Annotated in this window: 42 protein-coding genes and 4 pseudogenes; 28 read left to right on the top strand and 18 right to left on the bottom strand. The window is 68.3% G+C overall.

The window, feature by feature from the left end; translation table 11 throughout:
* Positions 1-395 precede the first annotated feature (395 nt).
* Positions 396-614 carry a hypothetical protein gene (locus ACWD5D_RS18755; RefSeq protein WP_451373812.1) on the bottom strand — a complete coding sequence of 73 codons (219 nt, stop codon included), beginning with the start codon at positions 612-614 and terminating at the stop codon, positions 396-398.
* 417 nt (positions 615-1031) lie between these two features.
* Complete coding sequence (locus ACWD5D_RS18750; protein WP_451373811.1) at positions 1032-1793, bottom strand: IclR family transcriptional regulator; 762 nt, start codon at positions 1791-1793, stop codon at positions 1032-1034.
* 198 nt (positions 1794-1991) lie between these two features.
* Here ACWD5D_RS18750 and ACWD5D_RS18745 point away from each other — a divergent pair, with 198 nt between their 5' ends.
* Positions 1992-3395: an MFS transporter gene (locus tag ACWD5D_RS18745; RefSeq protein WP_451373810.1), complete on the top strand. Its 1404-nt coding sequence runs from the start codon at positions 1992-1994 to the stop codon at positions 3393-3395.
* Positions 3396-3466: 71 nt separating this feature from the next.
* Here ACWD5D_RS18745 and ACWD5D_RS18740 read toward each other — a convergent pair whose 3' ends face one another.
* Positions 3467-4114, bottom strand: coding sequence for a GntR family transcriptional regulator (locus ACWD5D_RS18740; RefSeq protein ID WP_451373809.1), 648 nt, complete (start codon positions 4112-4114; stop codon positions 3467-3469).
* Between the two features lie 158 nt (positions 4115-4272).
* Here ACWD5D_RS18740 and ACWD5D_RS18735 point away from each other — a divergent pair, with 158 nt between their 5' ends.
* From ACWD5D_RS18735 to ACWD5D_RS18690, 10 genes are all read left to right on the top strand, one after another.
* The gene (locus ACWD5D_RS18735) at positions 4273-5715 is read left to right on the top strand and encodes an MmgE/PrpD family protein (RefSeq protein WP_451373808.1); all 1443 of its coding nucleotides are present in this window, start codon (positions 4273-4275) and stop codon (positions 5713-5715) included.
* A 40-nt stretch (positions 5716-5755) separates the two neighbouring features.
* Positions 5756-6679: an isocitrate lyase/PEP mutase family protein gene (locus tag ACWD5D_RS18730; protein ID WP_451373807.1), complete on the top strand. Its 924-nt coding sequence runs from the start codon at positions 5756-5758 to the stop codon at positions 6677-6679.
* Positions 6679-7932, top strand: coding sequence for a 3-isopropylmalate dehydratase large subunit (locus tag ACWD5D_RS18725; protein ID WP_451373806.1), 1254 nt, complete (start codon positions 6679-6681; stop codon positions 7930-7932). Before ACWD5D_RS18730 ends, ACWD5D_RS18725 begins: the two co-directional genes overlap by 1 nt.
* Complete coding sequence (locus ACWD5D_RS18720; protein WP_451373805.1) at positions 7932-8438, top strand: LeuD/DmdB family oxidoreductase small subunit; 507 nt, start codon at positions 7932-7934, stop codon at positions 8436-8438. The genes ACWD5D_RS18725 and ACWD5D_RS18720 overlap by 1 nt, the downstream gene beginning before the upstream one ends.
* A 106-nt stretch (positions 8439-8544) precedes the next feature.
* On the top strand, positions 8545-9234 hold the full coding sequence (locus tag ACWD5D_RS18715; protein ID WP_451373804.1) for an MBL fold metallo-hydrolase: 690 nt from the start codon (positions 8545-8547) through the stop codon (positions 9232-9234).
* Positions 9235-9437: 203 nt separating this feature from the next.
* Positions 9438-9740 carry a hypothetical protein gene (locus ACWD5D_RS18710; RefSeq protein WP_451373803.1) on the top strand — a complete coding sequence of 101 codons (303 nt, stop codon included), beginning with the start codon at positions 9438-9440 and terminating at the stop codon, positions 9738-9740.
* Positions 9733-11154, top strand: coding sequence for an MFS transporter (locus tag ACWD5D_RS18705; protein WP_451373802.1), 1422 nt, complete (start codon positions 9733-9735; stop codon positions 11152-11154). The genes ACWD5D_RS18710 and ACWD5D_RS18705 overlap by 8 nt, the downstream gene beginning before the upstream one ends.
* A gap of 75 nt (positions 11155-11229) precedes the next feature.
* Positions 11230-12336 carry an AraC-like ligand-binding domain-containing protein gene (locus tag ACWD5D_RS18700; RefSeq protein WP_451373801.1) on the top strand — a complete coding sequence of 369 codons (1107 nt, stop codon included), beginning with the start codon at positions 11230-11232 and terminating at the stop codon, positions 12334-12336.
* A 39-nt stretch (positions 12337-12375) separates the two neighbouring features.
* A complete protein-coding gene (locus ACWD5D_RS18695) occupies positions 12376-12792 on the top strand; it encodes a malic enzyme-like NAD(P)-binding protein (protein WP_451373800.1) in 417 nt (138 codons plus the stop codon).
* Complete coding sequence (locus tag ACWD5D_RS18690) at positions 12789-13652, top strand: helix-turn-helix domain-containing protein (protein ID WP_451373799.1); 864 nt, start codon at positions 12789-12791, stop codon at positions 13650-13652. The genes ACWD5D_RS18695 and ACWD5D_RS18690 overlap by 4 nt, the downstream gene beginning before the upstream one ends.
* Positions 13653-13815: 163 nt before the next feature.
* On the opposite strand, the pseudogene ACWD5D_RS18685 reads toward ACWD5D_RS18690, so the two are convergent.
* Both ACWD5D_RS18685 and ACWD5D_RS18680 read right to left on the bottom strand, forming a co-directional pair.
* Positions 13816-14885: pseudogene (locus ACWD5D_RS18685) on the bottom strand (amidohydrolase family protein); the annotation flags it as partial.
* 349 nt (positions 14886-15234) lie between these two features.
* Entirely contained in the window at positions 15235-15726 is a 492-nt protein-coding gene (locus tag ACWD5D_RS18680) for a winged helix-turn-helix transcriptional regulator (RefSeq protein ID WP_451373798.1), read from the bottom strand.
* Between the two features lie 125 nt (positions 15727-15851).
* Between ACWD5D_RS18680 and ACWD5D_RS18675 the strand changes: the two genes are divergently transcribed.
* Together ACWD5D_RS18675 and ACWD5D_RS18670 are read left to right on the top strand one after the other, a co-directional pair.
* Positions 15852-17408, top strand: coding sequence for an MFS transporter (locus ACWD5D_RS18675; protein ID WP_451373797.1), 1557 nt, complete (start codon positions 15852-15854; stop codon positions 17406-17408).
* A 197-nt stretch (positions 17409-17605) separates the two neighbouring features.
* A pseudogene (locus ACWD5D_RS18670) lies at positions 17606-18581 on the top strand (alpha/beta hydrolase).
* 389 nt (positions 18582-18970) lie between these two features.
* On the opposite strand, the gene ACWD5D_RS18665 reads toward ACWD5D_RS18670, so the two are convergent.
* On the bottom strand, positions 18971-19312 hold the full coding sequence (locus ACWD5D_RS18665) for a hypothetical protein (RefSeq protein WP_451373796.1): 342 nt from the start codon (positions 19310-19312) through the stop codon (positions 18971-18973).
* Positions 19313-20226: 914 nt separating this feature from the next.
* Here ACWD5D_RS18665 and ACWD5D_RS18660 point away from each other — a divergent pair.
* Positions 20227-20958 carry an alpha/beta fold hydrolase gene (locus ACWD5D_RS18660; protein WP_451373795.1) on the top strand — a complete coding sequence of 244 codons (732 nt, stop codon included), beginning with the start codon at positions 20227-20229 and terminating at the stop codon, positions 20956-20958.
* A 379-nt stretch (positions 20959-21337) separates the two neighbouring features.
* Here ACWD5D_RS18660 and ACWD5D_RS18655 read toward each other — a convergent pair whose 3' ends face one another.
* From ACWD5D_RS18655 to ACWD5D_RS18635, 5 genes are all read right to left on the bottom strand, one after another.
* Positions 21338-22060: a LuxR C-terminal-related transcriptional regulator gene (locus ACWD5D_RS18655; RefSeq protein WP_451373794.1), complete on the bottom strand. Its 723-nt coding sequence runs from the start codon at positions 22058-22060 to the stop codon at positions 21338-21340.
* A complete protein-coding gene (locus tag ACWD5D_RS18650; RefSeq protein WP_451373793.1) occupies positions 22057-23535 on the bottom strand; it encodes an ATP-binding protein in 1479 nt (492 codons plus the stop codon). Before ACWD5D_RS18650 ends, ACWD5D_RS18655 begins: the two co-directional genes overlap by 4 nt.
* Positions 23532-24218 carry a response regulator transcription factor gene (locus ACWD5D_RS18645; RefSeq protein WP_451373792.1) on the bottom strand — a complete coding sequence of 229 codons (687 nt, stop codon included), beginning with the start codon at positions 24216-24218 and terminating at the stop codon, positions 23532-23534. Before ACWD5D_RS18645 ends, ACWD5D_RS18650 begins: the two co-directional genes overlap by 4 nt.
* A 131-nt stretch (positions 24219-24349) precedes the next feature.
* Positions 24350-26563 (bottom strand): MMPL family transporter, encoded by a 2214-nt coding sequence (locus ACWD5D_RS18640; protein ID WP_451373791.1) that lies wholly within the window; start codon positions 26561-26563, stop codon positions 24350-24352.
* Positions 26564-26721: 158 nt separating this feature from the next.
* Positions 26722-26898 (bottom strand): hypothetical protein, encoded by a 177-nt coding sequence (locus ACWD5D_RS18635; RefSeq protein WP_451373790.1) that lies wholly within the window; start codon positions 26896-26898, stop codon positions 26722-26724.
* 797 nt (positions 26899-27695) lie between these two features.
* Here ACWD5D_RS18635 and ACWD5D_RS18630 point away from each other — a divergent pair.
* Positions 27696-28379 (top strand): TetR/AcrR family transcriptional regulator, encoded by a 684-nt coding sequence (locus tag ACWD5D_RS18630; protein ID WP_451373789.1) that lies wholly within the window; start codon positions 27696-27698, stop codon positions 28377-28379.
* 174 nt (positions 28380-28553) lie between these two features.
* Here ACWD5D_RS18630 and ACWD5D_RS18625 read toward each other — a convergent pair whose 3' ends face one another.
* From ACWD5D_RS18625 to ACWD5D_RS18615, 3 genes and pseudogenes are all read right to left on the bottom strand, one after another.
* Positions 28554-28787 carry a DUF2283 domain-containing protein gene (locus ACWD5D_RS18625; RefSeq protein ID WP_451373788.1) on the bottom strand — a complete coding sequence of 78 codons (234 nt, stop codon included), beginning with the start codon at positions 28785-28787 and terminating at the stop codon, positions 28554-28556.
* Positions 28788-28833: 46 nt separating this feature from the next.
* A pseudogene (locus ACWD5D_RS18620) lies at positions 28834-29007 on the bottom strand (IS5/IS1182 family transposase); the annotation flags it as partial.
* Complete coding sequence (locus ACWD5D_RS18615) at positions 29006-29209, bottom strand: transposase (RefSeq protein ID WP_451373787.1); 204 nt, start codon at positions 29207-29209, stop codon at positions 29006-29008. The pseudogene ACWD5D_RS18620 and the gene ACWD5D_RS18615, both read right to left, overlap by 2 nt.
* Positions 29210-29771: 562 nt before the next feature.
* On the opposite strand from ACWD5D_RS18615, the gene ACWD5D_RS18610 reads away from it, so the two are divergent.
* Positions 29772-30815: an AfsR/SARP family transcriptional regulator gene (locus tag ACWD5D_RS18610; RefSeq protein ID WP_451373786.1), complete on the top strand. Its 1044-nt coding sequence runs from the start codon at positions 29772-29774 to the stop codon at positions 30813-30815.
* Between the two features lie 53 nt (positions 30816-30868).
* Here the strand turns inward: ACWD5D_RS18610 and ACWD5D_RS18605 are convergent, their stop codons facing one another.
* On the bottom strand, positions 30869-31195 hold the full coding sequence (locus tag ACWD5D_RS18605; RefSeq protein ID WP_451373785.1) for a 2Fe-2S iron-sulfur cluster-binding protein: 327 nt from the start codon (positions 31193-31195) through the stop codon (positions 30869-30871).
* 59 nt (positions 31196-31254) lie between these two features.
* Positions 31255-32499, bottom strand: a complete 1245-nt coding sequence (locus tag ACWD5D_RS18600) for a cytochrome P450 (protein WP_451373784.1) — start codon at positions 32497-32499, stop codon at positions 31255-31257.
* A 384-nt stretch (positions 32500-32883) separates the two neighbouring features.
* Between ACWD5D_RS18600 and ACWD5D_RS18595 the strand changes: the two genes are divergently transcribed.
* Positions 32884-35511, top strand: coding sequence for a hypothetical protein (locus tag ACWD5D_RS18595; RefSeq protein WP_451373783.1), 2628 nt, complete (start codon positions 32884-32886; stop codon positions 35509-35511).
* A gap of 422 nt (positions 35512-35933) precedes the next feature.
* Here ACWD5D_RS18595 and ACWD5D_RS18590 read toward each other — a convergent pair.
* A pseudogene (locus tag ACWD5D_RS18590) lies at positions 35934-36125 on the bottom strand (hypothetical protein); the annotation flags it as partial.
* Positions 36126-36404: 279 nt separating this feature from the next.
* Positions 36405-37919 carry a long-chain-fatty-acid--CoA ligase gene (locus tag ACWD5D_RS18585; RefSeq protein WP_451373782.1) on the bottom strand — a complete coding sequence of 505 codons (1515 nt, stop codon included), beginning with the start codon at positions 37917-37919 and terminating at the stop codon, positions 36405-36407.
* Positions 37920-38454: 535 nt separating this feature from the next.
* On the opposite strand from ACWD5D_RS18585, the gene ACWD5D_RS18580 reads away from it, so the two are divergent.
* The 11 genes from ACWD5D_RS18580 to ACWD5D_RS18530 all read left to right on the top strand — a co-directional run.
* Positions 38455-39075: a response regulator transcription factor gene (locus tag ACWD5D_RS18580; protein ID WP_451373781.1), complete on the top strand. Its 621-nt coding sequence runs from the start codon at positions 38455-38457 to the stop codon at positions 39073-39075.
* 817 nt (positions 39076-39892) lie between these two features.
* Complete coding sequence (locus ACWD5D_RS18575) at positions 39893-40648, top strand: LuxR C-terminal-related transcriptional regulator (protein WP_451373780.1); 756 nt, start codon at positions 39893-39895, stop codon at positions 40646-40648.
* Positions 40645-44622 (top strand): type VII secretion protein EccCa, encoded by a 3978-nt coding sequence (gene eccCa / locus ACWD5D_RS18570; RefSeq protein WP_451373779.1) that lies wholly within the window; start codon positions 40645-40647, stop codon positions 44620-44622. Before ACWD5D_RS18575 ends, eccCa begins: the two co-directional genes overlap by 4 nt.
* Positions 44623-44701: 79 nt before the next feature.
* Entirely contained in the window at positions 44702-46093 is a 1392-nt protein-coding gene (gene eccD, locus ACWD5D_RS18565) for a type VII secretion integral membrane protein EccD (RefSeq protein ID WP_451373778.1), read from the top strand.
* 9 nt (positions 46094-46102) lie between these two features.
* Complete coding sequence (eccB, locus tag ACWD5D_RS18560) at positions 46103-47434, top strand: type VII secretion protein EccB (RefSeq protein WP_451373777.1); 1332 nt, start codon at positions 46103-46105, stop codon at positions 47432-47434.
* 5 nt (positions 47435-47439) lie between these two features.
* A complete protein-coding gene (locus tag ACWD5D_RS18555) occupies positions 47440-50853 on the top strand; it encodes a hypothetical protein (protein ID WP_451373776.1) in 3414 nt (1137 codons plus the stop codon).
* A 47-nt stretch (positions 50854-50900) separates the two neighbouring features.
* A complete protein-coding gene (locus tag ACWD5D_RS18550; protein WP_451373775.1) occupies positions 50901-54134 on the top strand; it encodes a right-handed parallel beta-helix repeat-containing protein in 3234 nt (1077 codons plus the stop codon).
* A 228-nt stretch (positions 54135-54362) separates the two neighbouring features.
* Positions 54363-54710, top strand: coding sequence for a WXG100 family type VII secretion target (locus tag ACWD5D_RS18545; RefSeq protein ID WP_451373774.1), 348 nt, complete (start codon positions 54363-54365; stop codon positions 54708-54710).
* Between the two features lie 72 nt (positions 54711-54782).
* Complete coding sequence (locus ACWD5D_RS18540) at positions 54783-55076, top strand: WXG100 family type VII secretion target (protein WP_451373773.1); 294 nt, start codon at positions 54783-54785, stop codon at positions 55074-55076.
* A 206-nt stretch (positions 55077-55282) separates the two neighbouring features.
* Positions 55283-55642 carry a hypothetical protein gene (locus tag ACWD5D_RS18535; protein ID WP_451373772.1) on the top strand — a complete coding sequence of 120 codons (360 nt, stop codon included), beginning with the start codon at positions 55283-55285 and terminating at the stop codon, positions 55640-55642.
* Between the two features lie 130 nt (positions 55643-55772).
* Positions 55773-57671, top strand: a 1899-nt coding sequence (locus ACWD5D_RS18530; RefSeq protein ID WP_451373771.1) for a WXG100 family type VII secretion target, incomplete at its 3' end; no start/stop codon positions are given.

The raw sequence follows: 57671 nt of genomic DNA, 5'->3' as shown, positions 1-57671 counted from the left end.
TCGTCCACCCGGGAACGGCCCCACCCGCATCGGTCTCGGACGGGTACGTGTGTGTGGGCGGTCGAAGCGTCGTGGCCAGTCCGGGGCGGGACAGGCGCATGGCTGATTGCGCGGGGCCTTGAGGCAAGCCGCCAGCGGATCCGTCCCGCGCGTGGGCGCGGTCCAGAGGGAGACGGTCGGCTGTTCGCTGACGGTCAACGTAGAGCGTGTCCTTCTCGCTGGTGCCGGGCTGCGGCCTGGTCACTCCGACCCGCACGAGGGCGTTCGCGTAGTTCCGGAAGGTGGCGAGGGCGAGTGGGTGGCGAGGGGACGGGCCGACTTCACCTTGCCGTTCTGTCGACCGAGGATCAGCTTCGCGGCGAGCTGGCCGGAGAGGAAGGCGACGTCCATGCCCTTCAGACTTTGGGCGGCGATGCCGTGCAGCCGAGGTGGTGGATGTCCATGCGGATGCCGTGCCTGAGGAGCATGCGCTGAACTTCGGGATCCGTGAAGAAGACCGACGTAGATGCCATTGTTGCTTCGATGGCGACGACCTGCTGCCGCGGTTGGGGCGCGTCGACGGGCAGCACAAGCGAGAGAGGGCCGGCGAGGGTGAGCGGGATCGCGAGCAGCACCGGGCGTCGTAATCGGCGCCGATTTCCTGGGCTGATGGTGAGACGGGGCTCCTCGGTGGCGACGACTCTGGCCTCGGAAGCCTGCTCTCCTACCTCTCCGGGGCAGAATAATCAGGAACCACACCCAACGGTCACCGGCGGAAGAGCCAACGCCGGGCGAGCGGCGCCGCCGCCGTCTAACGTGCCGACAGGCAGTGGCGATGCCGACTCCGAAGCGGGTTACTGCCTGTTGCGAGCGCAGTTGAGGGCTTCGGGCGTTGACGAATGAGATCAATACCCGAACGAGCAGGACGGTCCGCTTCACGGCTCACGAGTTGATGCGCGCTCAGTTGTTTGCGGAGTCGAGGGGGTGCCGGTGGAGGTCTCGTTCGCTGTGCTCGAAGCTGATCAGCGCAACAGCGAACAGGCACTGTGTCTTCATCCGCCATTCCTGACCGGATGCCTTGTCTGGAAGAGCAATGACAGGCGCTGGCGGCGTTCGCTGAGGACCTGCGCGAACGCCACCGCCCGCTTGACGGTCCACCGTTCGGCCGGTCCCGAGACGGCCACAGAGGCAACCGCATCCCCCGTGGGCGTGAGGATCGGCACCGCGACGCCTCGAATGCCTGGATGGTTGGCACCTTGCGACAGGGCGAACCCTTCCCGGCGTACTGATGACAGTGCCGCCTCGACCTCGGCGATCCCGCGGTTGGCTCGCTTGAGGATGGCGTCCAGTTCCGCATCCGGAAGATGGGCCAGTATGGCCTGGCCGCTGCATCCACGGTGCAAGGGAGTCGTGGACCCGAGCCGTGCTGCGCTCCGCAACTCGTGATCGCATTCCGCACCGAGGACGAGGACAGCGTCGTCACCCGCTCGCAAGTGCAGAGTGGCCGTCTCTCCGGAGAGATCGGCCAGGTCGCGCAAGACAGGCCGCGCGCCGACGAACACGTCCGTGCCGGGCAGGACTTCGGACGCCAGCCCGGTCAGGCGGGCGCCTACGAGATAGCCACCGGAGGACGCGCGTGTCACATACGCTTCCTCCTGGAGGACCCGCAGAAGTCGATAGGCAGTGGCCTTGTTCAATCCGGTCGTGTCCGCCAGGTCCTGTAGTCCCATAGGGGCAGGCGAGGCAGCGACTGCCTCGAGGAGGCGGAGTGCTCGACGGGCGGTCTGGCCACCTTCGGTCAGTGTCGCTTCCATGATCCTCCCGCCGTGGTGCCCGGCGCATCAATATCTGAACCTGCGTGCTTCATCTTGTGTCGGTTCGATGAAAGTAGCAAGGGTTCATTCACGCACAGTCAGGTCAACGAGTGGTCTTGACGACGGAGTTTTCTCCTGTCACGCTCTCCAGCCCCCTGTTACCAGCAGGTTACAGATACTGAAAACTGGATGGGTGTCATGGCCAATTCCCTCGGCGCTACGCAGACGCCTGGCAACACCACCGATGCCACGGCCGTACAGCGATGGGTCGCGGCCCGTCTCGACGCGCTTCCCGTTGGCTCCTGGCACAAGCGTGTGCTGGCCGTCGTCGGCTTGGGCTCGTTCTTCAACTTCTTCGAGGTGGCCCTCAGCAGTCTGTTGGTCCCGCTCTTGCCAGCCGCATGGGCGGCCACCACGACACAGCAGTCGCTCCTTGTAGGAGCCACCTTCGCGGGAGAACTGGCGGGCGCCCTGTTGCTCTCCGGCATGGCCGACCGCTGGGGCCGCCGCCGGATGTTCCAGATCAACCTGGTTTCCTATGCTCTCCTCTCCTGCCTGGCGGCCTGCGCGCAGGATGCCGCGTGGCTCATCGCGCTCCGTGTCCTACTCGGTGTCGGGCTTGGGGCAGAACTGGCGCTGGTGGACACCTACCTCACGGAACTCATGCCTGCCGCTCGGCGTGGGCGCATGCTGGCCACCGCCTATACGATCGGCATGCTCGGCGTGCCGGTGGCCGGTGTCCTCGCGGCGAAACTGCCCCATGACCTCGGTGGAGTCGCCAGCTGGCGCTGGCTCATGGTGGTGGCCGGTCTGGGCGCCCTGTGCGTGTGGCTGCTGCGCCGGAATCTGCCCGAATCGCCTCGTTGGCTGGCCGTGCACGCTCCGGACCTAGCGTCGGAAGCGGTGGCGCTCATAGAGGATCGTGCTGGGCGAGCGCCGAGCGCGCCCCAGCCCTCCGTCGCTGCGGTTCTCGCAGCTGTGGACTTGGGCGAACCGAGTGCGGACGTGCCTCCGCCGACGTGGGCCCCTGCGCTGCGCCGACGCACGGTCCTGGTCGCTCTCATGCAGACGCTGGGGCCGATCGGCTTCTACGGCTTCGCCTCGATCGCTCCGCTTGTGCTGATGGACAAGGGGTACACGGTGGTGGAGTCCTTGTCCTTCTCGGCCCTGACGGCGCTGGGTTATCCGGCGGGGTGCTGGGCCTTGATGCACCTGGCCGAGAGAGTGCAGCGAAGGAGTCTGGTGATAGCCACCTCGCTGCTGGTGGCGGTCTTCGGCTCGGTGTTCGGGCTGGCCACGACCGCGTGGGTGATCGTGCCGTCCGGTTTGCTGCTGACATTGACCAGCGTGGTCAACGCCACCGTCTCGCGGGCCTACGGTGCCGAACTGTTCCCGACTCGAATCCGCAACACCGTGCTCGGACGGACCTATGCGCTGTCGAGACTCATCGCGGCCGTGTTGCCGTTCTGTGCTCTGTCCATCCTTCATGCCCTGGGCGCCGGACCACTCTACCTGCTGTGTGCGGGCTTGATCGCCGCGATGAGCCTGGCTGTTGCCCTGCTCGGGCCCAGGACCAATAACGTCGCCCTCGAAGAAATCTGAGGCGTACCCATGCCGACGGGGCACACGCGGCAAGCGTGCGCCCCGCGCTGCGGTGGGTCAGCCGTTTGTGGTCAGCCACCGTCCGTGGGGACCAGCAGTCGGTGGAAGTCGGTGAGGCCCTCCCGCCGATGCTCGGCCAGCAGACGCTGGGTCAGAAGAACGTCGCCTTTCTCCAACGCGGTGACGATGCCATCGTGTTCCCTGAGGATGGCCTGGGCGCGGTCCACGTCGTCGGCGGCGGTGGCACGTCGATAGGAAACGGCCCGGTGCGGCTCCAAGGCCTCCCACAGTTGCGTGATGAAACGGAGCATCCACTCGTTGTCGCATCGGTCGAACAAAGCGAAGTGGAAGCGGCGATTGGCCGCTATGGCAGCCTGCGGATCTCGTGCCGTGGTCGCGGCGCGCTGGTCTTCCAGGGCACCGCGCATCGCTGCGACGTCGTCCGGGTGCATCCGGGTCAACGCGGTTGCCTCAGCTGACCCCTCCAGCAGATCTCGCATCTGGAAGATGTTGTCGACGCTGCCCGGTGTGAGCTCCGTGACAGTGAATCCGCGCTGCGGGACGTAGGTGACGATTCCTTCGACGGCCAGCGTCTTGAGGGCCTCGCGTACAGGGATGACGCTCAGTCCCAGGTCCTCGGCGGCCGCGCTCTGACGGATCGGGGCTCCGGGCGGCAGGTCACCGCGCACGATCGCATCGCGTAGCTCGGCCAGTGCCACCGCCTCAGCGGTTCGCGGAAGAGAGCTTCGTCTAAGGGTCACGTGGCCATCCTACCCAGCCTTCAAAATTAGATGTTATAAATTCTAATGTAGTCGGGGAGGCGACGCGGAGCCGCCGTTCAACCCGCTTCGGACCCAACCCAATGGAGGTGAGCGCGGTGACCGCACCGACGCTGTCAACAGGCCGGCCGCCCAGTGCCCCCGGCGGCCCCACCGGTCAGCTCGCAACCTGGCTCACCGGAACGTCTCTGGAGGAGATCCCCACCACAGTGCGTGAACGGGCATCCCACCTCGTGCTGGACGGACTGGGCTGCGCTCTGATCGGTGCCCAGCTGCCCTGGTCACGCGTCGCCGTCGAAGGCGTTCTCCGCCTGGAGGGGACCGGCACGACTCCGGTGATCGGCTGCGGACTCGCGACCAGCGCGGCCGCCGCGGCAGTGCTCAACGGCACCTTCATCCAGGGATTCGAGCTGGATGACTACTTCCCCCGGGCGCCCCTGCACAGCGCCTCGCTCGTGCTGCCCGCTCTGCTGTCCACCGCTTCCCAGATGGAAAAGGTCTCCGGAGCCGAGTTCCTGCGTGCCACCGTCCTCGGCTTCGAGGTCGGCCCCCGCGTCGGATTCGCCCTGCACGGGTCCCAGATGCTGTCGCGTGGCTGGCACTCGGGTTCGGTCTTCGGCACGCACGCCGCAGCCGCTGCCTCCGGCATATTGCGCGGTCTGGACGCTGCCGCCATGGAGGACGCCCTGGGCCTGGCCGCGACGCAGTCCGGCGGACTCATGGCCGCGCAGTACGAGGCCATGTCCAAGCGCATGCACCATGGCTTCGCCTCCAGGAACGGCTACTACGCCGCGGGCCTCGCGGCGGTCGGCTACACCGGGATCAAGCAGGTGTTCGAGCGTCCTTACGGTGGCTTCCTGTCGACGTTCGGCGAGGGGCACGACCCGGATGTCGCACAGATCACCGCAGGGCTCGGCGAGCGGTGGATGACCGACGAGATCACGGTCAAGATCCATGCCGCGATGGGAGGTCTGCACCCTGCCATCGACGCCGCCCTCGGACTCGCCTCCGGTCGGCTCGCTCCGCAGGACATCGAGACGATCACCATCGCCGTCCCCGACGCCATCTACCACCACGGCTGGTGGCAGCCGGAGCGGCCCCTGACCGCCATAGGCGCTCAGATGAACATCGGCTACGCCGTGGCTGTCGCCCTGCTCGACGGCCACGTCCGACCGGAACAGTTCCACGATGAGCGCATCAACGCGGACGACGTCTGGGAATTGATCGCACGCACCACGGTGGTCCGGGAGAACAAAGCCCAGGACGCCTCCTGGGAGGAACCGGGCTACAACACCCGCGTCACCCTCACCCTTCGCGACGGCACGATCCTCACCTCAGCGCTCAACCAGCCCCATGGCGGGCCCAACGACCCGCTCACCAACGCTGAGATCCGCGCCAAGTTCCGCGCCCTGACGTCCCGTGTGGTCGACGTCGCGCGCTCAGCCAAGATCGAGCAAATCGTCCTCAACCTCGAGGAGCAGACCGACCTCACCGCGCTGGTCGAACTGCTGGCCCCTCCGGTTCGCGGGGCGCTCGACTGACACCCCACCCCACCCACCCCAACCCAGAAGAGGAAGAACCATGCCTACGCATCCCACGCAGCCATCATCACCCCGCCAGGGGACGCCGTCCCGGCCGGCCACCCCGGCCAGTCGTCTGCGCGCACTCCTGGAGGACGGCCTGATCACCGCCCCAGGCGTGTACGACGGCCTCAGCGCCGCGCTCGTCGCCCGCACCGGATTCACCGCCGCCTACCTCACGGGCGCCGGTGTTGCGGTCGCCGGATTCGGACTGCCGGACATCGGTCTGCTCACCCAGAGCGAGATGACGGAGCGCGCCCGCATCGTCGTCGCCGCCCTCGGCGACGTGCCGCTGATCGCCGATGCGGACACCGGATACGGCGCTCCGATCAACGTGGTCCGGACCGTCCAGGAGTACGAGAAGGCCGGTGTCGCGGCGATCCAGTTGGAGGACCAGGCCTTCCCGAAGAAGTGCGGGCACCTGCCCGACAAGGAACTCATCCCGGCGCAGGAGTTCGTCACCAAACTCACGGCGGCGCTGGAAGCACGTCGCGACCCGGACACCGTGATCATCGCCCGCACCGACGCCCGCGCACCACTGGGCCTCGAAGCCGCCATAGAGCGGGCCAACCAGTACGCCCGAGCCGGAGCTGACGTCATCTTCGTCGAGGCTCCCGAAAGCCTCGACGAGATCGAGCGCATCGCAGGGTCCGTCGAAGCGCCTTTGCTGATCAACATGGTGCAGGGCGGTTTGACCCCCGACACCGCTCACGACAAGCTCGCCGCGCTCGGCTACCGCATCGCCATCCACCCCGGGGCGCTTCTCGCGCCCTACGCCCTGCACGGCCTGGAAGCCCTCGCCCGCCTTGGCGGCACCCTGCCCGAGGTTACCGCCGGGCCGCAGGGCCTCTTCGAACTCGTCGGCCTGCGCGACTGGGCCGCCGTCGGCGAGAGCTACCGCGACCATGAGAAGGACGGTGCCTGATGGGCATGACCATGATCGACAAGATCCTCGCCCGCAAGGCGGGCCTGGACCATGTCGCGCCGGGCGACACCGTGGTGTGCGACGTCGACATGACCGTCATGATCGACCTGCAGTTCGCCACCAGCTGGGTGCAGCCTCTGAAGATCCATGATCCCGACAAGGTCGCGGTCATCATGGACCACGCCGTGCCCGCGCCCAACGTCCACGACGCCATAGGCGGCACCCACGCCCGTGGCTTCGCCCGCGACTTCGCCATCGAGAAGTTCTACGACGTCGGTCAGCACGGCATCTGTCACCAGGTGATAGCCGAGAACGGCCTCGCCCGCCCCGGCGAGATCCTCGCCTGCACCGACTCCCACACGTGTGCGGCCGGCGCGTACAACAACGCCGCTCGCGGGCTCGGTCCTGCGGAGGTCTACGCGATCCTGTGCACCGGCAAGACGTGGTTCGAGGCCGCACCGACCATCCGCTACGAGTTCGCAGGGACCAAGCCCGCCGCCGTGTCCGGCAAGGACATCTTCCTGCACATCGCCGGAACCTGGGGCGACGCCACCAACCACAACCTCGAGTACGGCGGTCCGGGACTGGCCTCGATCCCGATGAACGACCGCCGCACCATTGCCACCCAGGGCGCCGAGATCTCCGCGGACTTCTCCACCTTCCCCATCGACGACCTCGCCCGTTCCTTCCTCGCGGAACACGGAGCCTCAGAAGAGTCCTACGAAGCGGCCGATGCCGACCCCGATGCCTCCTATGCCGCTGTGCGCACCGTCGACCTGTCCACGCTGGAGCCGTACGTCGCCCGGCCTGGCACCGTCAGCAACAACGCGCTCCCGGTCTCGGCGATCGAGAAGCGCCCGGTCAACCAGTGCTTCATCGGCTCCTGCGCCAACGGCCAGCTGGAGGACCTGAGGACCGCCGCCGAGATCGTCCGCGGCCGCAAGGTCGCGCCGGGTGTCCGCCTCCTGGTCACCCCTGCCTCGCAGCAGGTCTACCGGGAGGCTATGAGGGCCGGCTATCTGCAGGATCTCGCCGACGCGGGTGCCGTGGTCACCAACTCCACCTGTGGGGCCTGCTTCGGCTACCACATGGGTCTCCTCGCTCCCGGGGAAGTCTGTCTGACCTCGTCCACCCGCAACTTCACCGGCCGTATGGGCAGCCCCGGGGCCGAGATCTACATGGCTTCCCCGGCCACTGTCGCCGCCTCGGCCCTGGCCGGCCATGTCACCGACCCACGAGGGGAACTCAACTGATGGACACCCGCATCACAGGCAGGGTCTGGGTCGTCGGTGATTCCGTCACCACCGACGCCATGTATCCGGCCTTCGCCATGAAACTGCCCGTTCCCGAAGCCGCCCGGCACATCTTCTACGAGCTCCGCCCAGGCTGGACCGCCCAGGTTGCCCCCGGCGACATAGTGGTGGCGGGACGCAACTTCGGCCTCGGCTCCTCACGCCCTGTCGCCGCACTCTTCGGCGAACTCGGTGTCGCGGCCCTGGTGGCCGAGGAGTTCAACTCCCTGTTCCGGCGCAACTGCATCAACCACGGACTACCCGCGCTGACTGTTCCCGGCGTCCGTAAGGCCTTCTCCGACGGCGACACCATGCGCCTCGACTTCGCCGAGGGCTGGGTCGAGAACACCGCATCCGGTCACCGTCTGGCCGGCGGTGCGCTGCCGCCCCTCGTCCTCGACATCCTCGCGGCCGGCGGCATCCTGCCCAAGCTGGCACGCGAGGGCTACATACCCATATCCAGCTGAAGCACCGAGCGGTTGGCGGCGCCCGCGACCCTCTGCGACGCGGGCGACGCCCGCCGCCGATCCATCCCTCGGCTCCTCGCCACCCCGTCACACCAAGGACACCCTCATGCACCAGGACATTGCTCCCGGCATCACGCGCATTGCCACAAGCAGCCGCGACAATGCCTTCCTCATTGCCGGAGACGACGGTTACACCCTTGTCGACGTCGGTTGGGCCAAGGCCCCTGGCGCCATTCTCGAAACCGTCGGGGAGCTGGGCCACAAGCCGAACGCCATCCGCCGCATCGTCATCACCCACGCACACCCCGACCACGTACAAGGCGCGTCCGAACTCCGCGACCGCACCGGTGCCGAAGTCCTGATCCACAGTTCCGACCTCCCCTGGCTCGAAGCCGGTCGGGTTCCCGCCGAGGGCCGGTCTGGGCTCGTCGGCCGCATCATCGACCGGCTGCCCAAGCTTCACTGGACACCTTTGGCAGCGGACGGAACCCTTGCCGACGGCGACCTCATCGAAGGCTCGAACGGTGTGCGTGTCGTACACACCCCGGGGCACACGCCGGGACACATCGTGCTGGTGCACGAGCCCAGCGGCACCGCGCTCATGGGCGACGCCGTCTTCAACCGAGGCAAACTCGCCCTCGGGCCTTCCGCTTTGGCCGCCGACCCAGCCCTGCGCTCCGGCAGCCTCACCAAACTGCCGCATGAACTCCAGGCCGTCGGCTTTGCCCACGGAGCTGCACTGACGGGTGCGGACGTCACCGTCTTTCAGCAGTTCCTGAGTGACCTCGCCGCGTGATCCGACGTGGACCACGACCTGGGCAACGCCTGATCCAGGCCGGCCGGCGCCTTGCGGACCTCGGCTGCTTGCTGTGTGGAGCAGGGACGCCAACACCTCGCCATCTGGGAGACGCAGGGCGTTGTACGGCCTGCACCTGACCGAAGAAACACGACCGTGGGACGTCCACGTCGGCGTTCCGCAGCATTCTGGAGGAACGAATCTTGACCGACAACGAAGGGCTCACGGACAAGAATCTCGCCGCTGTCAGGGACGTGCGTCACCAGTCGACGAGGACCGTGGTCGCCACTTTGGCGGACCTGCGTCTGATCGAACGGCGCCGCGACCCCGGCACCGGTCGCCGCCTGCTGAGCGCGCTCACCGCCGAGGGGCGCCGGTCAGCCTATGCGGCCAGCCAGGCCCGCAGCGTATGGCTCGCCACCGAACTGGAACGGAAGTGCACCGAAGAAGAGCGCCAGACCGTCATTGCGGCCATGGCCATACTGGAGCGACTCGTCCATGACTGACCAGAAAACCGCGACTCGCGGCGACACCCAGAAGGCGGGCTTCGACTGTCGGCTCGTCCCCTCGATGGTGCTGGGCTCGATACTGAACCCCATCAACTCCACCGTCATCGCGGTTGCGCTCGTGCCCATCGGCACCGCGTTCGGGGCACCGCCGTCGGAGACGGCCTGGCTGGTTTCCTCCCTCTACCTGGCCACCGCCCTCGGGCAGCCGATCGTCGGACGACTGATCGACATCTTCGGACCGCGCCGCCTCTTCCTCATCAGCACCACGCTCGTCGGCGTCGCCGGTCTCGTCGGCACCTTGGCCCCCGGCCTCGGGGTTCTGATCGCGGCCCGAGTCCTGCTTGGCTGGGGGACGTGCGCCGGCTACCCCGCCGCCATGGCGCTGCTGCGCAGCGAGGCCGAGCGGACCGGCCAGGACAGCCCAGCGGGAGTGCTGACCGCTCTGGCGGTCGCCAACCAGACCATCGCAGTGATCGGCCCTCTACTGGGTGGCCTGCTGATCGGGGTGGGCGGTTGGCGCCCCACTTTCGCGCTCAACATCCCCCTGGCCGTGGTCGCGGTCACCCTCGGCGCTCTGCGCCTGCCCAAGCAGCCGAGCGGGGGCACGGTGGTCCGGGGCGGTCCGGCCGCACAGATCGATCTGCCGGGCATGGGCCTTTTCGCGGTCATGTTGTTCTCGCTTCTGCTGTTCCTGATGAACCTGCACGCGAGCTCCTGGTATCTGCTGCTGATCACCATCGCGGCCGGAACCTGCTTCGCTGTGCGGGAGTTGCGCGCCAGGGTGCCGTTCATCGACCTGAGGGTGCTCAGCGGCAACGCACCGCTGCTGGCCACCTACGGACGAGCGTTGGTGGCCTACGTCGTCTCCTACGCCTTCCTTTACGGGTTCACCCAATGGACGGAGGAGGGCTACGGGCTCTCGCCCGTCCGCGCCGGGCTCGTGCAGATCCCGCTGTTCCTCGTGGGGATCGCCGTCTCCGTCACCGTCGGCCGCCACAGTGGAGTCTTCGGAAAGCTGATGCTCGGCTCCGTCGGCCAGATCGCCGCCTGCGTACTGATGCTGACCCTCACCGCCGCCAGCCCTGTGTGGCTGCTGCTCGTCCTTGGCGTCATTTACGGCGTGCCCCAGGGGGCCAACAGCCTGGCCCTGCAAAACTCCGTGTACTTCCAGGCCGATCCTCAGCGCACAGGATCGTCCGCCGGCCTGCTACGGACCTTCTCCTATCTCGGCTCGATAGTCGCCTCCTCCGCGACCGCCTTGTCCTTCGGACGGCATGCCAGTACCTCCGGCATGCACCACCTGGCCTGGTTCATGCTGGGCGCCGCAATTCTCTATCTCCTCATCACCGTCTTCGACCGAAGCTTGCACCGCCTCTCGGCCGCCCCTGCCGGGCACGAGCGACAGGCATAGAGGATTCACGCGATGTGCTCCTCTCACACCGGTGGCACGGTGTCCATGGACCACAGCGACTGAAGGGCACGGAACATGTCGCCGGACGCATCGACAGCGGAACCCGGGAAGCAGGTCTCGAGCACCCTTTACACCATAGAGTCCGTGCCTAGCGATCAAAGAGGGAGTTACTGGCGCAGAGCCCTGTCTCATGCGTTCGCCCCGGTGGACCTTGTCGTCCCGGGCGAGGTCTGTTCGGGAACCGTCCGCACGTCCCGACTGGGCCATCTGCAGGTTGCCACGGTGAAGGGCGATCTCCTGTACGCGCGGCGAACTCCACGACTGATCACGCAAGATCAGGACCAGCACCTGGTGGTCAAGCTCCTGGTCAGGGGCGCCGTCCGGGTGGAGCAGGACGCCCGCCAGGTCGACCTGCGTCCCGGGGAGATCGTCTTCTGCGACATGGCACGCCCGATGCAGATGGAATTCCGCTCCGCGTTCCAGACGAAGTCCCTTGTCCTGCCGCGCAGCCTCCTGGGCCTGGGGGAGTCCAACCTGCGACGGCTTACGGCAAGGGCCATCCGCCCTGACACAACCTTGGGTTCACTCCTTTCACCCGTTCTGACTCAATTCGTGGACACGGCGGCGACGTACCGGACGGCTACCGGAGAGGTAGTGGCTCGCCACGTGGTCGACCTTCTCACCGTCCTTGTCGGGGAGCGACTTCACGACGAGGCAGGTGACGCGCCCCATGCGACGCGGGTGTTGCTGACGCAGGTCCAGGCCTTCATCGACCGGCACCTCGCGGACTCCGACCTGACACCGCAAACCATCGCCAAGGCGCACTACATCTCCGTGCGCTACCTGCACCGCCTTTTCGAGGCCGAAGGTGTAACCGTCGCCCGTTGGGTCCAGCAGCGCCGGCTGCAGGAGTGCAGACGTGAGCTGGCTCGTCGAGCCTCGGCGGACAGGACCATCGCCGCAGTGGCCCACGCGTGGGGTTTCACCAGCGCAGTGCACTTCAGCCGGGTGTTCCGGTCCACCTATGGGATGTCCCCGGCTGAGTGGCGGGACCCCGTGGCACAGGCGCCTCCGCTGCCGAGCGCAGTGCCAAGGGCCCATGACGCAGCGACGGTGTTGCTCCCTCAGCCCGCCAACCTGTCTGGTTGCGTCCAAGGAAGTGGTGTACCAGTTCCCACCTGATCCGGGCGTTTGTCACGGCGTCGGAGTGAGGGCTCGGACATGAGAACGAACCTGCGCTGCTTCCAGCGACACGACATCTCCTTACTCGAAACCGTACGCCATGTCGAGCCCACCATGCTGCTCGGAACGTCGACCGTGGCAGGCGCCTTTACCCAGGACGTCATCGAGACCATGGCCGCGGGCACCGAGCGCCCGATCATTTTCCCACTCTCGGACCCGGCAACCGCGAGTCGATGCCATGCCTGCGGACACTGTTCGGCCAGTTCAGCACCTTCTGCACGACCGTCAATGACTCAAAGACACCTCTGTTCATGTGGAAAGGCCGAAACATGTCACCATATACGCCGCGGTCTGAGGGATATCGCTCCAATAGCAACCTGCCAGCTGCGGGTACGATGTCTAGTTGTCACCCATGGGACTACTGGAGCGAGGCCCTGTCCCGGACTCTCGGCATGAAATTGTCGGTTCCCGAAGAGGCGTATTCCGGAACGGTGCGCAAGTCGCCGATGGGCCGACTCCAGATCGCCACGATCGAAGGCGATCCGCTGGTGGCCCTGCGCACGCGACGGCTCATGGGGCAAGGTGACGACGACTATGTAGTCGTGAACCTGCTGGACAGGGGAGTCGCACGGCTCGAGCAGGACACCCGCGACGTAGCCCTGCGGTCCGGTGAAATCTTCATCTACGACACGACCCGACCGTTCCGGCTGATGTTTCCTGAACACTTCCAGACGAAATCTCTCATACTGCCACGGCAGATTCACGGTCTCAGCGAGCCGGTCCTCCGGCAGATCACGGCTTCGCCCTTGGGTGCCGACACGGCACTCGGTGGACTGCTTTCCGTGCTTCTGTCCCAGCTTGCGGACACCGCTGGATCGTATCGGCCGCATACAGGTGAATTGCTGGCCCGCAAAGTAGCGGACCTGCTGTCTGTTCTGGCCGATGAACGACTGGGCGAGACCGCCGGGAGGTCGCCGAGAGGCGAGGCGGCGATGTTGCTGCGGATCCAGGCGTTTATCAGGCGACACCTTACCGATCCTGATCTGACGCCTGAAGTCATCGCTGATGCGCACCACATTTCCCTTCGATATTTGCACAGAATCTTCGAAGGCGAGGAGAGCACTGTCAGGCGCTGGATTCAAAGCCGCCGTCTCGAAGGGTGCCGGCGGGATCTGACTCAGAGGGGGGCCGCAAATCTTACCATTTCCGCAGTGGCACACAGGTGGGGCTTCACCAGTGCCACCCACTTCAGCCGACTGTTCCGGGCCGCCTATGGGATGTCTCCCAGCGACTGGCGCGACGCGCAGATGTCATAACCCTCGGCAGCGAGCTTCGGGCGATTCCGAATGGCGTTGATCGGGACACCATGCTGCCGTGGCGCGCACGACCGGATACTTCTCCATGGAATCCGGCTTATGCGGTGTCCCGGGAGGCGGGCGGACCCGTGGTCATGCCCCCCTCCCGGGAGTCCTCGCGAGGGAAACAGGGGTCGAAGGGTGTGTCGGTGGTTTCCGGGAACAGGCAGCGCCGTTTGCGCCACGTGCGGTGCTGCTCCGACTCGGCGACCGCCTTGCCGAGCAACTCCGCTTGGCGCCCGCCCGCGTGGTGCGGCCGTGATGTCTGGTAGCCGCCGAAGTGCGCCACCGGCCTCCGGGCGGGGCTGACGGGAGGGAGCTCCTTGTCGGGACCTTCGTACTCGCCGACCGTGCAGGCGATTCGGCCGCCGGTGACCGTGAGCAGCGATTCGATGTGCGCGATCTCCGGCTCGGGCACGGGTGAAGTAGTCCTCGGACAGGATCGCGAGATCCGCGTAACACTCCGGGGCAGGAGGCCGTTGACGTTCTCCTCACCGGTCAGTTCGGCGCCGGCGCGGGTGAACGTCGTCAGCGCGGTCTGCCGGTCGACACGGTTGCTCCGCGGGCGTAGCAGGATGTCACTGATGCTGCGGCCGCTCACCAGCCAGTGCAGGGCGCCCCAGGGACTGTAGGTGGACACACGGGTGTCGTCGGTGCCAGCGGCCACGGTCAGGCCGCACTCCAGCATCTTGCGGATCGGCGGGAAGTCCGCGGCGGCGCAGATGCCGTAGCGGCGCATGAACGCATCGCCCTTGGAAGGCCAGCCTGCTCTGTACGGATATGGCACCGACGAGCGTGGCGACGCGGTCGAGGCTCACCGTGGCCGCGGCCTCCGCGTGGTCGAACAACCAGCAGTTACCGTCCGGGAAAAGCCCTTCGGCGGCCAGTTTCTCGAACACCGCGAGGTCCCGGAAGATGGCCTCGTCGTACGTGTCGTGCAGCCGGCATCCCCAGCCGCTCCGGTGCGGTGATCGCCTGCGCCGTTGAGGCGGAGCCACTTGTCCCCGTCCAGAGGGCTCGCCATCTCGATCCAGCAGGTCAGGTGGGCTATTTCCTGTCCCGCCGTCTGCGAGAAGAGGCGATAGGCGATGCGCAGCGACAACTGCCCTGCCCTCGCAAGCTCGATGACGGTGCTGTAGTGCCGGGGAAATTCTGGAAGCCGCCGGCGGCGTCGATCGCCGAGGTCAGTCCGAACCAGGGCTTTGGCGCAGTCTCATCACGCCCGGTTCGTGATCATTCCGGGGCGAGGAGTGTGTGGGAACGAGGGAGGTCGCGGACGTTGCGGCGGAGGCCGTCTGCGATGTTCGTTCCGGTTGCTCGGAGGGCTCCGATGGCAAGGATGCGTCAGGCGGCCATCGCGGGGGGCCTGTACGCGTCCTCGGCGAAGGTAGTGTCGCGGACATGGAGCAGGGCCTCGATCGTCCCGTGGTTCCAGACGAGTTGGGCGAGCAGGACCGAAGTGGCCTGCGCGGCGGTCGGGCTGGTGACGACGTAGACCGTTTTGACGGTGGTCTTGCCGGTCTTGCGGTTGGTTCGGCGGCGGTCAGTCGCCCGCCGGGTCGGTGAGGATCAGGCCCGGCCCTGGGGTCGGGATCGAATCCCCTGGTTGAACGTCGTGGCCGCTCTCGCAGCGCAGCACCGCACGGACCGGGGCCCCGCAGTCCCGGTGTCGGGCGGTCCAGGGGGGACCCTGCTCATCGGCCGCCCAGGCGTCTCCCCAGTCCCGCAGGGCGACGAGCACGGGGAGCAGAGCCTGCCCCTTGGCCGTCAACTGGTACTCGTAGCGCGTGCGCTGACCGGGCTTGCGATAGGGGACCCGCTCCAGCAGCCCCTCGGCCGTCAGCTCCTTGAGGCGTGCCGCCGCGGTCGGTTCGCCGATCCCCACCCGGTGTGCGAAGTCGTCGAACCGGCGGGTGCCCAGGAACGCCTCGCGCATGATCAGCAGGGCCGATCTGGTGCCGACGACCTCGAGGGTGCGCGCCACCGAGCAGTTGGCCATCGACCAGGCATGGCGGTCCTTCAGGAGATCGAGCATGGCCACAGTCTAGACCCTGACTACCGCAAACCGAAGTTAGCCGTTATGGTCATGGCTGACTTCGATTTACTTTAGTCAGATGCCCGTCGGCGGCCCTACTGCCACTCCGCAAGGAACCTGCCCTCATGTCTCACTCAGCCCCCTCGCAGGGCACCGTCATCCCCCCGGACGTCCATGCCCGTGACGGCCGTCAGGCCGGCCGTCACGCCGGCGGCGTGCTCACGCTCGTGGCCATGTGCCTCGGCAGCATGACGACGTTCCTGCTGATCACCTCGTCGGTGTCCGCCCTGTCGGCCATCCAGGACGACTTGCACGTGTCCCCGACCGGCCTGGTCTGGATCCCGTCCGCTTACACCCTGCTGGTGGCCAGCCTGGTCATGTCCGCCGGCACCCTGGGGAACCTCTACGGACGCAAGCGCATCTTCCTGACAGGCGCTCTGATCATGGCCGCCGGATCGTTCACGGTGTACTGCGCAGGCTCCACCGGGACGGTCATCGCGGGACAGCTCGTCTCCGGCGTCGGTGGCGCACTTATCCTGCCCAACAGCCTGGCCATCCTGGGAGTGGCCTTCCCCGACCCACACCGGCGCACCGAGGCGGTCACCGCCTGGGCGGCCTCGTCCGGAATCGGCCTCGCCGTCGGACCCGTGCTCGCCGGACTCCTGCTCGCCCACTTCCACTGGAACGCCGTCTTCCTGTCCACGGTCGTGGTCGCAGCTCTGACCTTCGTCGTCGGGCTGTTCGTCAACGAGTCGCGCAGCCCCGGCGGCAGACTGGACATCCCCGGACAGCTCCTTGGCGCCTTCGGCATAGCTGCTCTTGTCTACGCCCTGATCCAAGGCGGCCAGGACGGCTACACGAGTCCGCGGATCGACGCCGCCTGGTCCCTCGCCGCCGTGGGGCTCGTCGGCTTCGTCCTCGCCGAACGCGCGGCCCACACCCCGATGCTGGACATCAGCCTGTTCCGGTCGCCCTCCTTCAGCTCCGTCATGGTCATCGCAGCCGTCGCACTGTTCGGATACAGCGGCGTGGCCATCGTGTCGGTCCTCTACTTCGAGCGCGTCCAGCACCTGTCCGCGCTGGACGTGGGGTGGCGCATGCTGCCCTTCTTCGGCCTCTACATCGTCACCGCGTACGTGGTCGGCCCGGTGATCCGGCGCACGGGCTTCAAGCTGCCGCTGACCGTCGGGCTGCTCCTAGCCGCCGGGGCGGCCCTCGGACTCACCGCCCAGCACGCCGACACGCCCTACGCGCACGTCTGGTGGCTCTACGCCCTCTTCGGCGCCGGCTGCGGATTCGTGGCGGCGCCGAGCACCGCCGCCGCGTTGGTCAGCGTGTCGCACGAACGGGCCGGCATGGCCTCCGGAGCCGTGAACGCCGCCCGCCAGCTCGGCTCGGTCCTGGGGACCTCACTGCTCGGAACGCTGCTCGTGAGCAACCTGACTTCCCACCTCCCGGGAGAACTTCAGGCGCACCAGGTCCCCTCGACTCTCTGGCCCGCGGTCGAGCATGCGGTCGCTGGCGGCGCCGCTCAGGGGTCCGCGCCGCCGGCTGTCACCGCAGCCGTCGGTGACGCCTTCACTTCGGGCGTCCACGCCGGACTGCTCGCCACCGCGGTGGCGTTCCTGTGCGCGGCGGTCCTGGCAGCGACGCTCGTTCGCAATCGCCCGCACCAGGGCTGACTTCAGTCCCACCTCTGGTAGCTGGTGGCGGCGCCGCCCATCGGACCCCCACGTGCGGTGGGCGGCGTAGGTCACCCGTTCGGTACCTTCTCCCGCCTGTCGAGCACGGACTCCACGCCGGGGACGGCGAGGACCGTGGCGCGGCGGATCGTTACTGGTTGCCGCTCACTCCACCTGAGGACCTGAGGAGGCCCCCGATGGTCACGACCTCTCGTCCCGCCGACCCCGTCCTGGAGGCGGCCGCCATCGATCTGGCGAAGGCCACCGAACCGCACGCCCGCACCTATGAGATCCCCCCCGGCGAACGGCGCGACGCGCTGGCGGGGCTGCAGACGGGCGAGTGCGTCGACAAGCCTGCCGTCGACGAGGAGTGGCTCGACATCGACGCCGGCGTGTACGGCATGGTGCCGACCCGCATCATCCGCCCGAAGGGCGCCATCGGCGTCCTGCCAGTGTTCGTCTACATCCACGGGCGCCGGCTGGGCCTTCGGTGACGGGAACACCCACGACCGCCTGGTCCGCGAACTGGCCGTGCGCACCATCGCCGCCGCGGTGTTCCCCGTCTACCCTCGGGCGCCCGAAGCCAAGTTCCCCACCCAGATCGAGCAGAACTACGCCGTCGGCCAGTGGCTCAAGGACCACGGCGGAGCCAGGAAGCTGGACCCGGAGACGGTGGCGGTGTGCGGCGACTCGGTCGGCGACAACATGTCGACCGCCTGCGCGATGATGAACGCCGAGCGCGACGAGCTGACCCTCGCGTGCCAAGTGCTGCTCCACCCGGTCACGGACGCCGACTTCGACACTCCCTCGTACCTCCAGTTCTCCGAGGGCTACAACCTCACCCGCGCGGGCATGCAGCGGTTCTGGGGCGAGTACACCGCCGACCCGGCCGAGCGCATGGACCCGCACGCCTCACCTCTGGGCGCCTCCATGGAGCAGCTCACCTCCATGCCGCCGACCCTGGTCATCACCGACGAGGCCGACGTGCTTCGCGACGAAGGCGAGACCTACGCCGCGAAGCTGCGCGCCGCCGGGGTCCAGGTCACCGCGTTCCGTGTGCTGGGCATGCTCCCGACTTCATGATGTTCGACAGCCCTGCAGGACACCGCCGCCAACAACGTCGCCCTCAAGCTCGCCGGCGACACGCTCCGCGACGCTCTGCACGGCTGGTGACACCAGAGGCGCAGCCCTGTACGGGAGTTGGTCGGCGCCGCCCACCGGGTCCCCACGTGCGGTGGGTGGCGCTCATCTCCGGCCTCTCCCGCTGTGGACGGACGCGCGTGCGGACCTGGTGACGGTCTCGACGATCTCACCTCGGACCGACAACACGCGGGCTACGACGGAGGACGCGACGACACGCCCGGGCGTCCTCGAGAGAGCCGAAACGCTCGGGAAAGTCGTGCCGGTATTTCAGGGTGTGGTGACTCTCGCTGTGGGGCTTGTCGTTCGATGTCTTCGGGCGGGAGTGGGACTTGGTGACCTCGAAGCCTGCCATCAGATTGGCTACGTTCTGCGCGACCATTGGCGGACCCCCGGTCCGATTGGGTCGTCAACTGGCCCGATTAGATGCCGTACTTGGCGACCGTCCCGGATAGGAACCGCTCGGCGAGGCCGTTGTTCTTCCGGCCGGCGATCATCCAGCCGACCGTGTAGCAGCTGAAGAAGTCGTTGATCGTGTAGAGGCAGTAGTAGACGCCCGCGACCGGCCCCTTCAGCTTGGTGGTGTCCCAGCTCCAGACCCGGTTCAGGCCCTCGGGGACCAGCTCGGGAACGGTCCGGGGCGGGGCTCTGCGGTGGTGCCGGTAGTAGGTGGCCCGGCTCGCACCGAGCGCCGCGCATGCCCGGAGGCGCTTGACCAGCTCGGTGAGCTCTTCGCGGGCTTGGACGCGGGCAGCGTCGAACACGGCCGCGGGTCCGGCCCGGAAACTTGGTGTTCTCGCCATTCCGGTTCGGGGCGCTGTCCGTGGCGAACTGGGCGGGCAGCGTGGAGAGTTCTCCCTGAACCTCGATGACCGTGCTGGCCTTCGTGAGGTCGGCCTCCAAGCGGTCGATGTCCGCCTTGAACTTCGCGATCTCCCTGTCCCGCGGGTCCGCCTTCGGCCGTCCGGCCGGCCCGGCGAGCGTGTGCAGGGCACCTCTGTCCCGCCGCTGCCGCCACGTCGTGATCATCGACGAGTACAGCCCCTCCCACCGCAGCAGGGCACCCGAGCGTCCCGTCCGCGCACCGAAAAACGCCGAAAGCGCACTACACGTGCCGCAGGACGGGAAACAGACTCGTCATGCCGGCGACCCCTTGGCAAGCCGGTTCGGCGTCCATGCACTGTGAGGCCATCGCAACTTCACTCGTGGACAGCCACTGCCCGCGCGGCGGTTCTACTGTGCAGATCAGTTCGCCGGTGTACCCAGCACAACGGTTCGTGGAGGCGACTGCCAGCCTTCCACCTCTACAGCGGAGGGCGCGAGGCCGTTGAGGCGGCGCAGTCGGGCGCGCTGACAGTCCACGCACGTGAACTGGTCCATGCAGGTTTGCCATGACCGGGACGGACGGCGTCAGCGCGCCCCCTGATGGCAAGCAAGACAGTTGATCAGCACATCGTCGTGGACTTGCTTACATCGATCTTCGTGTGACCGGGGACGTATCCCGCACACTCCAACCCAGGGAACGGTAATGAAGCACACTCCTGCCCAGACACGGGGACGCCACACGGCGCCGACCAAGCGAACGGCTTGGATTGCCGGCCTGACAGCAACCGCAGCGGCGGTTGGCCTGTCCGTCTTCGCCATCAGCCCGAGCGCGAACGCCACGGACGCGTCGTCCGTGGACCAGGGGACCAAGCCGACCGTGGTGCTGGTGCACGGTGCCTGGGCTGACGCGGCAGGTTGGACACCTGTCGCCGAGCGCCTCCAGAAGGACGGCTACAGCGTCAAGGCGCCCCCGAACCCCCTGCGCGGTCTGACGTCCGACGCCCAGTACATCAACAGCGTCCTCAAGCAGATCAAGGGCCCGATCATCCTCGTCGGCCACTCCTACGGCGGCGCCGTCATCACCAACGCCGTCCAGGACAACCCCAACGTCAAGGCACTCGTCTACATCGCCGCGTTCGCCCCCGCCCAGGGCGAATCGCTGTCCGACCTCAACTCACGCCCCGTCGCGCACCCCATCGCAGCCCTTCCGACCGATCCCACGACCTACCTCAAGCCGGACGGCACCGAGGGCACTGAGCTGACCATCGATCCGACCCAGTACCCCAACGTCTTCCTCGACAACGAACTGCCCCAGGTCCAGGCTGACGCGCTGGCAGCCGAGCAGCGCCCGCTGAGCGTCGACTCCGCCACGGAGAAGTCCGACACCCCGGCCTGGAAGACCGTCCCTTCTTGGTATCTCGTCGCCAACAACGACCGTGCCATCGCCCCTGACCTCGAGCGGTACATGGCCGCCCGTGCCCACGCGCAGACCGTCCAGGTCGACGCACCCCACCTGGCCATGGTGACCAACCCCGCCCCGGTCACCGACCTCATCGAACAGGCCGCAAGGGCAACCGCCCAGTGACCTGACGGCATTCGGCTGCCCCCGCAGGCAATGCCTGCGGGGGCAGCCGAATGCCCTCCAACAGATCTCCGCTGACTCCGGGCGACGGAGTCCTGGGAGAGGCCCATGACCAATCCGCTGCCACCGCACCGCAGTCGGTACCACTCCTGGCGGTCACTGATTCTGACCGTCCTGGTCGTCCACCTGCTGAGCAGCCTCGGGTTGCTGATGTTCGCCAGGTCAACGGGACGAGTGCGTCCGGGCAGAATGACGTGTAGGGGCAGGAGTCGCCGGGCCATGTCGTAGTGGAGCACGGACACAATGCCCCACGCACAGAATGCAGGGCCGTTCCGTCCGCCACTGGTCGCGGGTCCCGCGCCCACAATACGAGGCCCTTGTCTCAGCCGGCCCGCAGTTCACCGCTTTCGACGAGTCCTGTTTCATGGGGCATACCGGTTGTCCCGGCAAGTCCGTGGAGTTGTCCCAACAGGCCGCGTCGCGGTGTGACGATGCCGCTCTTGTAAGCGAGGGCGATCAATTCTGCTCGCTGATGTGTTCCGGTCTTGCCCAACATGTGAGCGATGTGGGTCTTCACGGTGGACGGACGCAGTCTCAGGGTCCTTGCAATGGCCGCGGCGTCCTGGCCTCCCGCCAGCATCGTGAGGATCTCGTACTCGCGAGCCGAAAACCGTCGAGCGAGTTCGTGTTCGAGCGGTCGCGGAGGTTTCTTCGCGGGATCGGGAACCGCGCTCAGGACCACGACCAGACCGCCGCGGGCCACCGTCCGCAGGGCCTCGGTGAGCTGTGCTGCCGTGATCTCGTCGGCGAGGACTCCCGCGGCGCCGGCATCTAGATACGACCCGGCTTCCTCAACGTGGCATCTGCCGAAGACGACGGCTTTGGCGTGGCGTGTTGTCCAACTCACCAGTGCTCTGAAATCCAGGTCGGTGCCGTGCAAGGACCGATCCAGCAGCACCAAATCACTGTCGATGTGCATCAGCAGCCCTCGGAGTTGATCGACGTCTGCCGCCTGGCCTGCCACCGACAGACTCGAGTCGGTCTCGATCACCTTGATCAGTGCGGCGCGTACCAGGGCCGGTCCGCCGGCGACGACGATGTTCACTGAGAAGTGTCGCTTTCTCCCGGGACGACCGCAGGGTTCCGGACGGTCACGGAGAGGGCGCTCGGAAGGCGCACGGTGACGGTTGTTCCACGGCCCACTTCTGACGCCACGGACACCCGGCCTTGATGGGCATGCACGATGGCCTCGACGATCGCGAGACCGAGTCCGGAACCGCCGTAGGCACGGCTGCGGCTGGCCTCGGCACGCCAGAAGCGTTCGAAGACCCGGGGAAGGTCCTGCGGGGCGATACCAGGGCCGTCGTCGACGACGTCAACGCGTACCTCCCGGCCGGTGATCCCGACGTCCACCCGGACGCTGGTGTGTGCAGGAGTGTGCTGAACGGCGTTTCCCACCAGGTTCCGCAACACTTGCTGAAGGCGGTCGGGGTCGCCCAGGGCGGGCGCGGACGGTGCGGGTGCAAGGGCGATGACTCGGTCGGGATGGATGACCTGGGCGTCCTCCACGACGCAGGCGGCAAGCGCGGTGAGGTCGACGGGCTGCTGCTCCACCGGCCGGCCCGCATCCAGGCGAGCCAACAGCGTAAGGTCCTCGACAAGCAGGCGCATACGGCCGACCTCGTTCTCGATGTGGTCGAGCGCAGTCTCCAGGCCAGGGCCCGAGACGCCTCCTTGGCGGTACAGATCCAGCCAGCCAGAGATGGTGGTGAGGGGAGTGCGCAGTTCGTGGGAGGTGTCGGCAGCCATCGAGCGTACGGTGGCTTCTGCACGGGCCTGAGCGTCGAATGCCTGGTTGACGGCCTCGGCCAGGAGGTCGGTCTCGCTGCCGTTGCCGCGCGTGGGCAGCCGTTCGGCGCGGGATCCGTCGGCGATGGCGTCGGCGGCGCGGGCCATGCGGGCCAGTGGGCGCATGCCGAGACGAAGCACCAGCACCGCCAGGCCCAGCAGGAGAACCAGGGCGGCTCCGACAAGGGCGAGCTGTCGATGGATCAGCCTTTCGGCGGTTTCCTTGTCGACGGATGTGTCGACTGCCAGGACCAGAGCGGCCGGTTTGACCGTGCCCTCCCCGGGTCCTCGGTCGAGGGTCAGGCCCGGGGTGGGGATACGAATGACCCGTATATCGTCCGTGCCCTCGCCACCGCCGTAGGTGACGACGGCACCGGCGGGGGCGAGGGCAGTGAGCTTTGCCAGGTCCGCCGCAGAAGAGGTCGCGGTGCCGGTGCTCAGTAGCACGGTGTTGTCGGCGCTGACCGCGACGATACCCAGCGGCGGCCCCAAGAGGGCCGCCAGCTGATCGGCGTTGGCCGTCTGCGGCCCACGCTCGATCACGTGGGTGATCCTTTTCGCACTGTCCTTGAGGGTGTCCTCATAGCGTGTGTGCAGGAAGTCCGCTACCAGGAGGGTGCTGGTCACGGCGCTGGCGACCAGGCCGGCCACCAGGAGCACCGCCAGACCGATCAGGAGACGCAGCCGGACGCTCGAGAAGGACCACCAGGGAAGACGGCCGCGGAACCTCACCTGGGGGCCTGCTCTCTCAGGGAATATCCGACACCTCGAACGGTGTGCAGCAGGGGGGACCGGCCGTGGTCGATCTTGCGTCGGAGGTTGGAGATGAATCGTTCGACGACAACGGAATCCCCGCCGAAGTCGTACTGCCACACGGCCTCCAGGATCTGGGCACGGGAGAGGACCTGCCCCTGGTGGCTCAGGAGGTAGTGCAGCAGCCGGTATTCGGTCGGCGAAAGCTCGATGAGCTCACCGGCCCGCCGCACTTCGTGGCGTGGATGGTCGATCTCCAGGTCCGCGCAGCGCAATGCAGGCGTGACGTCGGTGGGGGAGGAACCCCCGCGAGCCCTGCGCAACAAGGCTTGCAGACGGGCTCCGACCTCGACCACGCTGAAAGGCTTGGTGACGTAGTCGTCGCCGCCCAGGCGCAGCCCCCGCACCCGGTCCTCGACAGCGTCGCGCGCGGTGAGGAAAAGGACGGGCACGTCGATCGCACGGTCGCGTAGCAGCTGCAGGATCTCGAAACCGTCGGCGCCGGGCAGCATCACGTCAAGAACGACGATGTCCGGGACGCGGCGCGCGACCTGATCGAGCGCCGCTGTCAGATCACCCGCCACGTCCACGTCGAAGCCGGAGAACCCGAGCGCCGATATCAGCAGACGCCGGATACCGGGATCGTCGTCGATGACGAGCACGCGGTCGCGGACTCCTGATGTGTCGACGGCGTTCACGTGAGCTCCTTGGATAGGGATGGTGATGTGCCCGGCGCTCGCCGCGCCAAGGCACTCACCACGTGCGGCATACGTTCCGGTACCAGAGTCGACATTCACGGAGTCAGGCGCTCAGGGGCGTGCAGGTGGGTGAGGGGAGCCATGCTGCCCGCGTCGGGGGCATGGAAGTTCCCGCCCTCGACGTTGAGATGCGGCAGCACACGGTCCAGTCGGCGGGGCAGCCACCAGGCCTTGTCGCCGAGCAGGCCGAGAACGGCGGGTACGAGCGTCATACGGACCAGGAAGGCGTCGACCAGGACGCCGAAGCCGAGGGCGAAGGCGATGGGCATGATGTTGGCGTCGTGGGAGAGCAGGAAACTGACGAACACCGCGACCATGATCAGGGCGGCGGAGGTGACCACCCGAGACGCGTTGCGGGCTCCGGCCAGGATCGCGGAACGGGCGTTGCGGTGGTGGACGTAGTCCTCGCGGATGGCGGAGACGAGAAAGACCTCGTAATCCATGGCGAGTCCGAAAAGAACGGCAATGACGATGATGGGGGCGAAGCTGGAGACCGGCCCCTGGCTCGGGACGCCCAGGAGACCGGACAGCCAGCCCCACTGGAAGACGGCGACGGTGGCTCCGAAGGCAGCGCACGCCGACAGCAGGAATCCGACGGTGGCCTTGATGGGGACGGCCACGCACCTGAAGGCGATCATCAGCAGGAGCAGCGAGAGCCCGACGACGACGACGGCGAAGGGCACCAGGGCGGCGCTGAGCTTCGAGGAGAGGTCGATGCTGACGGCGGTCTGACCGGTGACGGCGACATAGCTGCCGTTCGAGCGGGCGATGGGCTGCATGTCCGTGCGCAGACGGGAGACCAGATCGCTGGTCTGCTGGGTGCGCGGTCCGGTGGTGGGGACCACCTGGATGCGGGCCGCGACCCGGTCGCCGGCCACATCCGTGCCACTGACGTGCGCAATGCCCTTGGCGTGTGCCAGTTCACGCCTGACCGCGGAGGCGGTGGACTCCAGTGCGGCGTGGTTCTTGTCCTCGACAAGGATGACGAGTGGACCGTTCGCGCCGGGGCCGAACGCGTCACTGATCACGTCATACGCCTGACGGCTGGAAGAGCTGGTGGGGTCGGACCCGTCATCGGCGAGGGCGAGCTTGAGCTGCGTTGCGGGTATCCCGACGGCGACCAGAGCGACGATCCCCACGATCAGATGACGGACGGGGTGGCGCAGTACTCTCTCCGTCCAGCGCACTCCCAGGGAGGTCCTACCGGTGTGCCGGGTCTGCCGGGCCGTCCTTGACGCGGGCCTGGGGATGAGCTTGCGTCCCGCCATGCCCATGAGAGCGGGCAGCAGGGTGAGCGCCATGACGACGGCTGTGGCGACCGCGCCGGCCGACGCGAGCCCCATGGAGGTGAGCAGGGGGACGCCGGCGACGCTGAGGCCGGCCAGGGCGATGAACACGGTGGCACCTGCGAAGACGACGGCGCTGCCCGCGGTCGCGGTGGCCGTGGCGATGGATTCCCGCACGGGCGTGCCCTTGGCCAACTGGGCGCGGTGGCGGGAGACGATGAACAGGGCGTAGTCGATACCGACGGCCAGGCCGAGCATGATGGCGAGCCTCGGGGCGTTGTCCGAGATGCCGGCAATGGCGGACAGGCCCATCAAGCCGGTCATGGTGCCGATGACACCGAGGACCGCGGTGATCAGGGGCAGTCCTGCGGCCAGGAGTGAGCCGAACGTGATGACGAGGATGGCCAGTGCCACGCAGAGTCCGATGAGTTCCGTGGGCCCGACCGCAGAGCTCGAGGTGGCGTAGGCGTGACCGCCGTAGACGGCACTGATGCCAGCATGCCGTGCTTCACCGCCGGCCCGCTTGACCGCGTCAAGAGTGGTAGCCGGTACGGCGGTGTCCTTCTTGGTGGTGAAGGTGAGCTGGGCGACCGCCGTGCGGCCGTCCCTCGACACCATGCCACTCCCGGCCGGGTCACCGACGGCCGTCACGCCCTGCACACGCCTTGTAGCCGCGAGGGCCGCGGCAAGAGATCGGTGCAGGTCGGCGTCGGTCAATCGGCGACCGGCGGGAGACTCGAAGACGATAGACCCGGACTGAACGTCAGGGTCCGGGAAGTGGCGGTCCATCTTGGTCAGCGCTGTCTGCGCGGGAGACCCCGGAATGGAGTTGCTGTCTTCGAAGGAGCCTGCGAAGACGATACCCAGGCCGATGACGGCGCTTAGTCCGAGCAGCCAGCCGATCAACATGAGCCGCCACCGCCGGGCCCCGAAACTGCCCAGCCGGTAAAGGAACGTTGCCATACCTGATTCCCTGATTGGTAACGGAGGACATGTGTGATCCTTCGGGACCGACTTGATGGCACGCCCACGGTGAACCTGAGGATTTCTTGACGGTGACGTGGGATGACCCTCAACTTCACGGCCCGGCTGTATGTTCAGCCATGGGAGTCACACCGGAGTCATGCCTTGGCGAGGGCGGCTTGGATGAGCTCGGCGGTGCGCGCCGGGTGGGCGACGAGGGCCGTGTGGGAGCCGTCGGCTTCCTCGACGATCGATCCCGTCCGGGCGGCCGTGAAACGCTGTACCTCGGGAGCGATGCCGTTGTCGTGCCGCGCGATCTGGTACCAGGACGGCACGGACTTCCAACCCGCCCCGTAGCGCTCTCCGTCAGTGCCACGCCCGCGAGTGGCCGCTGCGAAGCCCACATGACCTGCGTGAGGTGAACGGGCCGGACGGAGACGCGGCTCTCGCCCACGTCCAGGCTGAAGGCGGCGAGGTGGACCAAACCCACGACCTCGTCGAGGCCGGCCGACGCCTCGCCGGTAACGGCTCCGCCAGAGGAGTGGCCGACCAGGACGACGGGCCCGCCCCCGTACCGACCACCGCACGACCACAGCCGCGTCGTCGGCCAGGCCCCGGAGCGGGTTCGGCGGCGCCACCGCCCTGACGTCGGCGGCGGCCAACTCCCGAATGCTGCCGCAGAAGCCGGACACGTCGGCGAACGCGCCATGGACCAGCACCACCATGACGCGGTTCAATTCGGACATGCGGATCCTCTGGGATGTTGTCGTGAGAACACTGGTATTTTTAGGCGAAATTACTAGAATCGCTTACAAAGCGTCCTGATTCCGCTACTCGCCAAGTTAAGAACTGTGCGGCAGGGGACATGCACACGAGTGCACTACTGCTGATCCCGCGATGCACAGAAGGGCAGCAAATTCTCCGCAAGGTGTGACGTTCGGACGAGTGCACAGGTGGGGGCGACGGACGCGGTGAGGTGGGCGGCCTCTGAAGCGGCGGTGGTGAGGCGGGCGGCGCCGGCCATCCGGGGCACGTGTTGTGCCCGAGTCGGGCTGTTGATCGGCCGCACGAACGACCAGGCGCCCCGCTTACGGAAAGTGGTCGCCACCCCCGTGCCAGGTAGAGTTCGCCCATGTCCAACGCAGACAAGGGCGGCCAGCCCAGGGCCCGCCTCAGCAGAGAAGCCCTGGTCACCAGCGCCATCGCCCTGGCGGACGCCGAAGGGCTGGAGGCGGTCACGGTCCGTCGGCTGGCTCAACAGCACGGAGTGGCACCTACCTCTCTGTACTGGCACTTCAGGGACAAAGAGCGCCTGCTGGACGGGATAGCGGAGTACCTGCTGGCGCAGGTCGAGGTTCCGGAACATCTCGAGGGCGATTGGCTGGAACAACTGCGCGGCATTCTGGAGCGCATCATTGTCGTGGCGCGTTCCCATCCCGCAGCGGCTCAGCTCATGCCCATGCGATTGCTGGCGTCCCCGTCGGGATTGACCGTCATCGACCGCACTCTTGCACTGCTGGAGAAATCCGGACTTCGCGGCGAGCGGGTCGCCAGTACCGCGATTTTCCTTCTGACCGCGGTGGTGTCCATGGTCGAGGCGGAGCCTGGTCGCCAACTACCGAAGGGCAAGGAAGAACGTGAAGACGAGGTCCGTGTCAAACGGGCGCTGCTGATGGCCCTCCCGCCTCGACACTTCCCTGTCACCGCGACTTTCGCCGATCAGCTCTGCGAATGCGTGGACCCGGACGTCTACTACGATTTCAGCCTTGGAATTCTCGTCGCGGGCCTCGAGCGGATGGTCACGAGCGCTTCGTGATGAATCCTGGTCGATTGCGCTTTCCTGACACTTCGCCGGTCCGCGAAGGCTCCACCAGGATGTCCCGTGTTCTCCGGCATGACAGTAAGCTGACTTCGGCAATGACAGTCAGAGAGCCCTTTCCAACCTGAGCCAGAAGGTTGAGCAGGGCGGGACCTGTCGTACCGCCCCAGGTCAACTTCCCTCGCAGTCCAGCCGTTCGGCAGACTGGAGCAGGTACTCGGGCAGCTTCGAACTGGCGGCCAGAACCTCGACACCGATGAGGCGGCCCTGCTCGTCGAAGTCGAGGTTGATCATGCCATCGACGCCCACATACATGCGCGCGGACTTCGGGCTGGTCTGCGGCTCGGTGAAGTACACGTACGCTGCGTCAACGGTCTTGTCGTGGGTGACTCTCAGGTGCGACACGATGCTTCGGCCCCTCTCTGCGTTGTTGATGCTGGTCTCCTCCCTGCGTTGCGAGCTGCAAGGCCAGGACGGCTCTGACGATGTCTGTGATGCGGGTCGTGCTGCAACGGAGTTTGCGCAGGAGGCGCCACTGCTTGACGGTGGCCATGGCCCGCTCGCCGATGGCGCAGATGCGGGCGTGGGCGAGGTTCACGGCCCTCCGGCCTGCGGCCAGCTTGTCAGTTGGCCGTCTTCTGCAGTCCGTAGAGTCCCGGCAGGCCACGCCAGGAGATTCCGGTCCGGATCTTGTAGACCATCCCGCTGATGACCTGCCGGTCCTCCACGCTTGGCAGTCCCGTGTTGGCCCGCTGTATGAGTGGAGCGAGCAACTCACACTCCTGGTCGGTGAGTTCATGGCGGTATATCACCCCACCATGAACCATCACCCGATGATCTTTGAAGACGGACCCTAGTTGGAGCCGGCTCACGCGGCTGTGCTCCACTCATGGGTCCCGCTGGAACGCGAGCGGGACGCCGTGTCGCCGGCCTTCAGTGAGTAACGAGTCAAAAAGCCCATAAGTGGATGAAATGGAATGCGAGAATATTGGTCGTGAAGGTCGCGTATCTAGGCATTAGTTGCAGCGCGCTGCCCTTCTGTACGCGCGGTTGCGCCTGAGAGGAAAATCCCGTCACCTCGGCTTGATCCGAGTGGTACGCAGAGGTACTTTGTGAAAAATTTGAGGGCGGCGCTGGCGGGTGATTAGAGATATTGCTCAGTGGTTCCGCCGGGTACCGCATACTGTTGCCCATGGCGGGAATTGAGCGCACTCCGGCAATCTTGTCCAAAGTCGCAATGGAGCACTTCTTTCAATGGGTCATGGCCTTTCGGCCTGCTCGTTGGACCTAATCAATCACTAATACTCACATGGGTGTGACGGCTAATGCAGGCCGGGCTCTGCGGAAGTCGCGGAAATCGAATCAAGAGTGTGTAGTGGAGGTTGGCTCATGAAGGAAATTCGGTTTTCGATACTCGGCCCTCTGCGCGCGTCCTGCGAAGGTGTTGGAGTGGTGTTGGGCTCGACCCATGAGCGCACCGTCCTCGCTCTCCTGCTGTTGCGTGAAGGTGCACAGGTTTCGGTCGAGCAGATGATCGATGTGGTCTGGGGCGGAGCGGCACCCCCCAACGCGCGGCACGCCATCCAGACGTACATCTACCGACTCCGCCGTTCGCTGCCCGCGGTCGGTGCGAACCGCGTGGTGAGCAGTGTCGGCGGTGGTTATGCTCTGCCGCTGGACCGGCATCAACTCGACCTGCGAGAGTTCAAGGTCAAGGTTCGGGAGGCGGAACGTCTCCGCCACGCAGGGCACCTGGCCACTGCGATGACCTGTATCGACCAAGCGCTCGACCTGTGGACCGGCGTCCCGCTGGCTGGTACCGACACGGGCTTGAACGGTTGGCGCACCGCCTTGCATGAGATGCGGCTCAGCGCGCTCGAGCAACGTCTGTCGCTGGCCTTGGAGCTTGGTCAGCACATCGAGCGGACGGCCGAACTCTCAGTGCTGGTGGATGAATATCCGCTTCATGAACGTTTCTGCGAATTGTTCATGATCGCCCTGTACCGGTCGAACCGCCAAGCCGAAGCCCTGGCCACCTACCAGCGTACGTGCCGGCGACTCCGTGAGGAACTGGGTCTGGAACCCGTGGCCCGGCTCCGGGAGTTGCACCAGCGGATCTTGACCGCGGACCCGACGCTCCACGACGGCCGATCGGAAGGCGTAGGCGCCCGAGCTGGTGTCGGCGTTCGAGTACCGGAGGCCGGCCACCGTGAAGCCGGTGACGAACTGACCAAGTTCTTCGAGGCGTTCGGAGAGCTCAAACAGGCCGTCGCTCATATTTCGGAGCAGGTCGCCCGTCTTACGTGCCTGATGACCGCCACGGTGGGCGGCGCCAACTCCCGCTCCGAGCCGGCGGCACCTGGATCCGGCGACATGGGGCCCCAGGCCGCCACTGCGGAGTCGTCATCCAGCGGGCTCTCTTGCGTTGGGTGACATCAGCCCTTCGGAGACGATCTGAACCTTCATCGGGCCCGCAGGCGCCCGGCTCAGACTTGCTGCTCGGGCACGTCCACCACAATGTGGCACAGCGCAACGCCGACCCGGAGACGGCAGGAGAGCCGGCTGTTGTGGTGCCGTGGCGCTGCCGCGGTCTCCAGCATCTCGTCCTCCTCAGACGTCACAGGCGGAAGTCGGTCCAGGAATTCGTCGTGCACGTACACATGGCAGGTCGCGCACATCATGTGACCACCGCACTCGCCGAGGATTCCGTCGACATCCTCCATCAGAGCGGCCGCCATCAGGCTCTCCCCATCGACCGCATGCACAGTGCGCTCGGCGCCGTCGGACTGCCGCCGGAAGACGATGGTGGGCAAGAAGGTCTCCCCTCCAGGTGAACATACGTGTTAGTGGCTGGCACTGTCGGGATGGCGAGCTACTGAGCACTGGACGGCCTGGCGTGGCGCCCGGCGGGCGTGTACGTGACGTTGAGTGGGCGCGCGACGCGGAAGCCGAAACCTTCGAATCGCGGGGGTTCGGCGTGGCTGTCGAGCCTCATGTCTGGAAACTCGTCGGTCAGACGGCCGATGCACATGTGCAGGATCGCCCGTACGAGCCCCGCCCCTGCGCACGCGGCCGGCCCAAGACCGAACGCCAGATGTCGGCGTGCGTCGGCGCGGTCGAGATCGACCTCGTCGGGATCCGGGAACCGCGCCGGATCGCGATTGGCCGCTGCCATCAGTGCCGCGATGGTCTGGCCCGATTGCAGCAGCGCTCCGTCGAACTCGCCGTCGCATGTGACAACGCGGGTGCGATAGTGGACCACACCGTAGATCCTCAATGTTTCCTCGACGAAAGTGGCCCTTTGGCTCTCGTCCGCTTCACGGAGACGGTCCCACAGCCCTGGAGTGTGCAGGGCGAGGTACAGGCCATTAGCCAGCGCCGAGCGAGTCACCGCACCGAAGAAGCCGCGCAGCAGGCAGTAAAGCTGTTCGTCGCTCCATCCAGACAGGGCCTCATCCCGCCAGATGTTGTGCAAGATTGTATGCCCTTCAGTGGAGCGCCCGGCTTCGACGTAGGGCTTGATGAGTTTGTCGATGTCGTAGGTGGCCTGCAATGCCCGGTCCGCGAGATCATCGTCCTTCGATCCTATGTATGCGGCTGCGTCCTTGAATGTGTCGATAATGTCGACGCATTCTTCGATCTCATTCATCAGCGACTCGTCCTTCCAGGGAAGTCCGATGACGCCGGCAATGATCCGAATCGGAACTTGACCGCAGAAGTCGTTGATCAGTTCCGCGCTGCCGCGGTCGGCGAGCTGCGCCACGTGAGAGTCCACGACGGCTGGGATCAGGCCCGCCCGCCATCCGGCCACAGCCCTCGTGGACAGCATGCGCAACCACCATCTGTGGTGTTCCGCGTGCTCTTTACCGTGCAGTGCGGAAGGATGGCGTTCGCCATATATCCGAACGTACCGGGGATGGGGGACGGCTTCCGCGGGTGGAATGGGAGCAAACCTCGACCGGTCGAGAAAAATCTTTCTGGCCGCCTCATACCGACTGGCCATCCATGCGTCGCTGGCGGCTTCCCACGTGACAACGCCCGCTGATCGCAGGTCATTGTAGAACGCGTAAGGGCAGCTGTTCACGGTGTCGGCGAAGGACCGGAAATCGTCGGCCATCTCGTCTCCCTCTGAAAAGCGACATAACAATCTTCCGGAGCCCGTCGACTGGAATATTTTTCACTGGAGATCAGCGAGCGACCGTTTATGTATCCGTATTATGCGCCGCGGAAGTCGCAGTTGAGTCTAATTCCAGTAGATTTAATTCAGACGTTGACGAATGCTGTGACTGGCGCTACTTTTTTTGCGACGGCGAACCCCAGCCGTGCCGTTATAAATCAGAAGGGAGAACGTCGTGGAGCGCTACGAGGACCTTGAGGGAACGGCAGTCGGCCTCATCAACCCGGTGGTCAACTAACTTCGGCTGCCGCGGCCCGACCGGGAAGACCCAGAATAATTTTTCTCGGTCGGGCTGCGCTGAACCTACAGGTCGGGAGCGGGAAGATGCAGGACCTGGACACGGCTTCGTTTGCACTGAAGCCGTTTGTCGACCTAAGTCGAGATTCGAAGGTCAGGCCGAGTTGCCTGGCTGAGGCGGCACTCTACTGGGCGAATTCCGAAGATCCGTTCGGGCTGTCGCCGTGGCAGACACCGGCACGTGACACGCGGGAGATGATGCTGCGCGCCGGGCTGGTCGCGGACGATCCACTCCACGAGCTCTGGCAGCGCCTCACCGCCTCTAATGCGGCTGCCGAGTTGCTGTGGGCATCTCGTCTCGCCACGCATCTGGGTCGCTACGACCTCGCACTCCGGTTCGCCGAACGGGCGGGTTTTGTTGCCGATGATGAGGAGCGGTGCTGGGCCGACCTGCTGATGGCCAGAGCGGTGGTCACCGACCTGTGGGCGACGGCACGGCCCGTGCGCCCGTCAGAGGACCACAGCCCCGTATTGCAATTCATGCACGCTCTCGACGCGTTGGAGCGCGCGATGCATTCCGGGTCCGTGGCGGAAACCGTGGACCTGCTCGCCTGTGCTGTTCAGGCCGCAGCGGGGATGCGGGCGAAAGACCAGCGGCTGGGTTGCGTGGGAGAGGCGCAAATCTGGGCGGTGACATTGTGGCACGGTGCGCAGAAGACAGCCGAGCGGGACCTTGGACCGCTGCTGGACGAGCTGACGGCCCATCATGCTCATCGAACGTCGTCAAGTGCGCCACGAACCGCGCGTGCCACGGACCGGCTTGGCGACTTTGCCCAGGATGCAGCCCCTGACGAGGGCTTCCTCGTCAGGGAGGCGCTGCTGCGCCTGCACCTGGCCATGGCCGAGAACCACGTCCGGCTCGGCGATCTGTCACTGGCGGCCTCGCATGCGGACACCGCGCTACCACTGGACCCGCACGGTGCGGATACCCATCTGGTGACCGCGCGGATCGCGCAGGCATGCGGCCACGACGACAAGGCCCGAGTCCATTTCCGTAGTGCTGCCCGGCACGGTCTCGTCGAGCGAGGACCCGCCCTGGCAGGCATGCTGGACTTGGACGGTCGTGCTACCGATGCCGGCGAAGGGCGCGGCTCTGGTGACGGCTCCGCGGACTCGACCGATCAGGGACACGGCGAGTCGCGTGACACCACGCGCAGGGATCGCCTTGTCATGTACCAAGTGGCCGGGACTTCCTTCCTCGGTGCGGTCAACGACCTACTGACAATCGATTCGGCCGCCGAGCGCGTTCGTTTGGCCCGGCTGGTGGAACGCCGCCAGGTGCTGGAGCGCACCGTTGCCGCGGACACCCTGGCCTGGGCGAAGGGACGTGCCGGAGGTGAGACGTCCGAAACGCGGTCGTCCTTGCTGCCGCTGCCGATGGAAAGGTACCGGCCGTACCTCGACCTCGCCCATCCGCAGAACATTGAAAAGGCGGATATTCCGCCAGTAGCGATTCACATGCCGCTGATGTCACTGCGTGCGGTCACCGAGGGCCTGGAGCCGTGGTTTCGAGAAGTTCATCCGCAGCGCGCGACGGCAGCGCTGTTCCGAACCGAGCTGGCAGAGCTGACGCGGGTCGTGGGCCACGCGTCGCCGGCCGCGAGTACGGACTTCTTCGAGTGGCTCAATGCTCCTGAGGGGTGCCCGCTCGCGCTGCGCGACAGATTGGCAGGCGCGGCCGAGTTGCCGATGCTCGAACGCGCCATGGTCGGCAGGTTGCTGGCCGCGCTGGGTTTCTACGCCCGTGCCATGCAGATACTGCCTGATCCGACGGCCCCGGTGACCGATCCCGAATCCGCCTTTGCTCTGGCGACCTGGTTGTACGCCCAGCAGATGCATACCACCGGCTCGGACATTGATCTCGATGCGGAGTTCAGGCGACTTTACGGACAGTTGGGCAACGACGCTCGCTACGCCCGGATGAGGGTCGTGGCGACGATCAATGCGACGGTCAACGCGGCACGACGGCGACGCCCTGATGTCATCGCCTACTGGCGGACCGAGGGGGAGACCGCGCTGGCGGATTATGTGGCTCTGCCCGAAGTGGATGAGTTCAACGGCGCATTGATGACGAGCCGGTGGTACCGGGCGATGGGGTTCCTTCCGTATCTGACCGGTGACCGCGAACTGCTTGTCGCGGACATGGACCGGTGGCTGGGGATCGCCGCTGAGCTGAAAGGCTACGACGATCACACCCGGATCATCGCAGCGGACAACTACTTCCCGGCGGTTGAGACTGCGGTCCGTACCCATATGCATCTGGGGGACATGCCTGCGGCACTGCGGCTCGTCGAAGAACTGGCCTTCGAAGTCGACCCCGTCGACCCGAAGACCTGGCTGACCGCAGGCGAGCTCTACCACAAAGTAGGGGATGTACGCGCGGCCTTGTCAGCCTACCTGCGAGCTGCTCATCTCCAGTTCCCTTACGGCCGTCTGTCATGGTTCAACGCGGGGCAGTGTCATGAGCAGTTGGGCGAGGCCGACGAGGCCGCCGAATGTTACCGCCGGTCGCTACATTTCTGGCCGGCCGGCCTGTCGCCCGTGCGTCGACTCCATGGGTTGGTGGCCAGCGGCGCACTCGGGTCGGACTCGGATGTGGTCGCAGCATGGATGGCTCGTCAGAAGGCGTGGCCGGTGGTAGCGACCGCGGGATGAGGAAGTGCGCTGGAAACGGACGGCGGGCACGGCACCCATCTCCGCCTGGCGTGACGCCCGCGCGGACGCCGTAGGCGACAACCACTTGCTTGGGCTGCTCACCGGAATATTCGGCCTGGGCGCCCTGCTCGCTGCCGCCGTGGCCGCGACCGGCGGCATCGACGTTCCCGTTGCGTGCCCAGGCCCGGGATGTCTCGGTGCTGAAGGCGGCCGGCCTGACTCCTCTCCAGGTCGCGGGGATGTTCCTCATCCAACATCTGCTCCTGCCCGGTGCCGGCGTGCTCGCGGGCCTCGGCGCGGTCGAGGCGTTCGGCGCCTGGGTGTCCGGCCCGCTGGGCCAGGCCATGGCGGTGTGGCGCACCCTGCCCTCCCAGGGCTGGGTCGTGCCGGTCACCGTGCTCGTCACCTTGGCGACGGACAGGGCTCCCGTCGTATGTCGCGGTCTGCCTGGTGATGCATTGAGCAACGATGAACAGGCCCCGGCCGCCCTCGTCGGTGGATGTCGCACGGACCAAACGAGGCTGCGTATTGCTGGGATCCGTGACCTCGCAGACAAGCACCTCATCCCGGATGAGGCGCAGCACGACGGGACCGCCGCCTCCGTAGCGGACGGCATATCATGATCTTCGCCGGCGGGCTGGCCCACTTGATGCCGTTGTCCACGACGCAGCGGACCGCATCGAGCATCCAATGCCACGAAGTTAACAGCCCAGCGGCGGTGTCAAGAGTGGCGGGAGGCAGAAGGGGCCCGCCCCGATGTGCCCGAGGCGGGCAGTGCGGCGGCGAAGAGGGCGAGTCTGCCGCGTGATCGTATTCATGGGGGGACCACGCTGTGCCGGGGCAAGTGCTGGGTGTATGGATCTTGTCGGCCGGTGGCCCCCGCACTTGTGCGGTCAGCGCGTCAGTGTGTACCGCGCCCGTAGCTCCCGTTTGAGGACCTTCATGCTCGGCCCCAGGGGCAGCGAGTCCCTGAACTCCACACGGCGCGGGTACTTGTGTCGTCCCAGGTGCTTCTTGGACCACTCGATGACGGCGGCCGCCTCGAGTGCCGCGCCGGGGGCGGGGACCACGACGGCGCAGACCTCCTCCCCCTGCAGTTCGTCCGGCAGACCGATGACGGCGACCTGAGTGATGCCAGGGTAGCGCAGGAGCACTTCCTCGACCTCACACGAGTAGACGTCGTACCCGCCGCGTATGATGACGTCCTTCTTGCGGTCGACGATCCTGAGGAAGCCCTCGTTGTCCTTGGTGCCGAGGTCGCCGGTGCGCAGCCAGCCGTCGACGAGCGCCTCCGCGGTGGCCGCCGGGCGGCCGAGGTAGCCGGAGAAGACGTTGTGTCCCCGGATGACGACCTCGCCCAGTTCGCCGGGCGGCAGGAGTTCGATGCGGCCCTCGATCTCCGCGCGGGCGATCTCCACGTCGACGCCCCACAGCGGATGGCCGATGGTGCCGGGTTTGGTGCCGAACCACGGCTGGTTCACGGTCGCGGTCGGCGAGGTCTCCGACAGTCCGTACCCCTCGTAGATCTTCGCGCCGTACGCCTCCTCGAAGCGTTGCAGCACCGCGCCGGGCAGCGAGGCACCGCCTGAGATGCACAGGCGTAGCTCGGGCAGGACGTCGGCGTCGGCTGCGGCGGCCACCAGGGACGCGAACATGGTGGGGACGCCGTGGAACGTGTTCACGCCTTCCTTGACCATCAACTCGACGGCCCGCGCCGCGTCGAAGCGCGGCAGCAGTACGAGCGTGGCCCCGGCCCGCCAGGTGGAGTTCATCGACACCGTCTGTCCGAAGGCGTGGAAGAGCGGCAGAGCGCCCAGCGCGATGTCGTCGGGGCGGACGTCGTTGGCGTCGAAGGCGTTGACGGTCGCGTTCATCACCAGATTGAAGTGGCTCAGCACGGCACCCTTGGGCACGCCGGTGGTGCCGCTGGTGTAGAGGACGACTGCGGGGTCGTCGGCGGCGCGGGTGACGTACGACGGCAGCGGCTCGGCGTCCGCCGCCAGGTTGTCCAACTCGGGGCCCAGGGTGACCACACGGGCTCCCACGGCCTGTGCCGCGGCCGCTCCTGTCTCTGCCTGCGCCGGGTGGCACAGCAGGAGCGTCGCGCCGCTGTCCTGCAGGACGTGCTGGACCTCTTCCTCCGACAGCAGCAGATGGACCGGGACGACGACTCCTCCGGCAGCCGCGATCGCGTAGTACGCCTGCGGGAACTCGGCTGTGTTCGGCGCCATCAGGGCGACGCGGTCCCCTGGCCGGACGCCGAGCTCGACGAGCGCCCCTGCCTGTGCGCGGGCCCGCTGCCACACCTCGGCGAAGGTCAGGCGCAGGTCGCCCTCGACGAGGGCAGTCCGATCGGGGCGGCGCCGGGCGTTCTCGGCGAGGATCGTGGCGAGGGACAGGATGGCCATATGAGTGGTACTCCGTTTCTTTGCGGGGCTGCTTGGTCGAATTTCTCTGCGGCGCGTTCCCGTTGGGGTGTCCGTCAGTGCCTGTCGATCAGCACCGCGCTCCCTGCCCCACGCACATCGTGGCCAGTCCGCAGGCGGTGCCCGTGCGGCGTATGCGGTGCAGCCGCCCTCGACAGTTAATTAGCGTTGCTAGTTTTTAGCGCAGCCTGCCGACCGCTCGCCGGGAGACTCGGCCGTCGTGAGTGGGGGCTGCCGCGGCAGTGTTGCGCCTTGTCCGGCCGGGTGCTGGCGCCCAACGAGCGTGCCGCCGTGGGCCGGTGATGGCCAGATGCCTGGATGGAGGCAGATATTATAAATTCTAAGAATCGGCTAGTGTGGTGTCGTGGCGCAGCGATCGCTCGGCGGCCCTGCCGGTCGCTCCCTCCTGGCGAGTAACCCCTGAACATGTCACCTGAACAATGTAAGTTAACCCGTGTCGGCGCTTGTGGCCAAAGGGCAAGAGCGGTATTCGCCAAGTTGAGATCAGTGAGATGCCATGGACAGAGTGAAGGTTGGTGTGGTTGCGCGGGACCAGATCGCCCAGCGGGCGCTGGTGAGCTACATCCATGACCAGCAGCAGTTCATGCTCACCCGGCCCGGCGTCGACGGCGACGCCGAGCTCGTCGTCGCCGCGGTGACCGACCCTGACGTCGCTGCTCTGGCCAGGCTGCGCGACTTGGTGAGTGCCGAAGCCTCGCTGGTCCTGATCGTGGACGGAGAGTGGCATGCCGACATCCAGAAGGCACTGGAACTCGGTACGCGCGCGGTGATCTTCCGGCCGGACTTCACCTGGGAGAGGTTCGGCGAGGCGCTGCGGCAGGTGGTCGCGGGGCACGGTGACCTGCCTGCGATGCTCCAGGGGAGGCTGATGGACCAAGTGATGAGAACCTACGTCGACGTGCTGGCGCCGCGCGGGCTCACATCCGGAGGGCTCACCGTCCGAGAGGTGGATGTCCTGCGTCTGGTCGCGGACGGGTACGAGCTCCAGGCGGTCGGCTCCGAGCTCGGTTATTCGGAACGCACCGTCAAAAGCGTGCTGTACGGCATCATCAAGCGATACAACCTGCGCAACCGCGCCCACGCCGTCTCTTACGCCATCCGCTACGGCATGATCTGAGCGCATCGCATCGCTTGCGGCACCCGGCCACCCGGGAAGAGGTGCCAGTCGTTGGTGTCCGGGGGACAGTTGGCACTGCGGCGGCCTGCTGGTCGACCGGAGGCTTGCGAACGGCGGCCGCCGCGGGTCAGGTCTCTCGCCCGCTCAGGGCCGGCGTCAACTGGTCGCGAAGGAGCCCTCGGTGATGCCGTGACGGTGTGCTGTCTGCCGCCGTGGCCTTTTGGGCGTATGGCCTCGTGATGAGCTCCGGGCGGGACGACGGCATGGTCTCCGACTGGTCTTGACGGCACAGGCCGGTTCCCGCTGAACATGCCGACCACATGCGCGAAGCCGACATCTCGTACGTCAATGCGCCAAAATGTCTGAGGTGTGCAACTTTGTCGGCGCCCGAGATGGCGCAGCCTTTCTTTCCTCGGCTTGCCGTACAGAAGTGCCGGATTCGAACTCTCGGGCGTCGTGGGGGTTGCCCATCACGTCTACTGGTCTGCGGCGAGTCGGGGGAGTCGCCGAGAGCGCCTGATCCGTGAGGGATGTGGACACTCGACGTGACGGCGCGGGAAAACCGCAATCAGGAGCTTCTGCGCCGGAATCGTGCCCGGGGTGATACCGAGGGCCCTTCCAGACAGATGCCTTGTGCGCACGAACGCGGAGGAATCTGCTCGGTCGACCGATGGACGGGTGCACCGACTGGAAGCCCCCGGCCACCGGAGAGGAGAGACGGTTGGCAGCCGCCAATCACCCCGCCACGAAGTCGGCAGCGTACGCCGCTCGGGCAGGACTCGCGTCGGTCACGCGGACGGAAGGTCCGGCCACTCGTGTGGCGCACAGCGGCACGCACCAGGGCCGCGCCCGGCCGGCGATCACCGGGCAGACGCCGGTGCGCCCACCGGCCGCCGCCGACCATGCGGCGGCAGGGGACCGCCGGGACATGGCTGGCAACTTCAGGCCGCCGGTCGCCCAGGACACGTCGACGGTGACCGTGCTCACCGACGACCCCATCGTCAGACTCGCCGTGATCAGCCATGTCCGTCAGCGTCCCGAACTGGTTCTGTCCGCGCCGGGCGATTCCGCCGATCTCGCCGTGGCCGTCCTTCGCGACCCCGATACGGAGGCCTTGACCCGGCTGAGCCAACATGTGGCGGGCAACACCCTGGTCGTTCTGATCGTCGAGGGCGAGTGGCGGGCGGACGTGCACGTGGCCCTTGCCGCCAGGGTCCGTGCTGTGCTGTTCCGGTCCGGATTCACCTGGAACCGGTTCGACGAGGCGGTCCAGCAAGTCCGCTTCGGCCATGACGACCTCCCAGCCGTCCTCCAGGGTCGGCTGAAGAACCAGCTGGAACGGTCCCAGCAACTGGTCCCGGCTCCGCGGGGTCTCACCCCGGAGGGCCTCACTCTCCGGGAAGCCGAGGTGTTGCGACTCGTTGCCGAAGGACACGAGTTGCAGGACATCGGAGCCCAGCTCGGCTATTCCGAACGAACCATCAAAAACGTGTTGCACGGCATCAGCAAACGGCACGGCCTGCGCAACCGGGCGCACGCCGTCGCGTACGCGATCCGCCGAAGGCTGATATGAGCACCACCGTCGCCAAGCGCGGCCCGCGTGCCGAGGGCCCCGAGGCCCCCGAGGGCCAGATCGAGTTGGCCGAGCCGCCCTCGCTCGGCGAACCCGCCACCGCGGACATGAGCTCAGCCCTGACGTTCGTGCCGATGAGCCTCGGCACGGGCGCGATGATGCTCATGTATTCCCAAGGGCGTCCCGGCCCGACGACGTACCTGATGTCCGGCATGATGGCCATGTCCATGGCGGGTATGTCACTTACCCAGCTGGGCCGTTCCGGCGGCGACCGGCGCCGTCGGATGCGCGCCGAACGCCGCGACTATCTGCGGTATCTCGCCCAGAAGCGCCAGCAGGCCCGTCGGGCCGCCGCCGAGCAGCGTGACGCGCTTCAGTGGGACAACCCGCCCCCCGATCGCCTGTGGGCGCTGGCGAACGGCAGCCGGCTGTGGGAACGCCGGCCCGGCCACGACGACTTCGGGCGGATCCGGATCGGCACCGGCACCCGCCGGGCCGCTCTGGAGTTCCTGCCGCCGCAGACCCGGCCGGTCGAGGATCTGGAGCCGCTCACCGCGGTGTCGCTGCGCCGCTTCACCAAGGCGCACCAGCGCGTCCCCCACCTGCCGGTGCCCATGGCGCTGCGGCGCTTCACCAGCGTGGAGTTCGCCGGCTCCGGGCAACGGGCCCTCGGGCTGATGCGCTCGATGGTGGGCCAGCTCGCGGTGCTGCACTCCCCGGACGACCTGCGCATCGCCCTGCTGGGCCGGGAGGTGGCGGCGCAGGAGTGGGAGTGGCTCAAGTGGCTTCCCCACAACCAGCACCCCGAAGAATGGGACGCGGCCGGCCCGCTGCGACTGGCCGCCGACGACCACGACACCCTGCTGGAGCTGCTCGGCGACGAGGTGCGCGACCGGCCCGGCCACGACCCCGACGCCGCATCGAGCACGGCCGAGCCGTTTGTTGTTGTGATCGCGCAGGACACGCGGATCCCCGAGGCGTCCCCACTGCTCACCGGCGTCCGCAACCTGGTGCTCCTGGACGCGACCGGTGCCCTGCCCGGCGGGGAGAAGGTGCTCCGCCTCACCCTGCGCGACGGCTTCGCGGAGTACCCGTCGGGGGACACGACCGCCGAGGTGACCGCGGATTTCCTCGGCCGGACCGCTGCCGAGAACCTCGCCCGGACTCTCGCACCCATGCGTACCAGCGGAACCGTCGAGCTCACCGATCAGTCGCTGGAGTCCGACTTCGAGCTGACCTCCCTGCTCGGCCTGCGTGATCCGCACGTGTTCGACGTGGCCGCCACCTGGCGGGCCCGGCAGGCCCAGTCCGCCCGGTTGAAGGTTCCGCTCGGCGTGAACGAGAACGGCGAGATCGTCGAACTCGACCTCAAGGAGTCCGCGCAGGGAGGTATGGGACCGCACGGACTCCTGATCGGAGCCACCGGATCCGGCAAGAGCGAACTGCTGCGCACCCTGGTGATGGGGCTGTCGGCCACCCACTCCTCCGAAGTACTCAACTTCGTGCTCGTCGACTTCAAAGGCGGAGCCACCTTCCTCAACATGGAACGGCTTCCGCACACCTCGGCGGTCATCACCAACCTCGCCGACGAGATCCACCTGGTGGACCGCATGCGCGACGCCATCAACGGTGAGATGACCCGCCGCCAGGAACTGCTGCGGACCGCCGGCCACGCCTCGCTCTTCGACTACGAGAAGACGAGACTGGCGGGAGGCAGCGGCCTCGCACCGCTGCCGTCCCTGCTGATCATCGTCGACGAGTTCTCCGAACTGCTCGCCAGCAAGCCGGAGTTCGTGGACCTCTTCGTCTCCATCGGACGTCTCGGGCGCAGCCTCGGCGTACACCTGCTGCTCGCCTCCCAGCGCCTCGACGAGGGTCGTATCCACAAGGTCGAGGGCCACCTGTCGTACCGGGTCGCGCTGCGCACCTTCTCCGCAATGGAGTCGCGCAGCGTCATCGGCGTCGCCTCCGCCTACGAGCTGCCCTCTGCACCCGGCAACGGATTCCTGAAGGTCGACACCACCAATCTCGTCCGGTTCAAGGCCGCCTACGTCTCCGGGCCCGCCCCGGCGCCACAGACGACGGGCGAGAACCCAGCCGCCGGCAACGACCCGATGCAGGCGGAGGTGGCGCTGTTCGGCCTCGGCCGCCTGGAGCCGGCCGTCGCCGAGGAGCCGTCGGCGCCGCTGCCGCCCTCCCAGGAGACGCCGGAGGAGCCGGAGACACCAGCGGAAGACGGCGAGAGCCTGCTGGAACTCCTGGTCCGGCGACTGGAGGACAACGGCCCTCCCGCCCGTCAGGTGTGGCTGCCGCCGCTCAACGACTCGCCCACCCTGGACGAGCTCCTGCCCGGTATCGAACCGGATCCGGTGCGCGGCATGGCTGCCACCGGCCACACCGCGCCGCTGCTGACCCGGACTCCGCTCGGCATGGTGGACCGCCCCTACGAGCAGTCCCGGGAACTGCTCGTCGCCGACCTGTCCGGCGCCGCCGGCCATGTGGGCGTGGTCGGCGCGCCGCAGACCGGCAAGTCCACGCTGCTGCGCACCCTGATGCTCTCGCTGAGCCTGACCCACACGCCCGAAGAAGTGCAGTTCTACTGCCTCGACTTCGGCGGCGGCGGCCTGGTGTCCACCGGGGGCCTCCCGCACGTCGGCTCGGTGGCCACCCGGCTCGACCGTGACCGGGTGCTGCGCACCGTCGCGGAGATGTCCCAACTGCTGGAGCGCCGCGAGCGGGAGTTCACCGAGCGCGGACTGGAGTCGATGGCCGCCTACCGGGCGCTGCGGAAACAGGGTGAGATCGACGACCCCTACGGCGACGTCTTCATCGTGATCGACGGCTGGGGAACCCTGCGCACGGAATACGAGGAGGCCGAGTCCGAGATCACGGAACTGGCCGCGCGCGGCCTGGCCTTCGGCATGCACGTGGTGGCCTCCGCGGTGCGCTGGTCGGAGATCCGGGCGCGGCATCGGGACCTGTTCGGCACCAAGCTCGAACTCCGGCTCGGCGACTCCATGGAGTCCGAGATCGGCTCGCGGGTGGCGGCCGGCGTGCCGGACCAGCCCGGCCGCGGCCTGGTCCCGTCCGGGCACCACTTCCTGTCCGCGCTGCCGCGGCTGGACGGCTCACCCGGCACCGAGGACCTCACCGCGGCGACGAAATCCGCCGTCGCCGAGATCAACACCTTCTGGCCGGGCCGTTCGGCGCCGGAGGTGCGGCTGCTGCCCGCCCGGCTGCCGGCCGGACAGCTGCCCCCGCCCACGGACGCCGACGACCTCGGTTTCTGCCTCGGCCTGGACGAACAGCGCATGGCGCCCACCTGGCACGACTTCGGCGCCACCCCGCACATGATCGTGCTCGGCGACGAGAAGACCGGTAAGACCAACGCGCTGCGGCTGGTAGTGCGCGCGATCGTCGCCCGATACGCGCCCGAGGAGGCACGGATCATCGCCGCCGATCCCGGACGGGAGTTGCTGCGGGACATCCCCGAGCCCTATCGGGTCGGCTATGCGGTGGACGCCACCGGTCTCACCGAACTCGCCAAGTCCGCCTCGGTGTCGGTCGGAAAGCGGGTTCCGGGCGCGGACGTCACCCCGGAGCAACTGGCCCGCCGGGACTGGTGGCAGGGTCCCCGGCTGTTCGTGGTGGTCGACGACTACGACCTGTTCTCGGCCGCCATGGGGGCTGCCGCGCCGACGGCGCCACTCGTGCCGCTGCTCGCCCAGGGCCTGCACATCGGGATGCACGTGATCGTCGCCCGCAGCACCTCCGGGGGGATGCGGGCCATGATGGACCCGCTGCTGCGCCGGATGTGGGAACTCGGCAGCCCCGGCCTGCTGTTCTCCTACCCCCGCGAGGAGGGCAAGATCCTCGGCGAGGCGAAGCCGCGCACCCTGATTCCCGGCCGGGCGCAGCTGGTCACCCGGCGCTCGGTCCGGCTGGTGCACACCGGACTCGTGACGGCCCCGTGACCCACTCCTCCGCCGCCGCGGCAACCGTCCCGGACCGCACCGCACCCGTCGGGCGCGCCCTACCCCGCACAGGAGAAGCATGACCACCCCAGTCCAGACCGCTCGGGGCACCGCACCCGACGTCTGCCGGATCACCGTCGAGGGGCCGGCCGGGCGGGCCGATCTGGCGGTTCCGGTGACCCTGCCGCTGTCCTCTCTGCTGCCGCTGCTGCTTCGTCAGGCCGGCATGCCGGACGGCGAGGGCCGTACCTGGCGCCTCCAGCGTCTCGGAGAGGAACCGCTCGACCCGGACGGCACCCCGCAGACCCTCGGGCTGCGCCACGGCGAGGTGCTGTGGATGCGCCCCGAGGAGGAGGTGCTGCCCGCGCTGCACTTCGACGACGTGGCAGACGGTGTGGCCCACGTGGTCAGCGGGCTGCCCGGCCGTTGGTCGCCGCACGCGACCCGGTGGCTCTCCCTCGCGGCCGCCTGCCTGACGATCGCCGCGCTCGTGGCAGAGCTGCTCGTCACCCCGGGCGCCGGTGCCGCAGCCGAAGCCGGCGGCGGCGCCCTGTTGCTGGGAGGCGGCGCGGTAGCCGCGCAGCGACTCGGAGCCCGGAAGGCCGTCTCGCTCGTCGCGGGCTGCGGCGCGCTCGTCCTGGGGATGCTGGCCAGCTTCGTCTCGCACCCCGGCGCCGACGGCGGCTTCGTCCCGGGCCTGTCCGGTCTGCTGCTGGCCGCCGTCTGGGTGGCGGTGCTCGCCGTGCCCCTCCTGGTCCTGCGCGCGATGCCGTACCCGGTACCGGGGACCGCCCTCGGCCTCGCCGCAGCAGCCGCGCTGAGCTGTGGGCTGATCCTCGGCGCCGGTTGTTCCGCGGCCCAGGCGACCGCCCTGGTCGCCGGTCTCGCTTACGTCCTCGGCCAGCTGGCGCCCCGGGCCGCCCTGCGCCTGGCCCGCCTGCACGTGCCACAACTCCCGCACGACGCAGATGAGTTGCAGCAGGACATCGAGCCGCAACCGGAAGAAATCGTCCAGTCCAGGGTCGCGCTCGCCGGCGCCCTGCTGGACGTGCTGAGTCTCACCAGCGCGGTGGTGTACGCCACTTCGTGGTGGCTGCTCGTACGCAGTGGCGGCTGGATCGGCTGGGTGTTTCCGCTGGTGTTCTCCGTGACCGTGCTGCTGCGCGCCCGCGAGCTCACCGGCGTGATACAGCGGGTCTCCACCGCACTGGCCGGCGCGACCGGTCCCATCCTGGTGCTGCTGGTCACCGTCGCGCCGCACGGCACCGGGCCCCGGTTCGCGGCGCTGGCCGGGCTGCTGGCGGCCATCGCGCTGCTGCTGGTCGCCGCCGAACGTCTGCCCGACCGCCGGCTGCTGCCGATCTGGGGGCACATCGGCGACATCGGCGAGTGGGTCACCGCCATCGCGCTGCTGCCGCTCCTGCTCCAGATCGTCCACGCCTACTCGTTCATGCGCTCGCTCGCCGGCTGAGGAGGGAAGATGCAGACGCGACGCGACCACCTGCAGGCGTACCAGTTCGCCATGGGCCGGCTCGCCACCGCCCTGGTGACCGGGGACCCCGGGCGGGGAACCAGCCCGACCCGGCGGGGCTCGGTCGGCACCTTCTTCGGGGCGGTCCTGGTCGTCCTGCTCTGCGCCGGCTTCGGTGTCTACGGACTCGTCAAGCCGGTGCAGAAGGACACCTGGCGGCAGCCCGGCACGATCATCGTGGAGAAGGAGACCGGCACCCGCTACCTGCTCGTCGGCGGAACGCTCCGGCCGGTGCGCAACTACGCTTCGGCGCTGTTGCTCACCGGCTCGCACGGCACGGTGCGCACCGTCTCCCGGGACGTCCTGGCGGAGGTCCCGCACGGCTCGGACATCGGCATCCCGGGGGCCCCGGACTCCCTGCCCGCCCCGCAGGACGTGGCCTCCGGCGGCTGGACCCGGTGCCTGCGACCCGACCTGAAGGCCGGGCAGGTCCTCGACCTCACCCCGGGCCGTCTCACGGCCGTGCCCGCCGACCGCCAGGTTGTGCTCGCCGACCCGAAGGGCCGCCGCTATGTGCTGTGGCGGGGCACCAAGTACCCCGTGCCGAGCAGCAACACCCTCATCGCCCTGGGGTTGGACGCCAACGAGTCGGTGCCCGCGCCCGCCGACTGGCTGGACCAAGTGCCGACCGGCGTCGCCCTGGCCGCGCCGGCGATCCCGCACACCGGCGCCCGTGCCAGGAGCGTGGCGGGCAAGCAGGTCCGGGTCGGCCAGGTCTTCCGTACCTCCGGCGGCGCCGGCGCGCGCACCTACGTCCTGCTGGACGACGGCATCGCGCCGGTGAACCACACCCAGGCCGCGCTGCTCGCCGCCGCCAAGGGCGCCGCACCCGCGGTCACCGTGGACGCGAGCGCGCTGGCCTCCGCTCCCGTCTCCCGGCACCCGGCAGCCGCCACCGGCCTGCCCGACGTCCTGAACGCGCCCGCGGTACCGCTCGGCCGTGCCGCGGTGTGCGTCCGGCAGCAGACCTCGGGGGTCCGCCTGACCAACAGCGTCGTACTGGAGTCCGGACCGGTGGCGACCGGCCGGAGCGCCGTCGTGGTGGCTCCGGCGCACGGTCTGCTGGTGCTCGACCAGGACGAGATGCGGGCCGGGGTGCCGAGTCCCCAGACCTACCTGGTGACCGACCAGGGCACGCTCTTCCCGTTCGGAGACAGCCAGGCCGCCGGGACGCTACGGCTCAGCGGCCCCGGCACCGCCATGCCGGCCCAGATCCTGCACCTGCTGCCGCGCGGTCCCGTGCTGGGCAAGACCGCGGCTACCGCCACGCTGAAGGGGTGATGAGGGTGCGGCTCGACCTCACGGCGATCCCCTCCCGTGCCGGCCTGCGCACGCGCCAGGTGGGGCACGCCCTGCTCGTCCACCGTAAGGGCGAACCCGACCCCGGCGCGGTCGCACTGGCCGCCACCCTCGCCCCCGACCCGCCGCACCGGATCGTGGTGGCGGACCTGCCCGCAGACGCACGGTCGGGGGAGTGGGACGCGTTGGGCCGGCTGCTCGCCGTCCGGTCGGGAGGCGTGGTGCGCCTGGTCTTCGGCCGCGGCACCCCGGCGGGCGTGCGCCGGATCGGGCAGGCGGTCGCCGACCGTACCGGAGGGGCAGTGCTGGCGGCCGACGGCACCCCCCGCCCGGTGCCGGGCGGCGGCCTTTTCGTGCCGCACGACCGTGGCAGCGGCTGGCTGCGATTCCAGCAGGGCCGCCCGCCCACGGCCGACTCGCGCCGGTTCCCCAAGCCGCACTGGGAGTACACCCTCTCCGAGACCCCGTGGACTCCGGTGCCGGGCGCCGTAGTGGAACCGACCGCCGGCGGGCTGTGGCTGCGCAGCGCGGACGACACCGCTGGCTCGGCCACCGCGAGCCGGCACTGGCTGGTGGACCGCATCCCCGGCGGCAGCGACTCGCTCACCGCGGTGCTCGGCTCGCCGGGCGGTCCGCCGGTCGAACTGTCCGCCGCCGTAAGGGTCTGGCACAGTGTGTTGTCCTCGGCCCGCCCGTTTCTACGGTTCCTCCAGCTCGGCCCCGTGATCCTGCCCGAAGGGGTGGATTCCCTCGGGCAGGGGCTCGCGGACGCCGTCGGCGAGCCGGTGGTCTTCTACACCGGGCTGCCCGCCGTGCCACACGTGCGCAGTGAAGCCCCACATATCGAGGTGCCGAACCGCGATGGCACGGCGGCATGGCGCCCCTTCGCCGGTGAGCTGGTGTTCGCGCCGAGCGGCGAGGGGACGCCCGCGCCGCCGACGCTGCTCGGGATACGCCCTCCGGTGAGCGGCGCGGCAACCGCCGACGGCGTCTACCCGTACACCGACGAGACCGTGCTGGAGGTGATCCAGAGCGGTCTGTGGCTGCGGCCGACGGCAGAGCCGGACGACGCCGACCGGGTCCGCCGCGCCGCAGCCGCCCCGGGCCGGGCGGCGATCCTCTACCACCGCGTGGCCGGTGACAGCGCCGAGCGCATGCGGCGCCTGGCCGAGGACATGCTGCGGCAGCTCGACCCGGCGCTGCGCGAGGCGTTCCGGATCGGCCCCGCAGACGCGCCCGGCGCCGCACTCGGGTGGGGCGACGTCAAGTGGTGGGCACAGGCGGACGGTGGCGCTCGCGGCAACGCTCCGGGACCGGCGCACGGCCGCCTCGACGCACCCTCGGACCTCCCCGCTCAGGCAACCTCCTCCCACCTTGCCCCGGCCACAGCCACCGCCCCGGCGTCCGAGCCCGTGACCACGAGCCGGCCGACCGCCGGGTCGGCCACTGCGGAGAACGTCCTTACCAGTGTGAACGGCGGGGTCGCGACGGCCGGTTCGAGTGGCGCTGTCGGCGGGGCCGACGTGAGCGGCGGGAACGGCACGGTCGGTGGCGCCGGAGTTTACGGCGGGAACCGCGCGGGCGGCGCGGCCGAATCGACCGGCACCGCCGGCACTGTCACGCCCGTGGATCCGGCAACGTGGCGTTCCGCTCTGCCCGCGGACCCCGGCGCCGCGCCTGCCGCCCCGACGCCCTCGCCGCCCCTGGACGGTGAGAGAACCGCGACGGACGGGGATCCCGCCGGGCCGACCCGTGCCGCGCCTCCCGGTGGCCCCCATGGCCCCGGCGACTCGTCGGTCGCGGGTGCCTCTGGCCCGGACGGGGCACCTCCGGACGGGTCATCACCGCTTTTGCCGACGGGTCCCGGTGGCCTGCCCGGTGCAGCGTACGGGCACGACGGCTCCGATTCCGTTCGGGCGCAGGGAAGTGATCCGGTCCACCAGCGCGACGACGGCCAGGGCGCCGACCGAGTGCGGTCGGCGGAACGCCCCTCACCCGCGCGACGCCCTGCCGTGCTGGACCTGGACTTCACGCCTTCCGCCGGGGGCACGCCCGCAGGGCCGGGCTCCACACCGCCGACTGACTTCCCTCCACCACCCGCACCCCCCCCACGACGACCGAGCCCCCTTCCCACCCCCACCGGTCCCGGCCGTCCGCCGGTGCCCGAGCCCACGCCCGAGTCCTCTCCCTTCGCCCCCGGGCGGCCGCCGTCCCCGGCAGTCCCGACGGCGCCACCTGCTCCGGCGCCGGGGCCACCCACACCTGCGTCCGCTCCCTCCGAACCTGGGCCGGGGCAGCCCCCGTCTCCCGCCGTCCCGACGCCTCCGCCCGCCCCCGCACCTGGACAGACCGAGTCCTCTCCGGCCGGCCCCGACCGCGCCCCCGCGCCCGCCGCCGCGCCCACCCGGATTCGGCTGGAGTCCGGCCCCGCACGGGCCGTGGGCGCGCCGGAAGGCACGGCCGCGCCGGCGCCCGTCCCGGCGAACCCGGCACCGGCTCAGGAGCGAGCGGTCCCCGCCCCCGCCCCCGACGTACGGGTGCAACCCGTCCCGGCGCCCGCGGCCAGTGCCGTTCCGACGGGGCGCGGGCTGGCGCAGGAACGAGCCTGGCTGCGCAAGACGTTCAGCACGCAGTACGACGCGCTGTCCGGCAGCGTCGCGCGGGTCATGTCGGAGTCGCCGGGTCTGCAGGGCATCTCCCGGGAGGACGCCGCCGCAGCGCTCACCGACCTGGTGGCGGTCCGCCTGTATCTGAGCGGCGACAGTGCCCGGGTGGACGCGGCCGTGCGCCAGGCCAAGGCCGGCCCGCACGTCCCACTCGCCCGTTGCGTTTCGGCCGGTCTGCAACGGCTGCCCTCGTACCGTGGCCCCGCCCTGCTCCGCGCGCCGATGGAACCGGCCGAACTGGCGTGGTACGAGGAGGGCCGGGTGGCCACCGAATGGGCGTTCTGTACGACGCAGACCACGCCGTACGCGACGAGGCGCCCCGCCGTGGACGTCCTGCTCTGGTCGATGACGGCACGCCGAACCCGTCTGGTGGACACCTCCCGGCCCGATCAGGTGGTGTTCGTGCCCGGCACCGTGTTCAAGGTGCTGCGCAGGGACGAGGGGGACCGGCCGGTCCTGCTGCTGCGGGAGGTGTCCACATCGGAGACGGCACCGGCCGGGCCCCGTGGCTCCGACGGCACCGCGCCCGGCCGGCGCGTGCCGCTGGACGACATGGCCCTGGACGGGCTGTCGCGCGCGCTCGACCTGTTGCGGACACACCAGGCCGACAGCCGGGGGGCCGGGACGCCGGTCCTGCCCCCCGGCGCACCGCCAGGCCTGTTGCCGGCCGCCTCCCCACCGCCATGGCGGAATCCGGCCGGCCCGCCCGCCACCGGCGGCGGTCCGTCGCAATGACCGGGGCGGCAGGCCCCGAGGCAGCTTTCCGACGAAGGAGCAACTGAGTGACGCGCCAGGTTCTGTACGTCGCACCGGACCGCGCCGGGGCGTACCGGTCGATAGCCGACGCCCTCGGCGACGCGCGGGACGGCGCGCTGATCACCGTGGCGCCGGGCCGGTACGAGGAGGCGCTGCACGTCACCCGGCCGGTGACCATCGCCGCACAGGACACCGCGCAGCCGCCCCGGGTTCACACGGCGTCCGGCAGCACCCTGGTCCTTGACGCCGAAGCCGTGCAGCTGTCCCGGCTGCACCTGACCGGCGCCGACCAGGACGCACCGGTCCTGGACGTGCGCCGTGGCCAGGCCGCGCTGGACGGCTGCAAGGTCGCGGGCGAGGCGTGGGCGGCCGTTCTGGCGTGGAACGAGGGCGTGCTCGCGCTGCGGGACTGCGAGGTGGCCAACGGCCGCGGCGCCGGGATCGTGGTCACCTCCGGCCGTGCGAACGTGGTGGAGCGCACGAAGGTCGCCGACGTGGCCTCCTCGGCGGTGGTGGTGGCCGAGCACGGACAGCTGACCATCCGGGACTGCCGGCTGGAGCAGGCCGGAGGTAACGGGGTGTGCGCCAACGGCACCAGTACGGTCGTCGTCGAGGCGACCCGGATCGAGGGCTGCGCCAAACCGGCCGTCGCGGTGGAGCAGCAGGCGCGGACCCAGCTGCGGGACGTGCACGTGCTCGGCGGAGCGGCCCTCGACGTGTATCTGACCAGCACCGGTGAGGCTCTGCTGACCGGCTGCCGGTTCAGCGGAGCCGCCCGCCAGTCCGTGCACATCGGTGCCGGGGCCTCACCGGTTCTGCGGGACTGCACGGTGGAAGGCGGCGGCGAGGCCGGCGTGCAGGCGGCTGCAGGGTCCCGGCCACGGCTGGAGGAGTGCGTGATCAACGGCGGGCAGGTCGGCCTCGTCGTCGAGGCGGACGCGGTCGTGGAGTGCGCGGGGCTGACCGTGCGGGACGCGGCGCAGGCGGCCCTTCAGGTGGTGGACGGCGGGCGCGTGGTGGTCGAGCGGCTGTCCGTGTCGGGACGGCGGGGCGCCGCGGCGGTGGTACGCGGCGGCGGGCGTCTGGACGTTCGCGACGGCGACCTGGCCACCGGCGGAGGCATCGACCTCGACGAGGACGCCGTGGCCGAACTCACCGACGTGCGGGTGCGGGCTTCGGCCGGCTCGGGCCTGTCGATGGCCGGCGGCTCTCAGATCGCGCTCACGGCATCGGCGGTGACCGGTTGCGCCGTGGTGGTCGGCTCGGGCTCCCGGCTGACCGCCCGGGACAGCGAGTTCGCCGACTCGGACAGCGACGGCATCCGGCTGGTGGGCGGCGGTGTGCTCACCGCGATCGGATGCCGCATCTCCGGCGCCCGCGGCCACGGCGTGCACGTGACCGCCTCCTGCCAGGCCGATCTGGCCAATTGCGCGGTGTTCGGCAACGCAGGCGACGGCCTGCGCAGCCTGAGCGACGAGCTGGTGGCGGTGAGCGACTGCGACATCCGGGACAACGGCGGCGGCGCGATCGGCGAGTCCTCCGGGTTCGGGGCCGCGCGTCCGGACGCCGCGGACGGCGATGCCGACGGTGGCGCTGGCCGCGTGGATCCGATGCGCACGGCCGGCCCGCTCGCCGAACTCGATGCGCTGGTGGGCCTGGAGAGCGTCAAGCGCGAGGTCACCGGCCTCATCAACCTCAACAAGATGGCCCAGCGGCGTCAGGAGATGGGCCTGCCGATGCCACCGATGAGCCGGCACCTGGTGTTCGCCGGCCCGCCCGGCACCGGCAAGACCACCGTCGCCCGGCTCTACGGCGCGGTGCTGGCCGAACTCGGCATCCTCTCGCAGGGCCACATCGTGGAAGTGGCGCGGGCGGACCTGGTGGCCCAGATCATCGGCGGCACCGCCATCAAGACCACCGAGGTGTTCAACCGGGCCCTCGGCGGCGTGCTCTTCATCGACGAGGCGTACACCCTCACCAACCAGTCCCGCGGCACAGGACCCGACTTCGGGCAGGAGGCCGTCGAGACGCTGATGAAGCTGATGGAGGACCACCGCGACGAGATCGTGGTCATCGTGGCCGGCTACTCCGCGCAGATGGACCAGTTCCTCGCCTCCAACCCCGGCATGGCCTCGCGCTTCGCCCGCACCGTGGAATTCCCCAACTACAGCCCGGCCGAGCTGGTCACCATCGTCCGGGGTCTGTGCGGCAAGCACTACTACGAGCTCTCCGAGAGCGCACTGACGGCTCTGGTCCGGTACTTCGAGGACGTGCCGAAGGGCGCCACGTTCGGCAACGGGCGGGTGGCACGGCAGGTGTTCGAGGAGATGATCAGTCGGCAGGCGTCGCGGCTCGCCGCCGATCCTCCGCAGGACAACAACGAGTTGAGCGTGCTGATCGGGGCCGACGTCCTGACCGTCGAACCGCCCAGGAACACGCAGGAGCCTCCACCCGCCGCCGACCAGCGCGGCGGCGAGGACCCTTCCGCGTCGCTGCGCAGGCTGGGGACGATGGTCGGCCTCACCGACGTCCGGACGGCCCTGACGACCAGGGTGGAAAGACTGGTCGCGGCGCGGGCGGCGGGACAGGAGCCGCCCATGCCGCGCGCGGCCAATCTGGTGCTCGAGGGCGGTCTGGGCTCGGGCCGCGGTGCGCTGACCGCGCTCTACGCACGTGCGCTCGCCGAGTCCGGGGTCCTGGCGCACGGGGCGGTGCTGCGGCTGCCGCTCTCGCGGGTACCGGCGCGATGGGACGGCCAGCCGGCGGCCCGGCTGGCCGCCGCGCGCGCGGACGGCGACGGTGGGATCCTCCTGCTGGAGCTGGACCCGGCCTTCGAGAAGCGGCCGGAGGAGGAACAGGCGCGGGTGCTGGCGGCGGTGGCGGAGGTCGCTGCCCGGCCCGGCCCGGTCACCGTGCTCGTCGGCTCGACGCCCGAACTGGTCCGCCTGTTGCGGGAGCACAGCGCGCTGGCGGCGGGGTTCGCCCAGTACCTGCGGCTGCCGCCCTACACGTCCGTGGAACTGGCGGAGCTGGCGGGCCGACGGCTGGCCGAGGCGGGCTTGCGTCTGTCCGAGGAGGGCACGGCGGCACTCGTCGCCGAGTTCGAACGGCAGCCCCCCGCCGGTGCGGCCTTCGGCGTGCACCGCCTCGCCGATCTGGTCGCACGCCGGTCCGGGACGCTCTCGGTGGGAACCGCCGAGCTGAATGCCAGCGGCGCGGTGCCGGAATCGGATCGAGAAGCTCAGCCCATGGCGCTCTGATCCGCCACCTTTATGGATCTGCGAATCCAGGACGGGGCGGACGCGAGGGACGGAAGGGGAGAGAGGCAGAAAGGAAGACATCGACGGCCGTCGGGCAGAGAACCCCCGTCTGGCGTCCCATGGCCGCCGGATGTGAGAACGATAGAAGTTGACCTAACGGATTGGCCGCAGTCACCGGTGAGTTGACGCCAGCGCCTGCGCCACAGATGACGAAGAGAGGTGAAGATCATGGCGGCAGATCCCACCACGCGGGTAGATCTCGATGGCATGATTCAGGCCCAACAGGCCTTCCAGACCGCGGTGGACGAGAGCGCCAGGTCGTACGCCAACATGGACGGCCAGTACATAGCGCTGTCCGGCAGTTGGCAGGGCACCGCGGCGGCACAGTACACAGGCGCGGTCGGCACGTGGCTCTCGGAGTTCAAGACGCTCCTGGGCGCGCTGGAAAGCATGCTCGAGACGCTGTCGCAGAACACGGGAGTGTACGCCAACGTCCACGCGGAGACCGACCAACAGGCTGCGGCGATCGCCGCGACAATCGAAGCAGGTGGTGGCGGCCTGCCGCACTTCCAGTAACCACCGCATCCGCCTGGCACGAAATCCGCACCACCGTCCCTGCGCGGCCCCACGCTTACCCGAGGAGAAATGATGGCAACCTACAGTATCCAGTTGGAAGAAGTGGCGTTCATCGCCGGTGAGATGGAGACCATCACCGCAGCGGTGACGGCCACCAAGAACGACCTGGACAACCAGGCCGCAGTACGGCTCAATGAATGGGAGGGCGCGGCCGTGGCGGCGTACTACGAGCAGCAGAAGATCTGGGACGCGGCCGCGGACAGGATGAGCGAACTGTCTCTGGCCATGACCAAGGCGCTCCAGGACATCCAGCAGTACTACGCGGAGGGTGAGGCCACCGGCACCCGTCTCTGGTCCGGGCACTAAACGCCATGGGTGACAGGCCATACAACGACGGACCCGAGGATCCCGATTCTCCACCCCCGCCCCCGCCGGACACCGGTTACGCCGGCAGTACAGACGTCGACCACTCCCCGGGTGACCTCGGTTCCGGAGGAGTCCAGTTGCATCCCCCGGAGGTGCCTTCCGGTGGGGGGAAGGGCAGCGGGACAACCTCCATAGACACGCCGTCCATGGAGCTCTTCGCGGACAACATGGACAAACTCATCGCACCGGTAAGGGCCGCGCTCGATGGACTGGGCGAAGTGGCGGTGGCACCCGGCGGCTTCTACCACGCCAACGTCATCCGCGCCAACATCAACGGCGTCAACGCCGATGGCGGTCTGAAGGCGTCCTTCCAGCATGTGCTCAGCGATCTGGTGCAGGGTCTCTCGGACACCCGGGACACCATGAAGGAACTGAGTGTGAAATACGTCAAAATCGAGGACGCCAACAAGATGAAGGCCATCGATCTGCAGAAGGCCATGCAGTCCGCACAGGCCGACTTCGACGCGCTCAACAAGGACGGAGGGGGAGGTGCCGGCCCTGCGTAGCAGGGTTGGCAGGGCATCGACGCAGCCCCGGTCCCGCCAGTGCCTGGACGCACAGGTGGGACCGGGGCGTCGGTGGTGTGCGGGAATGCGCGACGGCGTACAGGGGAACGGTCGGTGAGGACGGAACGTCATGGCGAACGGCGACGACAAGTACAACAGCGGTGGCTTCAAGGAAGGTGAAGGCTCCGGCGGCGGCATTTTCTCGAATCCGGGGGGCGACCCGGGTTCGGTCTCCGACTACGACACGTGGGACTGGAAACAGATCGAGGCGAACATCGTCGGCATGTCGGCGGGTGCCCGGGACGCCGCAAACCTTGACCGTGCCGCCCAGACGGCCAACCCGCAGTCGTTGATGGACGCGGCCCATGCCTTCTACGTCGTCCAGCTTACCCTGGAGATGGTCGCCGAGTCCCTGACTGCCCAGACCAAGGCGCTGGCTGGTTCGGACGGTCCGTGGAAGGGAGACGCGGCCGACGCGTTCTTCGACACCATGACGGGCTTCTCCCGCAGCGTGGCCGCCAACGCGGACGTGCTGTCCGGTGGTGCGTCCGGCAGTCACGCCGTGCCGCAGCAGATCGCAAACAACGCCGTGAGCCTCAGGAGCGCCCAGCAGATCATCCTGGAGATCGACAGCTTCTACGCCGACCAGGCGGCCGCACACTATGGCTTGGGGCCCGACAGCCACGGAAACATCCCCGTGAGCAAGGCCGGCAAGCTGGCCGAGATGATGACGGCGGACATGCGTAAGGTGCTCAAGAGCCTCGCGCACAACTACCAGGTGACGGTGGACAACCTCAAAGCGCCGACCTCCACCGCGGGACCCGGAGCCCCCGGGGGTCTCAACGATCCGCCGCCACTCGACCAACCGCCGCCCCCTGACCTGGCGAACCCTGACGCAGGGCTGGGTCCCGTCGTTCCTCCTGGCCAGAGGAGCCCGGGCACCCATTTTCCCGGCGGCACCGACGTGGCGAACCCTGACGCAGGGCTGGGTCCCGTCGTTCCTCCTGGCCTGGAGAGCCCGGGCACCCATTTTCCCGGGGGCACCGACGTGGCGAACCCTGACGCAGGGCTGGGTCCCGTCGTTCCTCCTGGTCCGGGGAGCCCGGGAACCCATTTTCCCGGCGGCACCGACCCCTCGGTGTTTGCGCCGACTTCGTTTCCCGGCGGCACCGACCCCGCGGGCACCGGGGACCTCCCCAACTTCGGGGGTCTTCCAACGGATACGCCGACGGCATTCGGCGGAAACACTGACCCCTCCGCGGGTGGGAACGCACCGCTCGACTTCCCCGGGGCGACCGATCCTTCGGTCCGTGTGGGCGCCGGCCCGGTGGACCCGTTCCCCGGAAACACCGATCTGGCCAACCCGGCAGGGGACACGGGCGGAGCGATGCCCTTCACCGCCCCTGGCTTCGCGGGTGGCACCGGCCGCACCGCTGGTGGCACGGATTCGAAGCCCGGCGCTCTCGCCGATGGCTCCTCGCCCTTCGGCAGCGACTCCCCGCTCCAGAATTTCCCCGGCGACACGGCGCTGAACAGCGACAACCCGCTCGGGGGCAGCACCGCCGGCGACCTCGGTTCACCGTCGGGTCTGCCGGGTCACGTCGCTCTGGAGTCGCCCGCGGACACCGCTCTACCCGGCACTGCCGACAGCGCGTTCCCGGGGAGTACGTATCTTGCTGATTCCGCTGCTGGGGGTCAGGGTGGTGGGATGCCGTTCATGCCGCCGGGGATGGGTGCGGGTGGCGGTGCCGGGGGTGGTGCGCCTGGTGGGTTGACGGATCCGTCGGATGCTTCTGGGTTGTTGGACAGCAATGCCGATCCGTTCACGGGTGATTCGGCTCTGCCGGATGCTGGTGCCGTGGGTGGGAGTGGTGTCGCGGGTGGTGCGTTGCCTGGTGGTGGTGGGCTTGATCTGCCGTCGACGCCGGGTGCTGCCGACAGCGCGTTCCCGGGGAGTACGTATCTTGCTGATTCCGCTGCTGGGGGTCAGGGTGGTGGGATGCCGTTCATGCCGCCGGGGATGGGTGCG

It is taken from the genome of Streptomyces sp. NPDC002520, assembly GCF_053595235.1.
Note: the sequence above shows the minus strand (reverse complement) of the source record. Positions and strands in the feature narration are given on the sequence as shown.

Coding starts and splice junctions, on each gene's coding strand:
- ACWD5D_RS18750 (WP_451373811.1), bottom strand. CDS start 1,793: ATGGAAGCGACACTGACCGAAGGTGGCCAGACCGCCCGTCGAGCACTC.
- ACWD5D_RS18745 (WP_451373810.1), top strand. CDS start 1,992: ATGGCCAATTCCCTCGGCGCTACGCAGACGCCTGGCAACACCACCGAT.
- ACWD5D_RS18730 (WP_451373807.1), top strand. CDS start 5,756: ATGCCTACGCATCCCACGCAGCCATCATCACCCCGCCAGGGGACGCCG.
- ACWD5D_RS18725 (WP_451373806.1), top strand. CDS start 6,679: ATGGGCATGACCATGATCGACAAGATCCTCGCCCGCAAGGCGGGCCTG.
- ACWD5D_RS18720 (WP_451373805.1), top strand. CDS start 7,932: ATGGACACCCGCATCACAGGCAGGGTCTGGGTCGTCGGTGATTCCGTC.
- ACWD5D_RS18715 (WP_451373804.1), top strand. CDS start 8,545: ATGCACCAGGACATTGCTCCCGGCATCACGCGCATTGCCACAAGCAGC.
- ACWD5D_RS18705 (WP_451373802.1), top strand. CDS start 9,733: ATGACTGACCAGAAAACCGCGACTCGCGGCGACACCCAGAAGGCGGGC.
- ACWD5D_RS18700 (WP_451373801.1), top strand. CDS start 11,230: ATGTCGCCGGACGCATCGACAGCGGAACCCGGGAAGCAGGTCTCGAGC.
- ACWD5D_RS18695 (WP_451373800.1), top strand. CDS start 12,376: ATGAGAACGAACCTGCGCTGCTTCCAGCGACACGACATCTCCTTACTC.
- ACWD5D_RS18690 (WP_451373799.1), top strand. CDS start 12,789: ATGAAATTGTCGGTTCCCGAAGAGGCGTATTCCGGAACGGTGCGCAAG.
- ACWD5D_RS18680 (WP_451373798.1), bottom strand. CDS start 15,726: ATGCTCGATCTCCTGAAGGACCGCCATGCCTGGTCGATGGCCAACTGC.
- ACWD5D_RS18675 (WP_451373797.1), top strand. CDS start 15,852: ATGTCTCACTCAGCCCCCTCGCAGGGCACCGTCATCCCCCCGGACGTC.
- ACWD5D_RS18640 (WP_451373791.1), bottom strand. CDS start 26,563: ATGGCAACGTTCCTTTACCGGCTGGGCAGTTTCGGGGCCCGGCGGTGG.
- ACWD5D_RS18630 (WP_451373789.1), top strand. CDS start 27,696: ATGTCCAACGCAGACAAGGGCGGCCAGCCCAGGGCCCGCCTCAGCAGA.
- ACWD5D_RS18615 (WP_451373787.1), bottom strand. CDS start 29,209: ATGGTTCATGGTGGGGTGATATACCGCCATGAACTCACCGACCAGGAG.
- ACWD5D_RS18610 (WP_451373786.1), top strand. CDS start 29,772: ATGAAGGAAATTCGGTTTTCGATACTCGGCCCTCTGCGCGCGTCCTGC.
- ACWD5D_RS18600 (WP_451373784.1), bottom strand. CDS start 32,499: ATGGCCGACGATTTCCGGTCCTTCGCCGACACCGTGAACAGCTGCCCT.
- ACWD5D_RS18595 (WP_451373783.1), top strand. CDS start 32,884: ATGCAGGACCTGGACACGGCTTCGTTTGCACTGAAGCCGTTTGTCGAC.
- ACWD5D_RS18585 (WP_451373782.1), bottom strand. CDS start 37,919: ATGGCCATCCTGTCCCTCGCCACGATCCTCGCCGAGAACGCCCGGCGC.
- ACWD5D_RS18580 (WP_451373781.1), top strand. CDS start 38,455: ATGGACAGAGTGAAGGTTGGTGTGGTTGCGCGGGACCAGATCGCCCAG.
- eccCa (WP_451373779.1), top strand. CDS start 40,645: ATGAGCACCACCGTCGCCAAGCGCGGCCCGCGTGCCGAGGGCCCCGAG.
- eccD (WP_451373778.1), top strand. CDS start 44,702: ATGACCACCCCAGTCCAGACCGCTCGGGGCACCGCACCCGACGTCTGC.
- eccB (WP_451373777.1), top strand. CDS start 46,103: ATGCAGACGCGACGCGACCACCTGCAGGCGTACCAGTTCGCCATGGGC.
- ACWD5D_RS18545 (WP_451373774.1), top strand. CDS start 54,363: ATGGCGGCAGATCCCACCACGCGGGTAGATCTCGATGGCATGATTCAG.
- ACWD5D_RS18540 (WP_451373773.1), top strand. CDS start 54,783: ATGGCAACCTACAGTATCCAGTTGGAAGAAGTGGCGTTCATCGCCGGT.
- ACWD5D_RS18535 (WP_451373772.1), top strand. CDS start 55,283: ATGGAGCTCTTCGCGGACAACATGGACAAACTCATCGCACCGGTAAGG.